Annotated in this window: 40 protein-coding genes and 1 riboswitch; of the genes, 17 read left to right on the top strand and 23 right to left on the bottom strand. The window is 38.3% G+C overall.

Annotation, left to right across the window (positions count from 1 at the left end; translation table 11 throughout):
• The 7 genes from arsB to EHQ62_RS04475 all read right to left on the bottom strand — a co-directional run.
• A partial coding sequence (gene arsB / locus EHQ62_RS04505) for an ACR3 family arsenite efflux transporter (RefSeq protein ID WP_135641035.1) occupies positions 1-1,005 on the bottom strand: 1,005 nt, incomplete at its 3' end.
• Positions 1,006-1,557, bottom strand: a complete 552-nt coding sequence (locus EHQ62_RS04500; RefSeq protein ID WP_244241637.1) for a DUF6428 family protein — start codon at positions 1,555-1,557, stop codon at positions 1,006-1,008.
• Between the two features lie 13 nt (positions 1,558-1,570).
• Positions 1,571-1,990, bottom strand: coding sequence for an arsenate reductase ArsC (locus EHQ62_RS04495; protein WP_135641033.1), 420 nt, complete (start codon positions 1,988-1,990; stop codon positions 1,571-1,573).
• Between the two features lies 1 nt (position 1,991).
• Positions 1,992-2,333: an ArsR/SmtB family transcription factor gene (locus EHQ62_RS04490; RefSeq protein ID WP_135641032.1), complete on the bottom strand. Its 342-nt coding sequence runs from the start codon at positions 2,331-2,333 to the stop codon at positions 1,992-1,994.
• A gap of 73 nt (positions 2,334-2,406) precedes the next feature.
• A complete protein-coding gene (locus EHQ62_RS04485) occupies positions 2,407-3,213 on the bottom strand; it encodes a hypothetical protein (protein ID WP_135641031.1) in 807 nt (268 codons plus the stop codon).
• A gap of 29 nt (positions 3,214-3,242) precedes the next feature.
• Positions 3,243-4,205 carry an NAD-dependent epimerase/dehydratase family protein gene (locus EHQ62_RS04480; RefSeq protein WP_135641030.1) on the bottom strand — a complete coding sequence of 321 codons (963 nt, stop codon included), beginning with the start codon at positions 4,203-4,205 and terminating at the stop codon, positions 3,243-3,245.
• On the bottom strand, positions 4,202-5,380 hold the full coding sequence (locus tag EHQ62_RS04475; protein WP_135641029.1) for a DUF445 domain-containing protein: 1,179 nt from the start codon (positions 5,378-5,380) through the stop codon (positions 4,202-4,204). Before EHQ62_RS04475 ends, EHQ62_RS04480 begins: the two co-directional genes overlap by 4 nt.
• 284 nt (positions 5,381-5,664) lie before the next feature.
• Here EHQ62_RS04475 and EHQ62_RS04470 point away from each other — a divergent pair, with 284 nt between their 5' ends.
• Positions 5,665-9,393 (top strand): Cna protein B-type domain protein, encoded by a 3,729-nt coding sequence (locus tag EHQ62_RS04470; protein ID WP_135641028.1) that lies wholly within the window; start codon positions 5,665-5,667, stop codon positions 9,391-9,393.
• A gap of 71 nt (positions 9,394-9,464) precedes the next feature.
• Here the strand turns inward: EHQ62_RS04470 and EHQ62_RS04465 are convergent, their stop codons facing one another.
• Both EHQ62_RS04465 and EHQ62_RS04460 read right to left on the bottom strand, forming a co-directional pair.
• Positions 9,465-10,247, bottom strand: a complete 783-nt coding sequence (locus tag EHQ62_RS04465) for an ABC transporter ATP-binding protein (RefSeq protein ID WP_135641027.1) — start codon at positions 10,245-10,247, stop codon at positions 9,465-9,467.
• Complete coding sequence (locus EHQ62_RS04460; RefSeq protein WP_135632676.1) at positions 10,240-11,712, bottom strand: HDOD domain-containing protein; 1,473 nt, start codon at positions 11,710-11,712, stop codon at positions 10,240-10,242. The genes EHQ62_RS04465 and EHQ62_RS04460 overlap by 8 nt, the downstream gene beginning before the upstream one ends.
• Positions 11,713-11,846: 134 nt before the next feature.
• Between EHQ62_RS04460 and EHQ62_RS04455 the strand changes: the two genes are divergently transcribed.
• A complete protein-coding gene (locus EHQ62_RS04455; RefSeq protein WP_244241636.1) occupies positions 11,847-12,026 on the top strand; it encodes a hypothetical protein in 180 nt (59 codons plus the stop codon).
• Here EHQ62_RS04455 and EHQ62_RS04450 read toward each other — a convergent pair.
• Together EHQ62_RS04450 and EHQ62_RS04445 are read right to left on the bottom strand one after the other, a co-directional pair.
• Positions 12,023-13,291 carry a 6-hydroxymethylpterin diphosphokinase MptE-like protein gene (locus EHQ62_RS04450; RefSeq protein ID WP_341866963.1) on the bottom strand — a complete coding sequence of 423 codons (1,269 nt, stop codon included), beginning with the start codon at positions 13,289-13,291 and terminating at the stop codon, positions 12,023-12,025. The two genes, EHQ62_RS04455 and EHQ62_RS04450, sit on opposite strands and share 4 nt — an antisense overlap.
• Before the next feature lie 161 nt (positions 13,292-13,452).
• The gene (locus EHQ62_RS04445; RefSeq protein WP_135641025.1) at positions 13,453-13,923 is read right to left on the bottom strand and encodes a DNA primase; all 471 of its coding nucleotides are present in this window, start codon (positions 13,921-13,923) and stop codon (positions 13,453-13,455) included.
• Positions 13,924-14,069: 146 nt separating this feature from the next.
• Here EHQ62_RS04445 and EHQ62_RS04440 point away from each other — a divergent pair, with 146 nt between their 5' ends.
• From EHQ62_RS04440 to secA, 3 genes are read left to right on the top strand one after another with little or no spacing between them, the layout of a single operon-like run.
• Positions 14,070-14,651, top strand: coding sequence for a TlpA family protein disulfide reductase (locus tag EHQ62_RS04440; protein ID WP_244241635.1), 582 nt, complete (start codon positions 14,070-14,072; stop codon positions 14,649-14,651).
• Entirely contained in the window at positions 14,648-15,337 is a 690-nt protein-coding gene (locus EHQ62_RS04435; RefSeq protein WP_135641023.1) for a type 1 glutamine amidotransferase, read from the top strand. Before EHQ62_RS04440 ends, EHQ62_RS04435 begins: the two co-directional genes overlap by 4 nt.
• Before the next feature lie 10 nt (positions 15,338-15,347).
• Complete coding sequence (secA, locus tag EHQ62_RS04430) at positions 15,348-18,104, top strand: preprotein translocase subunit SecA (RefSeq protein WP_135641022.1); 2,757 nt, start codon at positions 15,348-15,350, stop codon at positions 18,102-18,104.
• 200 nt (positions 18,105-18,304) lie between these two features.
• Here the strand turns inward: secA and EHQ62_RS04425 are convergent, their stop codons facing one another.
• The 4 genes from EHQ62_RS04425 to EHQ62_RS04410 all read right to left on the bottom strand — a co-directional run bounded on the left by EHQ62_RS04425 (position 18,305) and on the right by EHQ62_RS04410 (position 23,372).
• Positions 18,305-19,162: an LIC_13355 family lipoprotein gene (locus EHQ62_RS04425; RefSeq protein WP_135641021.1), complete on the bottom strand. Its 858-nt coding sequence runs from the start codon at positions 19,160-19,162 to the stop codon at positions 18,305-18,307.
• Between the two features lie 52 nt (positions 19,163-19,214).
• Positions 19,215-19,796, bottom strand: a complete 582-nt coding sequence (locus EHQ62_RS04420; protein ID WP_135641020.1) for a hypothetical protein — start codon at positions 19,794-19,796, stop codon at positions 19,215-19,217.
• 197 nt (positions 19,797-19,993) lie between these two features.
• Positions 19,994-20,142: riboswitch (cobalamin riboswitch) on the bottom strand.
• A 7-nt stretch (positions 20,143-20,149) separates the two neighbouring features.
• On the bottom strand, positions 20,150-21,187 hold the full coding sequence (locus EHQ62_RS04415) for a cytochrome-c peroxidase (protein ID WP_244241634.1): 1,038 nt from the start codon (positions 21,185-21,187) through the stop codon (positions 20,150-20,152).
• A gap of 142 nt (positions 21,188-21,329) precedes the next feature.
• Positions 21,330-23,372: a methyl-accepting chemotaxis protein gene (locus EHQ62_RS04410; protein ID WP_135641037.1), complete on the bottom strand. Its 2,043-nt coding sequence runs from the start codon at positions 23,370-23,372 to the stop codon at positions 21,330-21,332.
• 237 nt (positions 23,373-23,609) lie between these two features.
• Between EHQ62_RS04410 and EHQ62_RS04405 the strand changes: the two genes are divergently transcribed.
• Positions 23,610-24,164: a hypothetical protein gene (locus EHQ62_RS04405; protein ID WP_135641018.1), complete on the top strand. Its 555-nt coding sequence runs from the start codon at positions 23,610-23,612 to the stop codon at positions 24,162-24,164.
• Positions 24,165-24,226: 62 nt separating this feature from the next.
• Here EHQ62_RS04405 and EHQ62_RS04400 read toward each other — a convergent pair whose 3' ends face one another.
• The 6 genes from EHQ62_RS04400 to EHQ62_RS04375 form a co-directional block, all read right to left on the bottom strand.
• Entirely contained in the window at positions 24,227-24,688 is a 462-nt protein-coding gene (locus EHQ62_RS04400; RefSeq protein ID WP_135641017.1) for a hypothetical protein, read from the bottom strand.
• A gap of 21 nt (positions 24,689-24,709) precedes the next feature.
• Positions 24,710-26,092 carry an outer membrane beta-barrel protein gene (locus tag EHQ62_RS04395; protein WP_135641016.1) on the bottom strand — a complete coding sequence of 461 codons (1,383 nt, stop codon included), beginning with the start codon at positions 26,090-26,092 and terminating at the stop codon, positions 24,710-24,712.
• 179 nt (positions 26,093-26,271) lie between these two features.
• On the bottom strand, positions 26,272-27,558 hold the full coding sequence (locus tag EHQ62_RS04390; RefSeq protein ID WP_135641015.1) for a CCA tRNA nucleotidyltransferase: 1,287 nt from the start codon (positions 27,556-27,558) through the stop codon (positions 26,272-26,274).
• Positions 27,549-27,971: a Fur family transcriptional regulator gene (locus tag EHQ62_RS04385; protein WP_135641014.1), complete on the bottom strand. Its 423-nt coding sequence runs from the start codon at positions 27,969-27,971 to the stop codon at positions 27,549-27,551. Before EHQ62_RS04385 ends, EHQ62_RS04390 begins: the two co-directional genes overlap by 10 nt.
• Before the next feature lie 33 nt (positions 27,972-28,004).
• Positions 28,005-28,253 carry a hypothetical protein gene (locus EHQ62_RS04380; protein ID WP_244241633.1) on the bottom strand — a complete coding sequence of 83 codons (249 nt, stop codon included), beginning with the start codon at positions 28,251-28,253 and terminating at the stop codon, positions 28,005-28,007.
• Between the two features lie 113 nt (positions 28,254-28,366).
• On the bottom strand, positions 28,367-28,780 hold the full coding sequence (locus tag EHQ62_RS04375; protein WP_135641012.1) for a ribonuclease HI family protein: 414 nt from the start codon (positions 28,778-28,780) through the stop codon (positions 28,367-28,369).
• Between the two features lie 205 nt (positions 28,781-28,985).
• On the opposite strand from EHQ62_RS04375, the gene EHQ62_RS04370 reads away from it, so the two are divergent.
• Entirely contained in the window at positions 28,986-29,981 is a 996-nt protein-coding gene (locus tag EHQ62_RS04370) for a class I SAM-dependent methyltransferase (protein WP_135641011.1), read from the top strand.
• 33 nt (positions 29,982-30,014) lie between these two features.
• Complete coding sequence (locus tag EHQ62_RS04365) at positions 30,015-30,503, top strand: hypothetical protein (RefSeq protein ID WP_135641010.1); 489 nt, start codon at positions 30,015-30,017, stop codon at positions 30,501-30,503.
• Positions 30,504-30,511: 8 nt separating this feature from the next.
• Here EHQ62_RS04365 and EHQ62_RS04360 read toward each other — a convergent pair whose 3' ends face one another.
• Both EHQ62_RS04360 and EHQ62_RS04355 read right to left on the bottom strand, forming a co-directional pair.
• Complete coding sequence (locus EHQ62_RS04360) at positions 30,512-31,252, bottom strand: motility protein A (protein WP_135641009.1); 741 nt, start codon at positions 31,250-31,252, stop codon at positions 30,512-30,514.
• On the bottom strand, positions 31,249-33,432 hold the full coding sequence (locus EHQ62_RS04355; RefSeq protein ID WP_135641008.1) for a hypothetical protein: 2,184 nt from the start codon (positions 33,430-33,432) through the stop codon (positions 31,249-31,251). Before EHQ62_RS04355 ends, EHQ62_RS04360 begins: the two co-directional genes overlap by 4 nt.
• Before the next feature lie 120 nt (positions 33,433-33,552).
• On the opposite strand from EHQ62_RS04355, the gene EHQ62_RS04350 reads away from it, so the two are divergent.
• The 9 genes from EHQ62_RS04350 to EHQ62_RS04310 all read left to right on the top strand — a co-directional run bounded on the left by EHQ62_RS04350 (position 33,553) and on the right by EHQ62_RS04310 (position 41,876).
• Positions 33,553-35,094 carry a cellulose synthase family protein gene (locus EHQ62_RS04350; RefSeq protein WP_135641007.1) on the top strand — a complete coding sequence of 514 codons (1,542 nt, stop codon included), beginning with the start codon at positions 33,553-33,555 and terminating at the stop codon, positions 35,092-35,094.
• Between the two features lie 78 nt (positions 35,095-35,172).
• Positions 35,173-35,451, top strand: coding sequence for a hypothetical protein (locus tag EHQ62_RS04345; protein ID WP_002973362.1), 279 nt, complete (start codon positions 35,173-35,175; stop codon positions 35,449-35,451).
• Positions 35,452-35,619: 168 nt separating this feature from the next.
• Complete coding sequence (locus EHQ62_RS04340) at positions 35,620-36,621, top strand: 4Fe-4S dicluster domain-containing protein (protein WP_167482840.1); 1,002 nt, start codon at positions 35,620-35,622, stop codon at positions 36,619-36,621.
• A 3-nt stretch (positions 36,622-36,624) separates the two neighbouring features.
• Entirely contained in the window at positions 36,625-37,518 is an 894-nt protein-coding gene (locus EHQ62_RS04335) for a hypothetical protein (protein WP_244241632.1), read from the top strand.
• A gap of 35 nt (positions 37,519-37,553) precedes the next feature.
• A complete protein-coding gene (locus tag EHQ62_RS04330; protein ID WP_135641005.1) occupies positions 37,554-38,015 on the top strand; it encodes a PTS sugar transporter subunit IIA in 462 nt (153 codons plus the stop codon).
• A gap of 4 nt (positions 38,016-38,019) precedes the next feature.
• A complete protein-coding gene (locus tag EHQ62_RS04325; protein WP_135641004.1) occupies positions 38,020-38,910 on the top strand; it encodes an ABC transporter permease subunit in 891 nt (296 codons plus the stop codon).
• Positions 38,900-39,670: an ABC transporter permease subunit gene (locus EHQ62_RS04320; RefSeq protein WP_135641003.1), complete on the top strand. Its 771-nt coding sequence runs from the start codon at positions 38,900-38,902 to the stop codon at positions 39,668-39,670. The genes EHQ62_RS04325 and EHQ62_RS04320 overlap by 11 nt, the downstream gene beginning before the upstream one ends.
• On the top strand, positions 39,660-41,303 hold the full coding sequence (locus tag EHQ62_RS04315; RefSeq protein ID WP_135641002.1) for a PEGA domain-containing protein: 1,644 nt from the start codon (positions 39,660-39,662) through the stop codon (positions 41,301-41,303). Before EHQ62_RS04320 ends, EHQ62_RS04315 begins: the two co-directional genes overlap by 11 nt.
• A 96-nt stretch (positions 41,304-41,399) precedes the next feature.
• Positions 41,400-41,876 (top strand): GNAT family N-acetyltransferase, encoded by a 477-nt coding sequence (locus EHQ62_RS04310; protein ID WP_135641001.1) that lies wholly within the window; start codon positions 41,400-41,402, stop codon positions 41,874-41,876.
• The last annotated feature ends 573 nt before the right edge of the window (positions 41,877-42,449 follow it).

Here is a 42,449-nt window from a genome sequence, read left to right as displayed (position 1 = left end):
CGTTAATGCCAGTTTCACAAGTAGGATTAGGGCTGGTACTTCGATGAGTGGACCGATGACACCAACAAATGCAGCACCACTTCCAATTCCAAATACTCCAATGGATACCGCAATCGCCAATTCAAAGTTATTGCCAGTGGCAGTAAAACTCACCGCTGCATTTTTGGAATAATCCACTCCAAGTTTGTATCCTAAACCTATACTTAAAAGAAACATTGTAATGAAGTAGAATAGGAGAGGAATCGCAACTCTTACAACATCATCGGTCAGATCAAAAATCATTTCCCCTTTTAGGCTAAACATCACAATGATCGTAAAGAGAAGAGCGACGAGTGTAATTGGAGAAATTTTGGGTAGGAATTTGGATTCATAGTATTCCTTAAATCCAAACCTTTCAAAAGCAAATCGCAATACATACCCAACAAAAAAAGGAATTCCTAAATAAATTCCAACAGTTTTAGCGATTTCAGAAATTTCTATTGGTACTGCTGTTGCCGCAAAACCAAAATAAGGTGGAAGAACAGTGATGAAAAGATAGGCATAGAAACTGTAAAAAAATACTTGAAAGATGCTGTTGAGTGCGACAAGGGCCGCACCATATTCTCTATCTCCATTTGCCAAATCATTCCAAACAATGACCATTGCGATGCAACGAGCGAGTCCGATAAGGATTAAGCCGTTCCTGTATTCTGGCTCATTTGGCAAAAATAGAATCGCAAGAATAAACATGAGAATTGGTCCTACAATCCAATTTAGCACCAGAGATAATGTTAATAGTTTTCCATCACGAAACACTTTGCCCATTTCATTGTATTTTACTTTGGCTAACGGTGGAACCATCATTAGGATCAGTCCAATCGCCAAAGGGATATTCGTAGTACCAACATTGAAATTCGAAAACGTTTCTACTGTTTGTGGCAGAAATTTTCCTAGTATCACTCCAATTGCCATCGCTCCAAAGATCCATACAGTAAGATAACGATCTAAAAATGACAATCGTTTCATTTAACAACAACCTGCTTTTTCTTTTTTTTCATTACTTGGTTTGCAACAAGAAGTAGAAGTCGTTTCGATTTTTTGAATTCCTGCTAATTGTAATGGCATGACCTCGTCTACTTTTGGTTTTCCACAGCTAACTGTTGCTTTGCATTCAGTAGCACCATCTTTTAAATGCATAACGTAAGCAGAGCCGTTGATTTGAGTTTCCGAAACAAAAAACTGTCTCATCGCAGTGGTTTGGTTTCCAAATTCAATTCGCAAAATGGCATCATCAGGGATCGTAATCGCTTTTGCAACTTTCGAGTAGATGTTGCCAATTTTTCCTAGATAAAATCTATCATTTTCTGCTTTGTCCTTCGGTTCCAATACTTGTAGGATGATTTCTTTCCAAGAATCTAAATTGCCACCACAATCAACGGCTTCAATGGTTGCGAGTTTAAATTCAGTAATATGAAAGTTCGGAAAAATTGTCTGATCATTGTGATAAATAAATTTTAACTCCAGATCAGGATACAATTCCATTTGTTGTTTGAATTTGATCCAAGTGAGTGATTCCATTTTTACCTCCATTTTAATTTAATTCTTTTTCTACAAAGTTTTCACAGTAACGTCTGATCTCTTCTCTTGTTTCTGCAAAGGCATTCCGTATCTCTTCATCAGTACCTTGTTTTTTAGAAGGATCAGTGAAGTTATGATGGAATCGTTTTGCATCACTAGGAATGTAAGGACAATTTTCCTTTGCATGATCGCAAACAGTAATGATAAAATCAAAACGAATGTCTTTGTATTCATTCACGTGATTGGAAGTATGACTTGAGATATCAATTCCTACTTCTTTCATCGTAGCGATGGCCTTTGGATTCACTCCATGTGTTTCAATGCCTGCGCTATAAACGTTTGCTTTGTCTTTGGCATAAAAACGCATCCAACCTTCAGCGATTTGGCTCCTACAACTATTCCCTGTACACAAAATTAAAATACTTTGTTTCATCTTAACAACAACCCCCATTTTCCTTTTGGAATTCTCCTATTGAACGAATGCATGTGATAAACTCTTCTGACATTTGATTGAAATTTTCCCAATTGATACAGTAACAAGAGCTTGTTCCTTCCACTGTTCCTTTCACTAACCCACCTTCTTTTAATTCTTTTAAGTGTTGTGACACAGTTGATTGGGCCAAAGGTAATACTTCTACAATCTCGCCGCAAACGCACGTTTGGCGACTGGCCAATACTTCTAAAATTGAGATCCGTGCCGGGTGTGATAATAGTTTGGCAAAGGATGCAAACCTTTGGATGGAATCTTGGAATTCGGATTTTTTATTGATTGCCATAGTATATCGTAAATATACGATTATTGAATCCGCAATTTCACGTCAAGGGATTTTCTCCCTTTTGGGGATCTCCTTAAATCCCAGAACCGTCCGGGATCACAACAGGTTCATCGGAAGTAGGGGTGTCTGGTTTCACGTCCGAGGGAGTGTAACCATGGTCATTTGGTTTTGGACGGTTATCAAAATCACCAGGGCCAGGTTTGTGGTTCCCTTCGACAGAGAATAACCAGCCATCTTCTTGTTTTTGGGACACACCTTGTTCATGAGGGAAGGTGTCTATGGGGCGAATGGTGATGGAAACATATTGGATGAGCCTTTCGTCTTTTTTGGGATCCAAATACGCCAAACTATCGTTACGCCACCTGTTTTTCATCCGTGGTTCCCTACGAAAACTCTTCATCACGGTATCTAATTCTTTTCCATATTTGGAATACAATACCCGAGTGGTTTTTGCTTGGATTACATAATACATCCCACCTTTTCTGTGGAATAAAAACCGATTGGAAATGGTTTGTTTGTTTTCTGTATAATGAAGGACAACAAACACTGATTCGTCAAAACCTGCGATTTCGTTTTCTAATACTTTTTCGCGCACGAGTTTTAGATCAGGGTATTTCGTTAAAAATGTATCAATGGTTTCTTCAATAAAACGATCTAAGTCGTATTCTTTTGTTCGGCGAGCGACATCTATTTGTAAAATCGCTTCTCGATTGGTTTTGGCAATTTGGATCCGCACCGTGTCTGCATGGCGTAAGACTGACTTTGCCCAACCTCTCGGATATTCAAAAGCAAATCCCAAAGAGTCTTCAACCCATGTAGCAGCTTCGATTCCTGTTAGAGTAAGACATAATAAAATTAAGAGGCAGAGTCGCTTTTTCATACTTAAAATATCGGCCAAAGGTACTATGATTATTGATAGTCCATTAATCCTTTTCGCAAATCTGATTTTGGAAAATAACCGATCTTTTCCCAGGAACCATGGTCATAGATCGCAACCGATTCAAGTAATGGTTGCAGGGGTGAACCATGGAATGGTTTTTTCCGAATCCAACTGAAGGTCCGAAAGATCTTTTCTAAAATTTGGGACCAAATCCCAGAAACTGGGATGGGAACTTGGTATTTTTTGGTGATTCCCAGGTTACGGAAGGTATCGATGACTTCTTGGATTGTCACAGCCTCTGGATGGGAGAATACATAAGTCCGCTCTGGTTTCTTACCAGCTAAACATTGTTTGGTCCAAAGGTACATTGCTTCTGTTGCATCTTCGATGTGTAAAATCGACTTTTTCCGTATTGGAGGGATTTTTGGATACACCCCTCGTTTCAGAAGTGATTTTAATTTTGAAATGAAACTTTTTGTGCCTTTTCCGTAGATACTTGCCAGTCGGATCACTGAATATGTTTTGTCTGATTGGAAAACAAAATCCTCTGCCAATGATTTGGTTTTGGCATAAATTGTTTTCCCAAACCGCTCACTGTTCAAAGTTAAATTTGTTTCCTTCGATCCATAAACAGAAATGCTACTGACAAATCCAAAGTATGGGATTTTTTTTTCATTCGCAAATCCAACTAAATGTTTTGTAGAGTTTACATTGATTTGGTAATATGTTTCTTCATTGACCTTTGCTCCAGATACAACGGCCGCTAGGTGTAAAACTAAATCAATCGATTCAGAAATCCCAAAGTCATCTGGTGCATTTATTTTGGCTAAATCTCTTTCATAAAACTTAAAATGTTTATGGTGGCGAAGGTTTTCTGGAAAATGAGAGTGGTTTGTACCTATAGCGATGATTTTATAATCAGAAATTAATTTTCCAATCAATGCCTTACCAAGAACTCCACTCCCACCAGTGATGAGGATTGTTTTTGTCATATAATAAATACCATTTGAAACCAACCAACCAGTGCACCGAGTGCTGCTCCCACAAGGATGAGCAACATTTCATCTTCTTGGAAAGCAGAACGTAAAATCGATTCAAATTCTTTTGGTGGTAGGGCTGACATCCGGTCTCCCATCATGGTTTCAATTTGTAATGATTCTCCTAAATAGGCTTCTAAATGGAAAGCATTTTCGATTGCATTATCGGCCATCGCGATCGCGATCCTTTCTTTGGCTGCATCAAATTCGCTGATTTTGCCTGTTGCATATAAGGCAGGTTTTGCAAGGAAAGTGACAGTGTCGACATGACCACTCACTTCTCTACGGATGATTTCAATGATTTCCTTGGACGCTTTTCCAAAGATGAGTTCGGAGAGGATGTTTTTTGGGGTGAGGATTTTTTCGCTCACAAGTTTTGCATACAACCTGGATACTTCATTTTGCCTTTTTAAAAATAATCCTTGGTACGTCCAAAGTCCTAATACTTTTTTAGGAAGAAGAGGTCGAAAGATCATCTCTAACGCCAAATAATTTGTCAGATAACCAACAATGACCCCTTGGATGGGAAGTGTCCAAGATAGGGGAAAAAAAATCATAAATACCATTTGGACAAGGCCTAATAAAAATCCAAAATAAAAACCAGAACGTTCGATGAAACGAAACTCTGGTGCACCTACTTCTTGGAATAACTCGACCACCAAACTTACGTTACTTCCGGATAATTTTTTTAATACCAAGGCCTTTACATCAAATAAAGAATCAATATCAGCTTGGAGTTTTCGAATCACTTTGCGGATGGTGATCCCACTTTCTCGTTTTACCTTATGATAAATTTCTTCTTTGACAAGGTCAGGGATGATTTCCCAAAGTTTTGGATCTAGGCTATCTGAAAATTCTTTTATCGTGTAACGAATGCTAGAGTCTAGCGCTGGCAAAAAAACAGTTTCTGCTTTTTTTGGATCTACTTTTAAAAAAACCTCTTTGATATTGAGTAGTCGCTCTGTGATCACATCCACAGACTTACTCGCCATTTTGTGTGCCTTTCTAGGGATGATGCCTTGCCAGCCGAGGTAGGGTGGGATTCCTACAAAATGGATGGGGTAAAACGTCATTTTCAGTGCCAACCAATTGGTCACCCAACCCACAAACCCATAGGTAAAGGGGATCATGAGCAATTTCCACCCGCCAACCGATAGCCAAAAATCCCACATATTTCGTTAGGAGTAGGCTTTGGGAGGAAGGGATTGGGCAATCCAAATTCATTTTTAAGTCTATTTTTCCCTCAAATTGTCTAAAAATGGAAATTTTTATCCGATACCCCTAAAAAAGATTTGCATTGTGTACGAAAACAAACTACAACTGGTACACTTTGGGAGTCCTTAGGAATTTCCCGAAGTGATTTGAAAGGAAGTGGCCACAGGCCACAAAGCGAATTTGATTAGAGGGTAAGTCTATGCGCGTTCGAGGGTTGTTCACCATTCTCGTACTCATTTCTTTGGTTTTTGTGGGTTGTTCCCGCAAAAAGAAGTCCATGCCGTTTTGGTTTTTACTTGGAACTGGCGGTGCCGTTTCTGACAGCCGTGACCAAAACCAAAATCCACCCGATTCCAACGGTGTCCCTCTCCCTCCACCTGGTGGCTCCATAGGGGTCACGGATCCAGATGAAATTCCTGGAAACCAATCCGAACAAGAAGTGCCAAACCATGGACCTGCGCGTGTCATTGGATCCATCGTGCCAGTCGTGTCTGGTGTTCCTGCCAATATCGTGTGTGGGAATCCTGGAGCCCCGGCAGCGCCCACTTGTGTTGACCTCACGTTAATTTCCGTTCGCATCGAAGTGGCAAATGGTGATGCGAGTACCCTTGTTGCTTCTCGATACGCAGAAGCGAATGGAAACTTCCAATTTGATTTATCTGACTTACCAAATAACAACTACCGTGTTCTCATTAACACAGGTTATGGTCTAAATTACACTTACCAAGACTTCTCTTATGTGTACGACCCAACACAAACTCCTTTTACTTTAGTCAACGTTGGTAATTTACTTGCAGAAAGGATGTATTACTCAGGTGGCCCTGCTCAGTTTACTGGAGTGGTCACAAGCCCAGGTTATGTGGGAGATGGTGTGAACATCCCACAAGGCCCAGTGGCAGGCATTGTTGTAAACATTGTGGATTCCAATGGAGACACAGTAGGAACAGGTGTTACCGATTCCAATGGCCAATATGTGATCACGATCAATCCTCTTCCTAACGGAAATTATACGGTTGTTTATGTGGGAGACTCTGTTTCCGTTTCTGGCCAACCATTTGCGACAAACCAAGAATCCATTCATTTTACATTTCCTGGAACAAACCCTAACACAGTTGCCGTTTTAGACTTAGGCGAGACATCCCTCCCATGGATGGCTGCTACGGAAAGTGACCTTCTCCTTTCCGGTGTCATCCGGAATGGTGCCCTCGCAAATGACTCATCCACTGTTTTCACAGTCAAACTGAAGAACGAACAAGGTGCTGTCTTACAAACGATTCAAATCACAGGGAATGGCAATTTTTCCATAGAAGGGTTTGAGCTCACAAATGGTGTGTATTACCTTGAGGTATCCAATCCTTCTTTTTATACCGTCACACAATCCTTTTTATTCACCGCAGCTCCGAATGGAGGTGTGAAGTCTGTCACTCTTACCGATCCAATTCTCATCGTTGCAAAACCTTCGATGGTCATTGGTTATGTGAAAGATGCAAATGGTGAACACATTTCGGGTGCAGTGATCAATGTGCGGCCTTCTGCGAACCAAGCGCCATCCAATATTGTTTATCTGAAAGATGATCCAATTTTAGGAAATGCCATCAAATTGTGGATCCTCGAATCATTGAGTGCTGTCGCTGGCACCAATTGTGCGTTAAATCCTACCGGAGCTGTTTGCTCCTGTGCCGTGAACCCAACCGCAACTTGTTTGGCGGCTGTCCAAGGGACAGGACCGTGGGCATACCAAACCTATGCGAACAAATTGTATGAAGTCAATCCTTCCACAAAAGAAGTTTCCTTCCTGGGAGCGAGTGGGCTTTGGGCATACTATATCTCAGCACCTGGTTTTGAAAACTATTGTGGCAACAATGCCGCTCCTTGTTCTTCCAATCCATTGCAAGTGAGTTTAAACGGTGCCACGTACCATGCTGGAACCATTTCCATGACTTCAATCGCCACAAGGTCTCAAATTGCAGGTTCCATTTCTGTTCGTGACAATGCACCGACGGTTAACTCGGTCCATACGGCGCAGACTGGCCTTTTTGTTGTGATGTTGGGCAATACAAATGAATCCGGAGCATCCCTTGTCCATATCACAACCACTGTTTCTGGACAATTTAGTTTTGGTGCAAACTCATATGTTGTCACCTTACCACAAGTGTTACCTGCTCCATTTACGAATGATGACGCAGGAAAAGTAACCTATGCCCTTTACCAATTGGGAACGGGTCTTGCTACGACACTTGCCAATTCACCAAGTGTCGCTCGTGCGAATGACAACACAGCTTCGGTAGACATCATTAACGGATCTGAATACAATTTCCGCCAAAGTTCTTACCAAATCATTGTTGTGGACCGTGTGGCACCTTCTTACCAATCGAGTTATCTAGCAACCAATAGCCTTCGGGTAGACACATCTACTGTGGCTACTAACCTTTATGCCGGAGCTCCTGCAGTATTCCAGCTAAATGGTGTTGTCCTACATAGTGCTCGGGCAACGGTTACTGGTGTTGTGACAGATGCGGTTTCTACTTCCGTTGTGAGTGGTGCCACAATCACACTCGGTCGGTTAGTGGGTGGAAATTTTACTCAAGATGTCAGACGTGACTGTTCTGGAAGTTTTGATGCTCCGAATTGTTCCGTTCCCAATACAAGAACAGCAGGCAGTGACCAACTCGTTGGGTCTGTTTCCTCACAAGCAAACGGAAGTTACAGTTTTCCATACCTTTCTCCAGGTTCTTACCACCTCCGCTTGGAAAAAAATGGAATCACAACTTATTTCCCAGTGGAAGTGGGAACAGGTGGAGGGACCGTTGTCGTGAATACACCAGTGATCACAAACGATGGTCGGGGTCACCTTTCTGGATCGGTGAGAACTCCTGGTGGATTTGCATTCCTTGGAACCTACTCACTTGAGATCGTGGATCCAAATGGTGGAACAGCTCGTCCTACAACGGGTGTGCAACCAGCATCGATCGCAACCGGCTCCACAGCATTTTCAAACGCAAGCCAATACACCATCTTCAATATCAATGCAGGTAGATGGAAAATCCGATTTGTTTCGGCAGGATACCAAACTGTGGAAGGGATTGTGGACATCCAAGCGGATGTGACTACCAATTTTGACATCATCACCTTTGTGCCAGGGAGCCAAACCAGTGGAACCATTTCGGGTAGAGCACTTTCTGCCCTTTATAACACTGGTGTCTGTAACCTAACAGCACGTATCCGACCTGGTGTGAATGTAAAATCAGGTCCTTATGCGATTGATGGAAATGGAATCACCATTCCTTCTGTCAAAACTTCGACTGATGGATCTTATGCGATTCCTTCTGTCCCACCTGGAAACTATACTTTAGAAGTCTCTGGTGCGGGAAAACGAGGGAACTGTACATCAGCACAAGAAAACTATTCTACCACTTATAGAACGGTTGTCTCTGCAGGTTCCGAAACTCCTGCAAACCAAAACATCCTCGTCACTCCTATCCTTGGAGAAAACGAGATGCGTGTGGTCCTCACTTGGGGTGCCAAACCTCGTGACTTAGATTCCCATATGCAATATGGAACAGGTGGAAATGATCGAATTGTATGGAACAATCGAACTCCACTTGGTTCTGGCAATGGTAGTTTGGATTATGACATCACTACAGGATATGGTCCAGAAACCATTACCGTACAGGGATCCATTTGGAACCAACCTAACCGTTATTACAGTGTGTATAACTGGTCAGGAGAAGCGAGTATGGGAATTTCTGGAGCCAATGTTCGGGTGTTCAAGGGAAGTGTAGGGGAAGTAAGGAATTATTCCATCGCTCCTAACCATTCCAATCGTTGGTGGAAACTATTCTGTATCGCACAAGACAAATCCATCACGGATGTGGGAACAGGAAGTTGTAAGGCAACTAACTTTATCGAGCAGTCAATGTATCGGTAAACACTCGATAACTAACTCTCATCTTTTCCAAGTTGGGAACGGATGAGAGGGACTTAACTAAAATAGAATGATTAAGAAAGGACAGTGATATGATACTGTCCTTTTTTTTGGCCCACAGAAAGTTTGAGATCATAAAGTTTTGATAGAGTTTCATCTGTAAAAACGGAACTTTTTACTCCAAATGCCAAGACATTTCCCTCTTTTAACAATAGTACTTTATCAAAATCTTCTGGAATTTCTTCAATACGATGGGTGATGAGGATGCGTGTGAGATTAGGATTCTTATCTTTTAAAGAATCCAAAGACTTTCCAAAATCAACTCTTGCGGTGAGGTCAAGTGCCGCCGTTGGTTCATCCAAAATTAATATCTGTTTCCCTTCGCCAAACGCACGTAATAGTAATACCTTCATTTTCTCTCCTGAAGAGAGAGTTTGGTAGAGTTGGTCTGCTTTTTGTAAAAGACCAATTGAGGAAAGTAAATCGTTTGCCAGTTTGGTTTGATCAGGAGTTGGTTCTTTGTAGAGTCCAAGTGTACCAATGACACCTGTGACTACCATTTCAAAACAAGTGAGCCGTTGGAGTAATGTTTCTTGGTGGCCTGGTTGCACGATTCCCATTTGGTTCTGCAATGGAGCCATTGGTGTTTCACCAAATCTTTCCCCAAAAGCCGATACAGTTCCACTCGTTGGCCAGAGGTAACCAAACAGCAAATTGATAAGAGTTGTTTTTCCGGCCCCGTTACGTCCCACAATGGCCAAAGATTCGCCTTGTTTTAGTGAAAAATTGACTTCGTTTAAAATGGTTTTGTCATTTCTGATAAAGGAAACTGAATCAAACCGAAGCACTTCACTCATTTGTTTTTTTGTATAAGACTTCTACCTTATTTACCGCTGCGGAGAAAACATCTATATTGTCCAAATTGAACTTAGCCAAAAGGTTTTTGTCAATGGCATAAAAACCTTTTTTTTGCTCATGGTAGTCAGCCATCATGTTTGCCATATAGATCACTTCTACTAAATCTCTTAGTTCAGGTGGAGCCAAAAATGGTTTGTGGTGGTACTCGATGGCGACTCGAAGGTCTTGTGGGAATTCCCATTTTTCAGCGAGTAGGGCTCCCAGTTGCGGGTGGCTTAGTCCAATTGCCATTTCTTCTAGAAGGGTGGAGTTTCCCGAGTCGGCTCCTCTTTGGTAGGTTTCAATTTTTTTGAAAAAACCACGGTCCACAGAAAGTAATAAAAATTTTCCTATATCGTGTAACAGGGCACATACGGCAATGATATCCGCAATTTTATTTGTATGATTGTTTTCTGTCGCCAGATAACGAGCGTAATAACTGCAACGGCTGGAATGTTCCCAAACATCCATCATTTTGCCGTATTGGCCATCCATAATCTTACGAACTCCCGATACATAAAGTAGGTTTCGTAAGTTTTTTAATCCTACAACCTTTACCGCTTGGAGGATGGAGCTAACCTGGCTACGGTTTGCAAAAAATGCGGAATTGGAAAGTTTCAGTAAATCGGCAGACAAAGCAGGATTTCTTTCGATTTCCTGAGAAATCATATGTAGGTCGGAATCAGGGTTATTACAAAGTTGGATGATTTTGGTTAATGAATGAGGTAGAGGTGGAAGTCCATCAATTTCATTGAGTAATTTGGTTTTGAGACCGGTTTGGATTTCAACAGGTGTTGTGACTTCAGGAACAGTCAGTGTAGCGCGCGTTATTTTGTCGTTCGTGAAGATTTTAAACTTATCAGAACCAATGCCTGAATTTTTTAATAAGAGTTGGATGAGTACAAGTCCTAGGCCAGCGGACTCGGTGCTATCGGAAACATCGGTAAAGGCATCGGAAAGGTCATTGTAGTTTTTTGCCACTTCGATTCGGCGATTGACACGTGATAATTCTTCTTTGGTGATGGGTGCGTTATTTTCCACAGCAAAGTGGATGGATTTTCCATCTACTTTCATCAGCAAACTAATGTAATAATTACCACCGTCTAACCGGTCTAATTGTTCGTTCCACTTCATGATGATATTTTCTTGGAAACGAGACATACCTTTGGCATAATCTTTTTCATTTTGGATGTCCAAATTTTCGCGGCTAAAATAGTCACGTTTTGCATTGGCTTTGTTCGCATTCATGAGGAGTTCTTTTAGGACAGTGAAGATGACTTCGACAAGGTATAACTTGTCCATATACCCCATTACATGGACAAGTAATGCGTATATCTCCTGATTTTGTTCTTCTGTGACAAAATAAAAATTAATCCTAGATTCTTTTGCTGTTTCTAATTGCGAAATAATATCTTTAAAATTCACGAACGCTTTTTCCCGTATCACTCTTTTAAATTAAATTCTTTTAGACGCAATAGATATTTTTTTCCAAACATCTTTCTATTTTGTCCATGGAGAATGGTATCGTGTTTGTATCAGTGGAGGAAAACACGATGGATATGTTAGACCAAATCAATTTGCATATGTTGATGGAAGATCGATTGGAAAGAATTTTAGAGGATTTAGAGAAACGTCCTAAGGGAAAAACCAAAAAAATAAAAACGGTGAACCCACTTCCTGCAAACCGAGAACGAGCTGAATGGAATTTACAAGAGATCCCAGTTCTTTACGGAGCTTAACCTGGTGAAAACCGCAACCAAGTGTTGAGAGTTTTTACAGAGATGATACCGGATTGGTCTTGGTCGGCCCACTTAACCAGATCCGAAACTTTTGGGGGAAATCCCTGAAATGAATGCAACTTCGGTTTTCCATTGGGATGGATTGTTAAATCCAATGGCGATTCCTTCGAAAGGAATTGGATCGGATTTTTTTCTTTTTGGGAATTTAGATCTTCCCAAACAATTTGATTTTTCCCTCTCCTTACACCGGAATACAACCGTTTGGTGAGAGATTCCAAACTTTGTTTCCTATGGATTTGGGGGAGATAATACCTCTCGTACCCCGTACCCTTACAATGGGACTTTCCCATTTCCGAAATAAAACTCACCCCACTGAGGATAAACTTTCGATCCACAATGCCCTTCGTGATGGACAATACCATTCCCAATAAATTCAAACTTGGGTTTTGGTAGATAGGCCAATTTTGTTTATTTTCTAATTGGAAAAGATGCCCTACGATTTGGTCCAAGGGATGGCCTGTATTCACGAGGATCTTTGGATTTGGTAATTCGAATAAAAAAGATGCTCCACCTAACCAAGTGATGATGGGGATTTCCTTTGGAAATTCTGTTAAAAAATGGTACAAAGTACCCCGACCAGAATCAAATGAAACAATGTAGTCTGGGAAAATTCCATTTGGAACTAAATACCCAAGTGCTGTGTCACTGGCAAAAATTGTCAATTGCTCGCGGTGGCTTTTTATTGTTTCTACAACTGATTCTAAGCTGGGGCTTGCACCCAAAAATAAAACATTCGGACCAACGGCGGAAAAGGATTGGAACCAATGGACATCGGTTTTTGCAGACTCAAGATTTGTTTTGTTTTTTAGATAGTTATGGGTCCAAACTTTTTGAAAGTGTTTGATCGTTGATTCATTTGTACTATGAGATTGGAACTGTGAACGAAATTGGTTCCGGCATTCGTTTACCAAATCGGGAAATAATCGTTCGTAATTAGGAGATTCATATAACGTCCATTTAGCAATACCGGTTTGGTTTGGATCTCCGTTTGGAAACAAAGTATTTTTGATTGCAGACCAATTGGGATTTGGTCCCGTGATCATCTCGATTGTCAGTCCAATCTCCTTCGCGTTTTGGATCAGCTCGTCGGCTTCTTTTTGGAAACTTGGCAGTTCATAGATGTTAGGATTTGGTTCCCAAAACAAAACCACAGAATGGGGACCTTTGTTTGTAAGAAGAGAGCGAACGGAGTGCAAAGCACCCACTCCTAATATGAGTGGAATGGAATCCGTTTTGATTTGGCTTAAAAACCGAGAAGCCTCCTTTTCAGGGGAGACTTTTGAGTGTAGGTAAAATGTTTCGGGAGTTTGAAAGTTGTGGAGAAGGTTGTTTTGGAAGAGGGGAAGAAGAGGGATGGGACTAACCTCTAATCCTCTTCGTCCTCATCGGAATCTTCATCTTCGTCAGAGTCGTCGTCGAAATCATCATCATCGTCGTCTTCATCTTCGTCAGAATCATCACCGAACTCATCTTCGTAACCATCTTCAAATTCTGGTTTTTTTGCTTCTTCTTCTGGTATGAAATCTTCTTCGATGTCTTCTTCGGCGTGTGGAGCAAAAGAGGTTCCTGCAGTGGAAGTGACACCAGCAAGTTTGTCTTTTTCTGCTTGGAGTTGCGCTTTTTCTTCAGAAGAAAGGTATTTCCATTGCACCACGTCGTTTGTGAGTGCGTAAAGAGCTTGCACCGTGAGTTTACGGTTTTTTAATTTTTTAGGTAGAGTGATTTTTTCGATTTTGTCGATCGCACTGAAACCGGCCACACATGTTTCGTATTTTTTTTCCCGGCAAAGTTCTATTAAGGATACGATATCAAAGTCTTCTTTCTGTGATTGGCTCATTTTTTATAAATTCCTGGGGAAGTGAGTGGAACGTTAGACCAGATTGGGGTACGGGGGTCAGATGTCAAGGGAAAGTTCGAAAACGGACTTTACAGACGTTCTCCTAGTCCAAACCATGGGGATGGACCGTCCAATTTATGGGATTTATGAAAGCCTCCCTCATTCTATTTGTTAGTTTATGTCTCATTAGTTGCGCCCCAGCGAAATCTTCCTATTTTGGAGAGGCCAACTTTACTGGGGTTTCGGCATCTGGAGAAGAAATTTCCTTTGCCAAACTGGAAAAAGACCAAATTGCCTTAAATGTCTATTCGCCGGACTGTGTGCCTTGTTGGAAAGAAATTCCCGCTTTGAACTTACTCCACTCGGAAATCCAAAACAAGTTTCCAAAGAAAGCATTATTTATGGTGGTGGATCCATACCAAATTGTTCCTGATATTACCGACGAACTTCCGTTTGGTCAAGTGTTTCAGATGGCAAAAGAAAGAATGAATGTGGAGATTAAAAATCGAAACATACAAGTTCCAATTGTGTACATGAAAAAACCGTTTCGTGTGAAAGAAGGTGGGTTAGTTACTGGCACTCCAGAAACATTACTCTTTGAAACAAATCCACTTCGATTGTATTATAATTTTTTAGGTTCGATTTCTGAGCTCACAAACAAAGAAGCAATCGAAAAAGATCCTAAGTTTAATTTCTTTCGTTATCAATTTGGGATGGAATCGATATGAGAGCAGTGTTGATTCGTTTTATTGATTGTGAAGGTCCAGGGATTTTAGAACCGATTTTACGAGAAAAAGGTTACCGAATCAGTTATCATAATGCCTATGATCCTCGTGTTCGATTGATGCCTGAAATCCATTTGAACTTTGATTTGATAGTCATGTTAGGTGGGCCACAATCTGTTGCAGATCCAGACAAACAGGAATTTTTTAAGCCTTATTATGAAATAGTCGAAAACGTAGCGATAATGCCAAAAAAGAAATTGATTGGGATTTGTTTGGGTTCGCAAATCATAGCGCGCGCGTTAGGTGCAAATGTTCGGCCTGGAACCAAGGGTCCAGAAACTGGATTTTCAGACTTACAAATACTAAAGCCAGAACATCCTATCTTTTCTGGATTAAATGGAGATTCTGTTTTGGCTTTTCATTTGCACGAAGATATATTTGATATACCAGTTGGCGCAGAACACCTATTAGCCAGTGAGTTTTACGCTAACCAAATGTTTTCTTACAAAAACAAAATATTCGCATTCCAAACCCATTTGGAACCTACATTTGGGATGTTACATGTTTGGCAAAATGTACATAAAGAATTTATCGCAAAAGGTAACGGCGATTTTTCAGATTTGGAAACCAAACAGAAAACAATGGAAGAAAGTGCCAAAATCATATTTCGCAATATTATAAATTTATAACGGACAAAACATGTTTCAAAAAATATTAACCATATTATTCGGTAGTAAATACGAAAGAGACCTAAAAAGACTAAATCCAATCGTAGAAGCAATCAATTCATTTGAAGTTTCAATCAAAGCAATGGATGATGAAACTCTTTCCTCGCAAACTCAAAAATTTAAAGAGCGATTGGCAAATGGAGAAACATTGGATGATGTTTTACCTGAGGCCTTTGCCACTGTAAGAGAAGTGGCCTATCGAACATTAGGTATGCGCCATTTTGATGTGCAGATGATGGGAGGTATTTCTTTACATTGGGGAAATATTTCTGAGATGAAAACAGGGGAGGGTAAAACATTAACATCAACTCTGCCTATTTATCTTAACTCACTTTCTGGAGAAGGTGTTCATGTTGTAACTGTTAACGACTATTTGGCGAAGCGAGATGCTAATTGGATGCGGCCTGTATTTGAATTCTTGAAAGTTTCAGTTGGAGTCATCCAACACGATATGGACCATGAAGAACGAAAAATAGCTTATAATTCCGACATTACGTACGGAACCAATAATGAGTTTGGTTTCGATTATTTACGTGATAATATGGTGAGTTATAAAGAACACCGAGTACAGAGGCAACATAATTTTGCCATCGTGGATGAGGTAGACTCCATCTTAATTGATGAAGCAAGAACTCCACTCATCATTTCAGGGCCTGCTGAAGAGTCCACGGACAAATACCTCAAGGTAAACAAAATCATACCTAAGTTAATTGAAGGCGAAGATTTTGAAATTGATGAAAAAGCAAAAAACGTAATTTTATCGGAAGCCGGTGTCCACCACGTAGAAAGGTTGTTGGAAGTTGAAAACCTATACCATGCTGAGAACATCGAACTTGTTCACCACGTACAACAAGCTTTAAAAGCTCATAAGATTTTTTATAAAGATAAAGATTATGTGGTACAAGACGGAGAAGTGATCATAGTGGATGAGTTTACTGGCCGCCTAATGAAAGGTAGACGTTACTCCGATGGACTTCACCAAGCTTTGGAAGCAAAAGAAGGTGTTCCTATTGCCCGTGAGTCACAAACTTTAGCATCCATCACCTTCCAGAACTATTTCCGAATTTATAAAAAATTAGCAGGTATGACTGGAACAGCTGATACGGAAGCAGAAGAGTTCAAAAAAATCTATAATTTAGATGTGATTGTGATTCCTTCCAATTTAAAAATCCAAAGACAGGATATGCCAGACCGAGTTTACAAAACAGAACGTGAGAAGTTTGATGCGGTTGTAAAGGATATCCAGGAAAAAGTTTCGCGTAAACAACCGGTGTTAGTTGGTACAATTTCAATTGAGAAGTCAGAGGTTCTCTCCAAACTTTTATTTTCGCATGGGATCCAACACAATGTGTTGAATGCAAAACAACACGAACGTGAATCGGAGATTGTTGCCAATGCAGGAAAACCTGGTGCCATTACAATTGCGACTAACATGGCGGGAAGGGGAACTGATATTGTCCTCGGTGGTGCCCCTAAATACAAAGAAGATTTAGAGAAGTTAGATGATAAGTGTGATTCTTTAGGAATCAAAAATAAAGACGAACTCGAATTGATTTACAGTTTTAGAGAAAGTTTAATCAAACAGAAGTTTGATGAAGCGGAAAGTAAAATTTCTGACATTCGCAATGATACAATCAAAAAAGAATGTGTAAAGATACTTTCTGATGCAAGGAAATGGAAAGTGGATCATGACTTTGTCATTGCTGCCGGTGGACTTCATATCATTGGTTCCGAGAGACATGAGTCTCGTCGAATCGATAACCAGTTGCGAGGAAGGTCGGGACGTCAAGGAGACCCAGGGTCTTCCAGATTCTATTTGTCATTACAAGATGATTTGATGAGAATATTTGGTTCTGATCGGATCGCTCGCATTATGGACACTTTAAAAATGCCAGAAGGCCAAGAGTTGGAACATAGTATGGTTTCAAATGCTATTGCCAGGGCACAAAAAAGGGTTGAAGGTCATAACTTTGATATCAGGAAACATTTGTTAGAGTATGACGATGTTATGAACCGTCAAAGGATTTATATCTACGGAATTCGAAATGAACTTTTGGATAAAGGGAATATGTCCAAAACTATTGTTGATTTCTTCGATGAAGTGGTAGAAAACCAGATCATTATATATTGTGAAGGCAATAATGTAGATGCTTGGGAATTGGATTCACTAAATGAGTGGTTACAGAGTTTAGGTATCAATCATTCAATTGAAGTAAAAGATTTTAGAAAAGAATCAAATCCTCAATTGAAGGTGTTTGAAGTTGTTTCCAAACTTGTGAAAGAACTTTATGACTTTAAGGTTTCATCGATTGGTGAGGAAATTTGGAGATCCATTGAACGTAATGTATTTTTAGATATCTTAGACCACAGGTGGAAAGAACATCTATATGCCATGGACCACTTAAAAGAAGGGATTTGGACTGTTGGGTATGGTGAAAAAAATCCACTAATTGAATACAAACTGCAAGGTTTTAAAATGTTTGATCAGTTGGTTGAGAATTTAAAAAACGAAGTGGTTTCCTTTTTACTTAAAATTGAAGTCACCGAATCAGACAAAAAAGAAGACGATGCCTCTCCAAAAGAATACAAAAAAATCGGCCAAGAACAAAGGGCAGAAGTGGATATGTTTGGGAATGAGGTGAAAACCAATAAAACCAAACCACAAGTTTCTTCTACCACAAGTTCTGGTGGAGGTTCTGAAAGAAGGTCGAGTCGAAGGAAAAAATAATTTTTTTCAATCTTTCATTCTCAATGATTCCCAACTCTTCAAAGAGATACCCACTCTTTAGAATCGAGTTGGGAATTAAAAATTACCTCGCTGTCAATCATATCCAATCACCAACAAGGCATCGGTTGTTTATCATAAATTACAATCTGATAGCAATTTGAATGAATTTGTATGAATCAGTACAATTTAGTTTGATATTTTCATTCCACTGATTTTGCCACTACGCCATCAATGTCTGGCCCATTGTCATAAGAGTGTGGGTACACATAACCGGATCCCGTATTGGGATTGTTAACGGCCGACGCTGAAACCATTCGAATGAATTTAAATCCATTGGTTTGGATTAAGGTTCGGGCTGCAGCATCACAATTCGTACCAGGTCCTCCTACAATCAAATCATTTAGATCAAAACCATCACCACCACCTAACAAAAAATCGTTATTTGTGGTTGTGAAAAGTTCCTCTAAGGAAAACGGTTTTGTTGCCATATTGTAAATGGTCGGCCGAAGTCCTGCAAATCCTGGCCATGAAGAAATTTTATTACTATCCGCAACACTTGGATTAAATCCACTCAGATCAAATCCACAATACTCAGTTCCATTAAAAGATACGTGAACAACCATAGGATCAAATGCATACCGATCACTTGATTCGGAAACTCTAAATGGATTTTCATACACTATAAAATCAATCCCAGATACGTTCTTAACTGTTTTCCCTGCCCAAGAAAGAATGAGTGTCGCCCCCACACCAGTTAGGTTTAATGCATAAACATCCAACGATCCAGAAAATTCTCCTCCTCCACAAATTCCATTGATTGCCTTTGATGAATTATTAAAACCATTTACAGTTGAATTGGCAGTTACAACTGTATTCGCAATAGGAATATCCGTTGGAAGTGAGGTTGGAGGACAAGGACCCACATTCGTTGTGTTAGTTTTTGGCATTACGAGCAAAGTGAGGATGAGGTCATTATTGTTTTCGTTCTCACCACATTGAATGAAAAAAGTGGTAAAAATAAAAAATAGGATGATAAACTTCTGATTGAATCGATCCACGAATTTTCTCCTGTTTGCCTTTGTCCTGTTAAACAAAGGCAAACTATTTTAATTAAAATGTTCTTGTTAAGAAATTAAAAGCAAAGGATCCATTACACCCTGCTGCTTTTGGATTCGTAGTGTAAACTGTGCCAGAAGCCTTTCTTGAATTTAAATCTGTTTTCGTTTCAGCAAGAGTTGGTTTACCATTGAATACATCGCAAATTAAAATTTCGTTTTCAGTTGTAATCGTCCAAATCAGTGCTGAAATGTTGGCACTATTTTTCGGTTTGTAGTAGAGCACACGTTCTGCATTATTAAATTCAACGATTTCTGCATTGACTCTGTAGTTTGAAGTTCCACTTCCATTTACATAGTCAACATAGAGGTAACCAGTTGTCGTTCCAAAATTGGATTGAATGGTAACTGTATTGGATCCTGGAGTATTACATGTTCCTGCAGAACAACTTGCTTGTAAAAAAGTTCCTCTGATTTCAATTTGACCAGCTTCTTTTGCTGATGCTTCAGCAGTTTTCAATAAACCTAATGTTAGATTTGTATCGGCAACCGATTTATCAACTTTCCCAGTATCTGCACATGACATCAAAACAAATGCAGATAACATCACAATTGTTAGTTTAATTTTGGTTTTCATTTAGATTCTCCTAAATCTTAAATTTAGGGGAACACGAAAAAGAAAATAGATAGAAAGAATCCTAAAACAAATGCTACTGGTAGCATAAAATCTTGATCGAATTCCAATATTTTCCATACGGGTGCCCCGAGTTTGCCTTCGGGGCCCCTTTATATCCTTTGTTGCATAAAAGAATATAAGTGTGCAAAGTTCCCAATCCACGAGAAAACATTGCGGGGAAGATCTGGCTTACCACCTAATGAACATAACATTCATTTGGTGTATCACAGTTGCGGGTCAGCACAGGAATTTCACCTGTTTCCTCCCTGAAGGTAATGTCACATTTGCCGTACTAATTTTTGGTGTCAACTTTTTTAATTAGATTTCGTGCGATCAGATAATGTTTTTAGAAAGGCGATGAGAGATTCTATTTCTGAATTGTCCAAGTTTCTGTTCTGGTTATAGGAATTCATTCGGATGATTGCTTCCCTTAACGATGAGACACTACCATCATGGAAATACGGACCTGTGAGAAAAACATTTCGAAGGCTTGGAACTTTAAATACAAATCTGTCGTTTGTGTCTCCACTCACTTCATACTTACCAAAATCATTTGGGTTATAAAGTGATTCAGATACAATTTTGGCAAACCCGTTTCCTCCAAAATTATATCCCGAATGACAGCTGTTACAACCGACTTCTAAGAATAAATTTAATCCATCAAGTTCTTGTTTACTTAATAAAAGTAAATCTCCTTTCACAAAATCATCAAACCTAGATTTAGAAACCAAACTTCTTTCAAATGCAGAGAGAGCAAGTCGTACTTTATGTAAATCAACTGTTGGATTATTGGGAAAAAGATTTGTAAAGTGACTTTGATAACTTTGATCATTTTGAATACGAGTCACTAATTCTGTTTCAGATGGAAGTGACATTTCCAATGGATTCACAAAAGGATCAATTGCTTGCTCATAAAGTGACGTTCGCCTACCATCCCAAAAAAGTATGGATGAAAATCCAATATTTAAAATTGTAGGGGTGTTTCTCTTCCCGAGTTGGCCAAAGGTCCCTCTAGAAGTACTTTGGCGATCCATTCCTGCCAATCTACCATCTAACGGATGACATGTGATACATGCTTGAATGCGATTTGCGGATAAATTGATGTCTCGAAATAATTTATTACCTAATTGAATTAGTTCCTTTAAGTCATTTTCCGAACCTGGCGATTGGTCGGGTAAATAACCAATTTGCAGTTTTGCTTTTTCTTGGGTCGACATGGCATACGACATATCTAAAAAAATTTGAGTCGCTATGAGTAATTCTGCATTCTTTTGTTTGGGTTCTTCTGAAGTGAAATTTTGACAATTGAATAAAGTTAGAATTATGGATATAAAAATTATTACAAAAGGCAAAGTGAGTTTGAATTTTGAGAAAATTGGAAACGAGGCGCACATGACGACCAAACAGAGAAATCATCTCGATTTGGGCAAATGTTTTATTGCCGATGAATATATTTTTTGATTTTGTTAGGCGAGAAAAAGGAATTCGACTTAATTAATTTGTGCGAAATGTGTTTGTAATCATGGCAATGTTAGTTGCAATTTCGCCAATTTTTTGGCTCACTTGGTTTAAGTCTTCAGAGTTGTTGGCCAATTCTTGCGCACTCCCTGATAAGGTATTCACAGTGTTTACCATATCCTCTGATGCTTTTTTTTGTTCTCTACTTGAGAATTCAATTGTTTTTGCCATCTCTTCCAAATCAGTGATTTCGTTTGTAACCTTCATTAAGCTATTGGATTGTGTTTTCATTTCTTGTTTTAAATGATTCACGGCGTCATTCATGCGAATGGATTGTTTTACAATTTCACTTAATGATGTCACTGCTTCTATGACGTGGTTAGATCCGGCATTGACTACTAAATGACTTTTTTCAATTAACTTTTTAATGCTTTTGACTGATGATTGGGTTTTGTCTGCAAGTTTTGAAATCTCCTCGGCGACAACTGCAAAACCCATACCGGCCTCTCCAGCTCGAGCTGCTTCAATACTTGCATTTAACGCAAGTAAATTGGTTCTTTCTGAAATCTCAGTAATCAAATCTACAATTCCTGTAATTTCTTTTGTTACAGAGCGAATGTCAGTCATTGTAATATCCGTATTTTGGATCGATACATTACCGGAGTTTGCGAGCTGTGTAGATTGTTCAGAGAGGTTGGTTAATTCGATAATTGCTTTTTCAATATTGATGATCGAGGTTTTGATCGTGTCCATTTCATCTGTGATCGTCACAATGTTTTTTGTTTCATTGGTTATAAACTCGAACATAATTTCGAAACTAGTTGTTAATTCTTCAAGTGAAGCAGCAGATTCTTCTGAAATAGATGCCAGTGATGTGGCATTATCTGATACTGAAATCGCATCTTGTTTTAATTTAGCCGAAACCTTTTCTGATTCACTGACAGATGCCTTTAATTGATTCATAATTTGGTTTAAATTGTTTAGAAAATGATTGATAGATAAAGTTATTTTTCCGATTTCATTGTTTCCGAAATCTGGTAGTTCTTTAGTGAGGTCGGCTTCACCGCTCGAAAGCTCATCTATTTTTGATAATACAGTTGTCAGTGGATTGTTTATACTTTTGAAAATGAAAAAAGTAATGATCGTAGATATAAATATTGCGATTAATGTTAATGATATATTAAAATTCCTTTTTAGTGTGAGTAAATTGATTCGGTCGAGTACAAGATTTTCCAGTATGGAAATAGATTGGTCTTGGATCACGCCAGCTATCGAGGTTCCTTTGTGAATGGTTGAAAAAACAGCTTCAGGAGTTGGAGGTTTTATTTTTGAATCGATGAATATTGATTTTAGTGAGTTTATGTAATCAGCACAGGAGTCTCCTGCTACTGTTTTTGCTTTTTTCAATTCAGATTCATATGGCGAAGGGTCTTCAATCGATTTTGTATAGGATTTTCGGATTTCATTGCAATTTAATTCGATCACGTTTATTGCAAGTAATGCTTTTGTAAAACTAGAATTGGTAAATGATTGATTCTTCGCACTTTCCCCTCTGTATTCTTCTCTAATGATTCCTTTGAGAATGGAAATGTTTTTGAATATTTCTGGAACTTTAAATAAAACAATATCCATTTGATAATAGGAATTGACTTCAGGATCTAAAATTAAATTTGAATTATCACCTATCTTCAATGCTAAGGTTTGTATGTCGGATAAAAATTCCATAGAATTTTCAGTTGAGAATGTCGTCATTTTAATATAAGGTTCTAATTTTTTAAGTTCCACATCACCACTGATTAGAAGTTTTGAGTTTATGACCTGATCGTTGACCGTTTGCAGTAAGGGAAGTAAGTTTTCCGTTTTTTCTTCTCCAATTTTGAGACGTTTTAGACCTTCCCGGAATGTAATGTAGATAGGTTTTAATGTTTGTATTCCTTTTTGTTCTTTTTCAGAAAATTCAATGGTTTCATTCAGGGAACGTACTAAAATCAGCAAAATGATGATTAAAGTAACAATAATGGGTACGGGAAGTAAAATGAGCCTGAGTTGAATCGAAAATTTTGAAAGTAAATTTGACATTGCAAGTTTGAACCAAGCGAGTAGACGATTCAAAATTATTTTATTTTATCCTTATATCAATAAATATTTTCGCAATCAAGAAAAATTGGACAAATGGAACTTTTGAATTAACCAAAGGAATTTTACCAATAGTTTTCATCAATTTTATGTTAGGTATTGGAAATATACGAATCGATATTTTAAAAAAGATTCCACATATTGCTTGGAAGATTTTGTCTTTCGGTATAAACTTGAAAAATGAAACTTTCTATCTTTTTATCTTCCCTATTAATTCTCTCTTTTTCCAATTGTGTATCTTCCGAAGAGCGAATCATCCAAAACAAACAAGCCTTGTTTGACAATTGTATGGAGACTTTTCAAGACGAGTCCAAATGTAATCAACTTCTATCAAAATCTGAAAATGATTTGAGGACAGAAGAAGAGAAACGCCGTGCCCAAAGAGAAGAATTAACGGAAGAAGGCTATAATGGTTTAAAAATTCGGGAGGTAATGCTTGAGAAAATTTACAAACAAACTCGAATTTTCGTCAGAGGGTATTTGGGAGAACCAGACCAAATGATTCGGAATGCAGATGGCGATGTTTGGGTTTATACAAGGCCAATTTCTATTTATGAGCCTGGATCAGAACCCGATGAAGAAATTTATATCTTTTTCAAACGTGATTTTGTTCGTACCGTGAACGTAGTTAAGCCAAAGAGTATTCGTGCACAAGGTTTTAGTTGGGGTAATTGGTTGAAGAGTTCCAAAAAGAACCAAAACGAAAAAGGATCCGATGTTTTAGAGGAAAAATAAAAAAAAATAGAGTGGGGATACCACTCTATTTTCATTTCGAAGTTTGAACTTGCTCTACTTAATTAGTAATAAGTTGGAGCAGAGAAAACTACCACTGAACTTGCATCACTTGTTGAAGTGAAGGTCAATGAATCCTTGAATGCATCGACTGCGGAAGAAGCACTTGTATACTTGTTCTCTGCAATGTTACATTTTGACTCATTGTATTTCTTGATCACAGCTGTTTTTATAGTGGAGTAGTCGGCCCCGTTCGCTTGGTTCTCACCAATTTTCACAAGAGAGCAGTTTGCACCTGCATCAATTTGCGTTTTGGAAGAGATACACGAATTGATCAAACCAACCGATACCAAACAATCTGCTTGAGCGCCTTGCGGTGTGAATGGGTTTGCTACGAGGTATGTAAGTAGTGTTGTATCTTCATTTTTCTTTGCTGAAGACTGAGCACAATTTACAAATGACATAGTAGACAAAGCCACGATCACTGCCAGGGAGACGAATCCGGATTTTACTTTAATGGATTTCATATTTTTTCTTTCTCCTTTTCCTTAGAATGTTGCAACGATACCTAAAGTTACACCGTTTTGATGGGATTGAGGTTGTCCTTTCTCATCAGTGAATACTTGGCCTTTCGCTTGGTCTCTTCTGAAGTCAACCTTAATGATAATGTTGTCTCCATAGTAGTAAGTAGGTGTGATTGTGAATGTTTGAGCACTTCCTAGGTAGTATTTAGTGCTGTTGTATCCTAATCCACTCATATATTGAAGGTCATATCTTCCAGCTGTGTTATTGCTAACTCCGAGTGGTGCACCGTTTCTTGAATCGTCAATTCTTTCATAACGACCAGCAAGAGCCCACTTATCAGAGAACTTGTAACGTCCCCAGAGTCCGTAAGTTTTGTAAACACGTTTCGCATTGCTATCATCACGAGTGAGAGATACTTTTGTTGTTCCCGTTCCGTCTAAGTCAACTTGTGTAGTTGGATCGTTAAGAGTCGCAGCAGCTCCACTTTTATCCCCTTGAGTGTAGTCAAACACGAGAAGGGTTTTGTCGTTCGGAGTGAAACTCAAGATTACGTTGTTAATTAACCAGTAGTCATTTTGGTAACTTGCACGACGTGCATTGATTGGAGTTCCGTATACTTCGTTCATCCAGTAGTCACCATTGGATGGTCTTGCGTAAGTAACATCTACACCGTACAATGTGTTCCAAGCAACTTTCAACTTATCAGAAATAATGTCATAGGAAACTTGAGTTCCCACTGCTTTATTTTTGTTAACGCCGTCACGGTATGTTGATATGTTTGCATTGTTATATGCAGAGATATCGGAACCAGTTCCACCAACACTGTTGTATAAGTAGAAACCGAGATTCAACTTATCGGAAACAGCTAAGTTCGCTCTTGCACCTGTGTTAATGAACGGGATTGTGTTAAAGAAGATATAACCAATTGTATAAGTTGGGTTATCTTTTGTATCCAATAGCTCGTAACCGATGTGAGTCGCCATTTTACCCATATCAACCGTTAAACCTTTTAAAACAGGGAAGTAAAATGAAACATAAGCTTGTTGGAGCATGTTCATGTTTACTGTACTGTTTGTTTGGTTATAAGGTGCTTCTTGGTAAACGTTATTTTGACCGTTTTGGAAAACAGTTCTAAAACCCCAAGGGCTATCTTTATCCGCAAGTTTTTGCAAATCGAGCACTGCTGAAGAGACACCGAATTGTTTGTTTTGCGTGTTGAAAGTTCCAGAGGAATCACGTTTAGCTCCCTCCACGTTGTTTGCAGTATACATATAGAATACATCTACGTAACCGGAAACGTTGATCTTATCGTACCAAGATTTTTCTTTTGCCTCGCCTTGTGCAAAAACTGAACTTGAAACGAGAAGGGCAACCGAAGTTGCGAGAAGAGTATATTTATTTCTCATTTGCCATTTCTCCTATGTAGACATCATTTGCAAGTTGTGTACCAGGTTGGCATGCCAACGGCAGGGACTAGTGAGAAAAAAGGGAAGAAAAGGGATTCTTTGGTTAAAATTCAGAAAAAAAAATGGAATTTGATTAAAAAGAGAACAAAGCTTGCCCTAAGATCGTTACTGAAATTTTTTTATTTGGACAATTTGTTTATAAATTCAGCAGAATGGATGATTAATCTTTGAAATTCATTTTCTTTAGGCGATTCCAAAACCAAGTCCAAGAGGTAATTCAGGAGCTCTCCAAAATTTGTTTTGGGAAATTCGGGGAAATTTTTTGCCAAATCATTTCCATTGACAGCCAAATCAGAGAGCAGGAGGGGATGTTTTTCTTCCCATACTTGAATCAATGTATCTGTATGAGTTCCAAAAATTGGGAACAATTTGTTCAAAAAACTCTTATCGATTACTAGTCTTTGTTGGAAGTGTCGTTTAACAGGTGCTAATAATTCTTTTTTGATTTGATAGAAACTGAGAGAGTTTTTGTTTCCAATTGAGTACCATTTGTTCATAAGTTCCAAAAATAATAGAGAATCTTTTATGTTTTGGCCTGAAAACTTCAATGATCTTAAAATTGATTCAAGGTTTTTAGGAGTTAAATCAGAGATTAGCGAATCAAATGCAAAGGCAAGTTGCATCCCGACCAAATCATTTGAGACTTGATTGAGTGAATTGATTTTGTTAAGGTTTATGGAAATAGAATTTGAAAGGTTTGGGACAAATAAAGGAAAAATATTTTCTTCTACTAAGAGTTGGATCATTTTTGCTGGATTGTCCCCTAAAAATGACTTTAGGATCTCATCTTGAAACCTTTCTAATGATACCTTCTGTGTGATTGATTTTGTTTCTTGGATTGCTTTTTTTGTTTCAGTTTCGATTGTAAAATTGAGTGTACTTGCAAATCGTAAAGCTCGAATTGGTCTCAATCCATCTTCACTAAATCGTTTGATAGGATTTCCAATCGTACGAATCATTTTATTTTCAATGTCTTTTAAACCAAAGTGTTCATCTACAAGTCGTCCAGTTTGTATATCAAATGCTAAAGCATTCATTGTAAAATCACGTCGTTTTAAATCTTCTTCTAAAGTTGTACCGAACTCAACATGTTCAGGCCTTCTACCGTCATGGTAGTCTTTGTCAATACGATAGGTCGTGACTTCGTAATTGACTTTATCTAAAACAATGGTGACAGTCCCATGGTCGATCCCTGTATCGATCACAGTTCGAAAAAGTTTTTTGACTTGTTTGGGTTCTGCGTTGGTAGTGAAGTCGTATTCTTTTGGAATTTTATTCATCACAAGGTCCCGAACCGAACCACCCACCAAATAACATTCATACCCTGCTTTTTTTAGGGTAGAGTCAATGGTTTCTAAATGGTGTCTGTAAAAATCGGGAACTAGTGAATGGAAGTTTATTGGCAATTTCTACACTTGCCTCTGAATACAATTTCCACTGATTCTGTAGTAAAACCTTTGAGTTGTTTCGAAGAAGGCATTCCGTTCCATGGATCATCAATGCATTCAATTTTACCACATACATTGCAAATCAAGTGGCCATGGGCAAAAGAGACTACATGATTGCCGTCAGATTTTAATTCAAAGTAAGTCACTCTGTCAGTTGAGTGAAGTGAGTTGAGAAGATTTTTTTCTTCCAAATCTGAGAGAGCACGGTAGATGGTCACTCGGTCCCATGATTCTTCTTTTGGAAGTTTTTCCATGATTTCTTGGTGGTTGAGTGGTCTAGGGGATCCTTGCAAAATAGATAAAACTTGTTCTCTGTTTTTTGTTACCTTGAGACCAATTTTTTTGAGGATTTGAGAAGGATCACCAGCCATATACAATGGTTATCTCAGAATGGGAGAGATTGTCTATTCTAAAATCACGTTGGATTTCCAGATTTCCCAATAACGAATCCCCATTTGCGTATGGACTTTTAAAAACTCTTCAATTTCCTCTCCTCGGGATTTGGGAACGATGACGGGAGCAATTCCTAAGTCCAACCTTCGGTTTAAGATCGTGTCAATCTCTGATTTGGCATCCTTTGTGACACGATCACAATCCTCTTTTCGTTCTTGCAGTTGGGTTTCATGTTTTGCACAAAAAGTTGCGGTTTGCATCACGGAGCCGTTTTCCAAAAGTCGATCCAATTGTTTATTGATCGAAGGTTTACATGATAAGCAAATGAAAACAAAATGAATCAAGAGAAATAGTCGCACGAAAGTTTGATTTCTCATACTTTTGAATCTTGGGCAAAATTGGCAAGTTGGTCAGCTCGTGCATTTTGTTCGCGAGGGATGTATTGGATTTCAAAATTTTCAAACGAAGATTTTAGTTCTTCACATTTTGACTTAAATCCCATCAAATCTTTATTTTTGACTTTGTATTCACCTTTCATCTGTTTGACGACCAATTCTGAATCTAATCGAAACTTAATTTTTCTGATATTTTGTTTGATAGCTTCTTCCATTCCGCGGAGTAACGCATGCCATTCGGCAATGTTATTGGTTGCGTTCCCAATCTTTTCAGAAAGGAAAAAAAATTCGATTCCATCATTGTTTTGGAAGGAAACGCCAATGGCAGCAGGTCCCGGGTTTCCTCGTGAGCTCCCATCGCAATAGACAAATGTGGTGTCTTTTGTGGACATATAGTCGACATTGTTTTTGTCGTGATCCCTCTCACCAATCAAAAACATGAACCAATTTGAAAAAAAAGACGGTGATTTTGAAATTAGGAGGACTTTTTCGAGCAGGCATGATAAATGGAGCGTATTGGGTGGCGGGTGGATATCCCCACCCAGTTCGATTAGGGCGGGGAAGTATACCTTAATATCACCCCCAAAGGAAAACCAAATGACCGAACGAGGATTAGGCGCCCTCATCATGTTTGAAAATCGCCTTCGCAAATTAAAAAAAGAACGCGAAAAATGGGCAAAAAAAAACTCCATCGAATGTTATCGCATTTATTCCGAAGATATTCCTCAGGTTGCTTGCATTTTAGATCGTTATCCCAATGGTTTTGTGTTATACGATAAAAGTTCGCTGCGATTCAAGGCAGAAAGCGATCACGACGAAAGATTATCAACAATTCAAGCAATCATTCGTGATGTATTTCAGTTGAGCGAAGGAGAATTGTTTCTTAAACAAAGGCAAAAACAAAAAGGCAAAGAACAGTATGAAAAATTTGCACTGGAAGGGAATTTTTTCTGGGTTAAGGAAACAAATTTAGAATTTCGCATAAACTTAACGGATTACCTAGACACTGGATTGTTTTTGGACCATCGCGTGACACGAAGTTGGATTAGAGATAGGTCAAAAAATAAATCCGTCCTCAACTTGTTTTCCTATACGGGGGCATTTTCCGTTTACGCTGCGTCAGGTGGTGCCAAAAAAACAAAGAGCATCGATTTATCAAAAACCTATTGTGATTGGGCAAAACAAAATTTGGAACGGAATGGATTTGTAAACCAAAATCATGAGATCATCAATGCAGATATTTTAAAATGGGTTGAAGATGAGTCCAGAAACGCAAATCGGGAACGTTATGATTTGATTTTTTTAGATCCTCCTACCTTCTCAAATAGTAAAAAAATGTATGAAGAATGGGATGTGCAAACCAAACATAGAAACTTACTATTATTATTGTTAACAAAATTTCTAAATGATAATGGAGAGATTTGGTTTTCCACAAATTTTAGAAAATTCAAAATGGAAGTGGAAGAAGAAGAATGGAAGGAAAGGGGATACAAATGTATAAACAAAACCAAAGAATCAATTCCCCTTGACTTCCGAGACGATAAGATCCATCAACTTTTCTGTATCACACCAAATCATGACGTAACGATTTGATTAGGATCGATCGAATACGGAGCAAAATTTGAAATGAATTTAAGTTTTACAAAGAAAATGGTTTTAGATGAAGAAGTGGTGGAAGATGATTCCGTAACAGTGTATCTACGTTCCTACTTAAAAACTAATTTTATAGAAAGGATGGTAAAAATTAAATTTTTGAATTTTATACCGAACCATATTGTTTTTACTTCTTATCAATTCGGAAATGCAATTTGGAATATTGGCAAAGGAGTTGTGGAAGCCAATTCTTGGGAATCAGAAGAACAATTGATTGAGATATCTAATCTTACAAAACACTTTCAATCGTCATTTGAAAATTCATCTGTTACGGTGGAGTATGCTATAAAAAAAATTATTCCAGACACTTTATCTGCTTCTTTAGATGGTGAGCTCACGGAAAAGATCAATGAGTTGGTTATGCAAAACAAAATTCACAACGATCTTACATGGAACCAATTAGTGATGAATTATCGAATGTTATCCAACGAATTCATTAAAAATTTGACGAATCAAATTTGAATTTTGTATTATTGGTTCACAAATGGATCAATCCTTTCTGCGAGGATCCTTCGGTTTTCACCTGATTGTAAAGATAAAATCCCTCTCATAATCGCCTGACGTTCGTTACTTTCTCTTTTGGCCACAACTTTGAGTTGGTTGGATATAGGTAATAAGATTAAGTTTGCAAACGAAATTCCATAAAATGTGGCAATGAAAGCAGTTGCAATCCCTTGCCCTAACACCTTTGTCCCTCCATCTAAATTTTCAAGGACAGTGACAAGTCCAAGTACAGTTCCAATGATTCCAATGGTGGGAGAAAATCCCGCTGCAGTCTCAAATACTTTTGCCGACTTCATATCTTCTTTTTCTTTTTCTTCGTGAGCTTCCCATAAAATTTCTTCGATGGTTCTTGGATCTGATCCATCCACTATCAACTGAATTCCTTTTTGCAAAAAAGAATTGTCTAATTTTTTAGATTCATCTTCTAACGAAAGTAAGCCATCCTTTCTTGCTTTTTCCCAGAACCGAAAGAATAACAATTTTAGATCAGTTTCCTTTCTTTTTTTTAAGGCGAAACGAGTATCACGCACGGCTCTAGAGATTTGAGAGAGGGAAAATGAGGCAAAGGTTGCTCCCAAGGTACCTCCGATAATGAGAAACATTGCTGGGACATGGAAAAATGATCTTAATGAAGCACCTTCAATCAAAATCGCAACAAAAACGGATAAAATCGATGTTAGGATACCTAACAATGTTGAATGGATCATTGGATTCTTGCCTCTTTTTGATCAGGACGAACACTGATTCGCCTGAGTGAATCTTTTTTTTCGATAACTTCATTTTTAAGACGTTCCCAAATTACTGAATTTGGATTCTCTCTTAACCTTGTAGAAATGACAGGTTCAACCTCTTTCCAGTTTTCTTGGTTGATAAACAGCCTAACTCTCGCTAATTCTAATTCGTTGGCTTGTTCTGTTTGGTTATTGGATCGGTAAAATCTTTCAAGTAAACTCATGGTATTTAAAGCATTGTTCCACTCACCAAGAGATTCAAACATGGGAATCAAAGAGTTCCATGCAAATTCTTGGAATTCAGAATCTTTGCTCAAATCTTCTAAAATTGGAATGTAGTCTGCTTCCGGTGTTGTGAATTTTAAACTATTGAATGCAATTCTTAATAAGTCAGGTTTGGGTGATTCAAATTTTCTAGCCAATGCAATTGCATCTAAACTCAATTTGCTTTGGCCAATGTTATGGTAAAACTTCGCATAGGATGAAAATGATTCATAGTAGAGGTGTTTGATATCAATTGCATCCTTTCTTAAATCTCCAGAAGAATATTTTAAGACAGAATCAAGTACGTTGACTGCTTCCAAAAAAGTTAGATTGTCTAATTTTTCTGCGAAGTATTTTAATTTCCAATCAGAAGGCAGAGAATTGGAATAATTGATTTTATTTGCCATGTAATTTGGATAATAAATATCAAAATTCCAAAAAGACTTTCTACTGAGAAGAGACAAAGCGTTGATGTGATGGAATTGATTCGTTTTGTTCCGCGTTGTGATGATTAAAAAGGGATGGTTTTCCTCACTCAATCTTTCAATATAAGATATGATCTGAGATTGGTTTGAATTCAATCCTAAAACAACTGTTTTGCCCTCAATTTCTGACCTTTTTGGTAAAAACGGATTTGATGGGAAGGGCAACACCGATTTGTAAAAGATATATTCTTCTTCATTAAAATTGAGATTTGTAATCGCATAAGGAATAGGGTCAAATATTTCCTTTTTGGAAAAAGGTATATTTGTACGGATTGTCGGTGGGGAAAAAAATAGAATTACAATAAGACTCGCTACAACTAACATCACTATCCTTGGCAAACGAATGATGTGTTTTTGTAAGAGATACGGATACATCAATACGGGTACAAACAACATGGCAGTCAATGTACGAATGCCCATTGGCAAATTCCAAAAATACAAAAGAAACGAAAGGCAAAGGTAAATGCAGGTTTCAATTCCAATCATCAAATATTCTTTATATGGAGTTTTGTTTGGCTTAAAAAAACCAACGATTGTCCCTGTGATGATGCATAGTGCGATAAAAAACGAGCTCCAATATGTTTGGTAAATGAAAAAGAAGAATGCAAATAACAAAGAGACTCTACCAATCAAATACACTGCCTTCGTTTCTTTTTTTAATCCACTCAGCAAAGATAACACTCTTCCAATTGTAACAGAGAAGGAGATAGATAGGATGAGCGGTATTTTTGGACCTGGCTGAAAGTAGAGATGTAAAACACAGTAAGAGATCAGTAATGATAAACTAGATCTGTAAAAAGGAGCAAATAACGGATGTTTACCAATTTTTGATCTAATTTTATAAAATTTACTCGAGATAGGCGTTTGTTGGAATAATGAACTAAAAAAATAAAAAGTCAAAAGGACATAAAGAGATGCTAGTAATACTTTGATCGAATAATTTTGGTTAGGTTCAAATAAAGAGTAAAAAGTAAATGTAGTGACACCCAAAGTGAAACTTAGGAATCGAAAATCGCGGAGAGAACCTCCATAAATTCCAATCAAAAATGCTGATAAAATACTTCCAACTAAAACCAATTCAAAAGAGAAGATGTAATCAATTAAGAACTCGGAGCTATTCCCTGAGAACAACCAGATGGCTTGTCCAATCGAAAGAATGAGTAATCCTAAACTAATTGTGAATGATAAGTTTTGTTTGTACTTTCGATAAATGAAACCAGCAGCAAAGGATATGGCAGTTAACGCTTGCAATACGGGATATGCTGTGTCCGTCCTATCAATGAGAGCCATCTCTGAACCCGCAACATAAAAGAACAAAGACAAAATATATCCAATTGATAGGCTAAGGCTAAATTCAAGCGAAGGGAAGAGGCCAGTTTCCCAGAATCGTTTCCATTGAGAGTCCATAGAATTGCTACCAATCTTGTGGTATGGGTCTTGTTCGCAAACGAAAGAAATTCTAATTTTATTTGGCGGTGCACAAAATGTTTGACCAAAAGGCCCCTTGTGCCGATTTTGACTATAACTATGCTAACGTTCTTATCTATATCCTTTTTGGTTCTCTATGGTTTTGACATTGTGATGTTGTTTTACTTTGGCTTACACACTTACCTGATGGTATTTTTGTATAGCCGAAACAAAGAAAACTGCGCAGAGGATGATACAAAGATCCTTTCCATCAAAGACAAAAATCTGCCAGTTGTCACGGTGCAATTACCCATTTTTAATGAGTTCTATGTGGTAGATCGTTTGATCGAATCTGCCTGCAATTTACAATACCCGGCTAAAAAACTCCAGATCCAAGTCTTAGATGATTCCACTGACGAAACCATCGAAAAGGTGGCAGGTCTTGTTTCGCAATACAAAAAGCAAGGCATCTGGATTGAACATGTCCATAGAACCAATCGCAAAGGCCACAAGGCAGGAGCTTTGGACGAAGGGATGGCAAAAGCAAAAGGGGATTATATTGCCATTTTTGATGCAGACTTTACCCCAGACCCGGACTTCTTACTCCGCACCATGGGTTATTTCGATGACGAATCCATTGGTATGGTGCAAACGAGATGGGGACACATCAACGAAACTTATAACATCCTCACTAAGGCTCAAAGTTTTGGAATCGACGGCCACTTTATGATCGAACAAGTGGCGCGTAATGGTTCCAACTTATGGATGAACTTCAATGGAACGGCTGGGATTTGGAGGCGTTCTTGCATTGAAGATGCTGGTGGTTGGGAGCATGATACACTCACAGAAGATTTTGACTTATCCTACCGTGCGGAACTCAAAGGATGGAAATTCCGTTACATCAAAGATGTGGTTTGTAAGGCAGAAATCCCAGCGACTATGAATGCATACAAAGCACAACAATTCCGCTGGTGCAAAGGTTCCATCCAAACCGCAGTCAAACTCATCCCTCGCATTTGGAAATCCAATGAATCCTGGAAAATTAAAGGTGAGGCAATCACACACCTCATCAATTATTCCGTGCACCCACTTATGATCATCAATATCCTGCTCACAGCACCACTTCTCCTTATGGAATATTGGGCTGGGTTTAAGATGGAAGACCTTCCAATGGAAATACTTTTTGGATCGGCAGCTTTCCTTTCCATCGGTTCCATGGGACCTGTTATTTTTTACGCATATTCCCAAAGGGAAATCCACAAAAACTGGAAATCCAAACTCATTTACCTGCCTGTGCTTGTGATGATTGGAACAGGGATTGCTGTGATGAATACGTATGCATGGATGGAGGCTGTTTTTGGCATCCAGTCAGGATTCAAACGCACTCCCAAACTACGCATTGAAAAAGAAGGGGATAGCCTACAGGACAAAATCAAGTATGTGGTTCCTGTGGATTACCGCGCCTTTTTAGAATTTTTTATGGGTGCGTATTGTGTCTTTTGCATCTATTTATCCTTTATGGTTGGAAAACCCTATATGATTGGTTTCATGGTTCTCTATTCCATTGGATTTTTCTATGTCTCTTACCTTTCGGTTGCGGAGTCGTTTTGGAAATTTAAACCAGCAACCAAGGCCGAAAAGGAACTACGTGCCGTCGCTTAAGGAAAGGCGATGGTACTTACTTGACGAAACCTTTCCTTCCAAAAAGCTGTAAATTCAACCTAGGTTCAGGGGTCATCCATGAGTGAAAAAGTCTACTGCGCGAACTGTTTGCATTGTGTTGTGGTTCGCCAATACGAGTCGGAGCAAGATAAATACATTCTTCGCGTAAAATGTAACAAGAAGAAATGGTCGAAACGTTCCGGTGAAGAAAAACTTTATAAATACTTTACTGTCGCTCGTCGTATGCAAACCAATTGTGAGTATTACGAGGAAATGGGAGAGATTTTACCTTACATCAAAAACTTGAAAAAAGAACTCCCAATCAAAGACGAAATCTACATGGTGAAAGCCGTCTAAATCATAACTGGCGTGTTGTTTCCCAGGTTACCTCGCGCCTTCGCTCGAAAATTTCACAAAACGGAAAACAAAAGAGAACGGACGATTCAGGGTCAATTCCTGATCCCCGTTCCTTCGGGCAGCGTACTTTCAGATTCTTATCCTACTAGAGTTTCACATGGACAGCTTATGTTGTCGCATAACGGAACCAAGGTGCTTGCACCAGTCAATGGGGTAGCAACATTAACTCCTGACCAAAAATTCTTCCAAATCAAACAAGATGGTTCATGGTCGACAAATGCGGAGTATAAATTCCAAACATATGATCTTGGATCCATGTTGCAGGCGTTTGATGATGGTGCGCTTGCCTCTCTCGATTTAGTGAATACTCCTTTAAAGGATTATTTCTCAAAATTCAATTCAAACTCTACCTTTACCTTAATCCTTTCCCCATTTTCCAGATACCAACACCTTGATTTTGAAGAGATGACTTTAACCTCAATGAAAGAGGCTTTTCGCAGTTTTGTTGATCTACTAAAAACTGTTTTCCCAAAAGCAGAGGTCAAAAATTTTTTTGAAATTCAAAACTTACAATTTGAACATCCAATGGGGATTCCTGAATATTTTTTGCACAAACAATTCCAATGGGATGTTCTGAAGTCAAAAAAGATGCTTAACTCAAATGAAGTTCTGTATTTAGGTGCTGAGACAATCTACCATCTCTTAAGAAAGTTATACTTTGGTGAACCGTTCACCAAACGGCATTTAGCTGTGTTTCTCGTGGATCGAAAAGGTAGAATGGATTTAGAGCCACGTCAATATTTTTTGACTAACGGTCAGTCTTTAGCTTTCATTCCTGCCAATATGGACAAACGTTACAAAATTGCTTCTTTTGATACAGTGTTTGAAGCAATCCAACCAATGGATGTCCAATCGTTAGGTTATTTTAACATCTACGAACATTATTCGATTACTCTTTATGAAAAACTTCCGATTTCTCGTAAAGAATTCAGTTGTATCGATTGTATGGAATGCAATCAATATTGCCCAACACAAGCAAATCCGATTCAATTGATTAAAGGAAAAAAAGAAGAATTCGAAAAAGATAAATGTGTAAGTTGTGGGATTTGTTCTGTTTATTGTCCTGCTGGGATCGATATTAGAAAACGAATCGAAGAGGTTTTGGTTTAAGTAATGATGTTAAAAAACCTTTACATCCTTTCTGAGAATAGTTGGGGGATTAAGTCTTCCGAAATCTTTGCCGATTTTTTCTATTTCATTACTCTAATAGGATTTTTGGGGTATTCACTCGCCTTCGTTTCACCGATCCCTATCGTTCCTATTTTACTCGTGGCTCTAGTCACTTTGGTTTACCTTGGTTTATGCATCCGAGCCAACCAATCCCCCTATTGGTTAGGACTCATCTCACAACTGTTGTTAGTGATTGTGATTTTACCAACAACATGGTTTGATCCAATCCTATTGACTTTCAGTTTTACTTTATCTTATGCTCTTCATTATTTTTTAATCCAAAACTATTCAATCCGTTTGCCCATTGTAAGTTTAGTGTTTTTATTTTTGTTTTTATTGGACACGGCATTTTCACTCATTGGATACCAACTTCGCCAAACAGTTGAATTACAGTCTTTTTCTGGGATTCAATTAGAAACTTCCGTATTCCCCATTTCTCTACCTTGGGTGGCATTTGAACCGACCGAGACCATTCGGTTTGTCTCCATTGGGGAATGTTTGGGCATCTACCTTCTCGTCTGTGTTGCATGGGTTTCCTTTCGAAGGACAATATTACTTAGTTTATTTCTCCTTTGGTCCCTTCTTTTTTATGTTTGGGGCTTAGGCACTGGCCTTTCCGGAACCAATTGGCTTCTATCGTTTGCTTCTTTGGCTTTCTTTTTGCAATTAGCACCAGGTCGAAATTTTTATGGTTCTTATTATGTGACATTATTCAGTTTTGTTATTTTACTTCCCATTGCTTTCTTTGTAGGGAAAATGGGGATAAGTGCAATTTGGGTCGTGATCGTTTTTTTTCTGGTAGAGGCTCTCTTTGTCAGGGTTTTTCTTGGAAAATAAGGCGAGTTTGGAAAGGTGGGAGTAAGTAATACCAAATGAATCAACTTCTGGAGATTCTAGATCCGAAGAATATCATTTTCGACTTTAAAGCATCTACTAAAGAAGATGCGATTCGTAAAATGATTTCTCATATGATCGCCACACAAACATTAGATGCTGTTCATGAAGAGGAAACTGTATCTTCATTGATGAATCGAGAAAAATCAATGTCTACAGGCATTGGTAGTGGTGTTGCAATTCCTCATTGTTCCGTTCACTATGTTAATGAACTAAAGTGTGCCATGGCAATCTCACCAAATGGAATTGATTTTGATGCATTAGATCATGGCCTTGTTCAAATTTTCATTATGTTGATCGTTCCTAAAAACAAGTTTCAAGATCATATCAAAACATTGGCATTGATTGCAAAAACTCTAAACATTCCTGAAGAAAGAGAAAAACTCATCAAAGCCAAAAATTTCGAAGAAATTCAAAAGGCATTCCTCTCTAAAAGTTAACGTTGTGAAGTCGGAAGTTTTCCGTTTTCTTTATTATTTATTTTTACTTTCGGCAGTAAGCACCTTTGTTTCCGAATTCCATACCCGAGACAAAACCTATCTTTTTGCAGATTCTGGAATCACAGAAGTAAAATCCTCCCAAAAAGATTTTTTTACATCGTATTCAGATTTTTGGAATCGAATTTTGTTTGAGTCAGGAGGACTCACTCAAAATGGAGAGTTGGTTTATCGTCACATTGGGAGCCGTTTTTTTGCCACATTACATTTGGCAATTTTTAGTATTCTATTTGGCTCTTTTTTAGCATTCAGTTTGTCTTTGTTAGTAATATATCTAAAGTCTGATACTTTATACAGGATTGTATTTTTTATAGCAAATTTTATTCTTTCTACTCCTATTTTTATTTTTGCAATCCTTCTCCTTTTGATCTTTTTTTATAAATTGGAGTGGTTCCCTCCTGGTGGATATGAATCGGGTAACATATATTATGTGGTGTTGCCAGGGGTAGCATTGGGTTCTAGAATATTTGCAAGATTGGCGTTGTATCTCTTACCGGAAGTTAAGAGAGAATCAAAATCTAAGTATGTTCAATTATTAATCACTAGATCTTATCCGTGGAGCCATATTGTTAGGATTGAAATATTTTTAAAAGTTTTACCTGTAACATTAATTCTCTTGGTTTTGGATTTTGGATCTTTGCTTTCCGGTGCAATGGTGGTAGAGGAAATTTTCTTTTTTCCGGGCATTGGTAAATCATTGTATTATTCGATTAAATCGATGGATACATACCTTTTGTCAACCTTGCTAATGTATTCGGGGATTCTCTTTTATATTTTGAATCGTATTGGATTTTACTTACAAAAGTATTTTTCTGGGGAGTATCAAAATGCTCCTTAATTTGATTCGTATTTTGTTTTTTGGCACTATATTCTACGGAATTTTATTTCTCAAGGCTCCGACATACGTTGATTTGGCCAATAACAACTTACCAATTTTCTCGAAAGACTTTTTATTTGGTACGGATCGATTGGGAAGAGATAATTTGGCTTTATTCTGTTTTGGATCTTTCTCTACGATTTTACTTGTGATACCGGCAAGATTTTTCACTATCTTGTTTTCGTTTTTAATATCTTCAGTTTCTCTTTTTTTTAAATCCAAGGTTGACTTTGTTTTGTCTGGGTTTGTTTCGGTTTCACTGTCCCTTCCATCACTTCTGTCAGCACTTGTCGTCATTACCATTTTGCCTGATAACCCTATTTCCATATTGATCGCCATTGTGGTTTCCGATTGGGCGATTGCCTACGAATCGATAACGGCAAAAATCCGAGAAATCCAATCCAGTCCATACATTACAGCTTCGATCTGTTTTGGTGCCAATCCATTCCAATTAATTGCATACCATTATGTACCTGCATTGAAATCGATGTTTCGTTATTTGTTTTTTTCTGGATTGCCAACAGTTGTGATGACAATGTCACTTTTCTCGTATTTAGGAATCCAAACATCTGTTGGGGAAACAGGGCCGGGCCTTGGAGAACAAATTTCATTTTCTAAGGATTATTTTGACAAATCACCATTTTCCGTTTTGCTTCCGATCATTGCCATTTTAATCTTGGTGTATTCCTTGGGGTCACGTAATCATAAACATGAAACATAAGATCTCAGCATTTTTATTGATCATTGGATTACTTTGTCATACGATTCCTATATTTTCCATTGATGATTATTATAATTTCCCTAACCAATCGTATAAGGGGAGTGTTAGTTTTGAGTCAAGTAGAACACTTTGTATTTTTCCCTTTGCTGCGGTAAAAGAGGATAACACAAAAGAATATTTAATGAAGGGCATCCCTTCTGTGTTATTGTCTGATCTTCGTAATTTAGAATATACTTATATAGAGAATCCTAGAAAGAATATCATTTACCATTCCTTTGGCGAGAATCCACAGTTAACGCTTCAAGAAAAAATTGACGCCGAGGAAACGAACGTAAAAAGAAAAAAGAAAGAAATTAACGACGAAAAGGACTTGGATGATTTAAGGATTGGAAAAAAACAAGTTTCCCCTGAAAAAGATCCTCGTTATATAAAAATTACAATCAAACAAATGTGGGATAAAAAACCTTTGTCCGCCGATGAGTCGTTTGGCGCTGCAACCAAGTTCAATTGTGATTATGTGATGTCCGGAACCTTCGAAGTAATGGAAAATACATTAAAAACAAAAGCATTTTTATTCGATGATTACGAAGGCAAATCAACTCCATTTGAGCACCAAACTTCCGTAATCAGAGCATACCAAGAAATGTCACCTCTCGGTGAATCAATCAAGGAAAAACTCCAAGGTAAAGAAACTACAAACCTAAGCATCACAGCTAACGGGGAAGAGGGTGCCCTTGTTTACTTGGATGGAATTTATCTAGGTAAAACTCCATTGAGTGAAAAGAAATTCCCAATTGGGAAACGATCTCTTTTTATTTTCAAAGAAGGATTTTATCCCTTTAAATCAAATGTCCTACTGGAAAAAGGTAAAAAATTTCAATTAGATGTGACTTTAAATTTGAGATTGAATCGTTCTTTTTTATCGGTTACCTCCGATGTTGAATCCGATGTGTACTTGGGCATTCAATATTTGGGCAAAACTCCCATCAGTCGAATGCCAATCCCTTCTGGTATGAACCGTTTGCGATTATCGAAAGAAGGTTACATTGATTCTTTTCGTGCAATTGATGCTCGGGACGATGAAGAAACATCCGTTGCTGTCCAAATGAGAGAGGGACAAACTGAAGTTTATTATAAAAATAAACAAAATGTTTTTCTGGATCACACCTATAAAGATTTCACTACCTATTCAATCTACGGATCATTATTGTTTTATGCAAGTTATGCATATTTAAATTACGCATCTCGCCAAGTGTATGCAGGCGCTAGGTCACAAGTGAATTTAACTAATTTTGTCGCGATCACAAACTTTTACCAAAATAATCCTAACGAGTTTTTATTCTGGTACTACACTCAAAATAAAATTATCGAAGATGCGGAATCCGAAGCAAAATATCTAAAACAAATTGCAGGCACCCTTCCAATCGAAAACCGAAGGGATCGGCAATTAGTCGCAGGTCCAATGGTTGTCATGATCGGTCTTATGTTGGTTTCTGCTGCTACATTTTACTTTTTGGGTTTAGACCAGGAGTCAATAGAAATTGGATTTTTACCCGTAAATCCTTCGAGCGTGAGTTATGGACAAAACTCGCGTGAAGGGTATGGTTATATGCAATTCAATGTTCGCTATTGAGGCTTCAAGCTAGAAATATAGTTTTGATTGTGGTTCGCCTTGATCGTGTTAGTGTTGATCACTTGCGATTCGATTATTTGGAGTTAATTTTCAGTTATGGTAGAGATTGAATATAAAATTCTATCACCGGATGATGAAGACCTAATGGCAATCATTGCAGAATGGTACATGGATGAATGGAAAATTCCTTATGATAAAACAATTGCTAAGCTAAAGGCTGTCACAAATGACCATTCGCAATTCCAATTGGTTTTATTCCAAAATTCTTTTCCTGTGGCAACGGGTGGAGTGTACCATCAGGTAGGTTTGTTGGACCAAGAGCCAAAATTTAAAATCCATAAACATTGGTTAGCTTTGGTCTATTCATTGCCTCAGTTTCGTAGAAACGGTTTGGGTGGGAAACTATGTGGTTATTTAGAGGGTACTGCCAAAGAACGCGGAATCTTGGAGCTACATTTATTTTCTGATACAGCTGTTGCATTGTATGAGCGACTTGGTTGGTCTAAAGTAGAGGTTGTTGGTTTTGGAAGTCGGAATGTAACTGTGATGAAAAAGGATCTTTTAAGCACTTAGTTGGTACTAAGAAGGTATAGATCCCCGCCCTAATCGAACTGGGTGGGGAAAACCACCCGCCGCCCAATGGCTTCCATATACCAGAGAACTACAGAACTTACCACCACAAACCGACTCCCTTAAAAAAATTCTCCCCAATTGTTCACCTTTCTACCAAAGAGAAACCAATCAAACGTTAGCTGGTGTCAATCTTGGTTTCGATTTTACGATAATCGATCCATTCCTTTTGATGAAGGATAAGGATCGAATCTATGATAAGGGTAATGCTATGACCCTCGACTCTTGCCATGCACCTCCATGATTCGTTTGGCCACAGACTCCACATAACATTGATCAAGCGCCTTCTCGCATGCCATATAACTTTGATTAATTCCCTGCACAACACTCCAGCATAAGCCGACACCCGGTGACTGAATTATGTCTCATTACCTGCGCCAATAATCCCAAACCAATCGAAAAAAATTTGATCTTCTTTTTACGAACTGCGAACTTTTTTATAAAACTGTGTTGACTGCTTAGCTTTTGAAATTACTTTGGTTTTTACCGCACGATTCTTTAGCGAATTGTGAAACC

Source organism: Leptospira jelokensis, from assembly GCF_004769635.1.
Taxonomy (GTDB): domain Bacteria; phylum Spirochaetota; class Leptospiria; order Leptospirales; family Leptospiraceae; genus Leptospira_A; species Leptospira_A jelokensis.
This window is presented reverse-complemented; position numbering and strand designations above follow the sequence as displayed.

Bases quoted from the DNA above. Each gene is read 5' to 3' on its own strand.
- EHQ62_RS04500 (WP_244241637.1), bottom strand. From the start codon at position 1,557: ATGGAATCACTCACTTGGATCAAATTCAAACAACAAATGGAATTGTAT.
- EHQ62_RS04495 (WP_135641033.1), bottom strand. From the start codon at position 1,990: ATGAAACAAAGTATTTTAATTTTGTGTACAGGGAATAGTTGTAGGAGC.
- EHQ62_RS04490 (WP_135641032.1), bottom strand. From the start codon at position 2,333: ATGGCAATCAATAAAAAATCCGAATTCCAAGATTCCATCCAAAGGTTT.
- EHQ62_RS04485 (WP_135641031.1), bottom strand. From the start codon at position 3,213: ATGAAAAAGCGACTCTGCCTCTTAATTTTATTATGTCTTACTCTAACA.
- EHQ62_RS04480 (WP_135641030.1), bottom strand. From the start codon at position 4,205: ATGACAAAAACAATCCTCATCACTGGTGGGAGTGGAGTTCTTGGTAAG.
- EHQ62_RS04475 (WP_135641029.1), bottom strand. From the start codon at position 5,380: ATGATCCCCTTTACCTATGGGTTTGTGGGTTGGGTGACCAATTGGTTG.
- EHQ62_RS04470 (WP_135641028.1), top strand. From the start codon at position 5,665: ATGCGCGTTCGAGGGTTGTTCACCATTCTCGTACTCATTTCTTTGGTT.
- EHQ62_RS04465 (WP_135641027.1), bottom strand. From the start codon at position 10,247: ATGAGTGAAGTGCTTCGGTTTGATTCAGTTTCCTTTATCAGAAATGAC.
- EHQ62_RS04455 (WP_244241636.1), top strand. From the start codon at position 11,847: ATGTTAGACCAAATCAATTTGCATATGTTGATGGAAGATCGATTGGAA.
- EHQ62_RS04445 (WP_135641025.1), bottom strand. From the start codon at position 13,923: ATGAGCCAATCACAGAAAGAAGACTTTGATATCGTATCCTTAATAGAA.
- EHQ62_RS04440 (WP_244241635.1), top strand. From the start codon at position 14,070: ATGAAAGCCTCCCTCATTCTATTTGTTAGTTTATGTCTCATTAGTTGC.
- EHQ62_RS04435 (WP_135641023.1), top strand. From the start codon at position 14,648: ATGAGAGCAGTGTTGATTCGTTTTATTGATTGTGAAGGTCCAGGGATT.
- secA (WP_135641022.1), top strand. From the start codon at position 15,348: ATGTTTCAAAAAATATTAACCATATTATTCGGTAGTAAATACGAAAGA.
- EHQ62_RS04420 (WP_135641020.1), bottom strand. From the start codon at position 19,796: ATGAAAACCAAAATTAAACTAACAATTGTGATGTTATCTGCATTTGTT.
- EHQ62_RS04410 (WP_135641037.1), bottom strand. From the start codon at position 23,372: ATGTCAAATTTACTTTCAAAATTTTCGATTCAACTCAGGCTCATTTTA.
- EHQ62_RS04405 (WP_135641018.1), top strand. From the start codon at position 23,610: ATGAAACTTTCTATCTTTTTATCTTCCCTATTAATTCTCTCTTTTTCC.
- EHQ62_RS04400 (WP_135641017.1), bottom strand. From the start codon at position 24,688: ATGAAATCCATTAAAGTAAAATCCGGATTCGTCTCCCTGGCAGTGATC.
- EHQ62_RS04395 (WP_135641016.1), bottom strand. From the start codon at position 26,092: ATGAGAAATAAATATACTCTTCTCGCAACTTCGGTTGCCCTTCTCGTT.
- EHQ62_RS04385 (WP_135641014.1), bottom strand. From the start codon at position 27,971: ATGGCTGGTGATCCTTCTCAAATCCTCAAAAAAATTGGTCTCAAGGTA.
- EHQ62_RS04380 (WP_244241633.1), bottom strand. From the start codon at position 28,253: ATGCAAACCGCAACTTTTTGTGCAAAACATGAAACCCAACTGCAAGAA.
- EHQ62_RS04375 (WP_135641012.1), bottom strand. From the start codon at position 28,780: ATGTCCACAAAAGACACCACATTTGTCTATTGCGATGGGAGCTCACGA.
- EHQ62_RS04370 (WP_135641011.1), top strand. From the start codon at position 28,986: ATGACCGAACGAGGATTAGGCGCCCTCATCATGTTTGAAAATCGCCTT.
- EHQ62_RS04365 (WP_135641010.1), top strand. From the start codon at position 30,015: ATGAATTTAAGTTTTACAAAGAAAATGGTTTTAGATGAAGAAGTGGTG.
- EHQ62_RS04360 (WP_135641009.1), bottom strand. From the start codon at position 31,252: ATGATCCATTCAACATTGTTAGGTATCCTAACATCGATTTTATCCGTT.
- EHQ62_RS04355 (WP_135641008.1), bottom strand. From the start codon at position 33,432: ATGGACTCTCAATGGAAACGATTCTGGGAAACTGGCCTCTTCCCTTCG.
- EHQ62_RS04350 (WP_135641007.1), top strand. From the start codon at position 33,553: ATGCTAACGTTCTTATCTATATCCTTTTTGGTTCTCTATGGTTTTGAC.
- EHQ62_RS04345 (WP_002973362.1), top strand. From the start codon at position 35,173: ATGAGTGAAAAAGTCTACTGCGCGAACTGTTTGCATTGTGTTGTGGTT.
- EHQ62_RS04340 (WP_167482840.1), top strand. From the start codon at position 35,620: ATGTTGTCGCATAACGGAACCAAGGTGCTTGCACCAGTCAATGGGGTA.
- EHQ62_RS04335 (WP_244241632.1), top strand. From the start codon at position 36,625: ATGATGTTAAAAAACCTTTACATCCTTTCTGAGAATAGTTGGGGGATT.
- EHQ62_RS04330 (WP_135641005.1), top strand. From the start codon at position 37,554: ATGAATCAACTTCTGGAGATTCTAGATCCGAAGAATATCATTTTCGAC.
- EHQ62_RS04320 (WP_135641003.1), top strand. From the start codon at position 38,900: ATGCTCCTTAATTTGATTCGTATTTTGTTTTTTGGCACTATATTCTAC.
- EHQ62_RS04315 (WP_135641002.1), top strand. From the start codon at position 39,660: ATGAAACATAAGATCTCAGCATTTTTATTGATCATTGGATTACTTTGT.
- EHQ62_RS04310 (WP_135641001.1), top strand. From the start codon at position 41,400: ATGGTAGAGATTGAATATAAAATTCTATCACCGGATGATGAAGACCTA.